Annotated in this window: 41 protein-coding genes, 1 tRNA gene and 1 CRISPR repeat array (2 of these 43 running past the window's edge); of the genes, 22 read left to right on the plus strand and 20 right to left on the minus strand. The window is 59.1% G+C overall.

Annotation, left to right across the window (positions count from 1 at the left end; all coding sequences use genetic code 11):
* Positions 1-92, plus strand: partial view of a hypothetical protein gene (locus tag QZ298_RS08045; protein WP_296007802.1) — the 3' portion only. Its footprint begins 91 nt before the window's first position; only the last 92 of its 183 coding nucleotides appear in the window; its start codon lies beyond the left edge, outside the window; its stop codon occupies positions 90-92.
* A gap of 65 nt (positions 93-157) precedes the next feature.
* On the opposite strand, the gene QZ298_RS08050 is transcribed toward QZ298_RS08045, so the two are convergent.
* Positions 158-1,591 (minus strand): DUF4301 family protein, encoded by a 1,434-nt coding sequence (locus tag QZ298_RS08050; RefSeq protein ID WP_296007805.1) that lies wholly within the window; start codon positions 1,589-1,591, stop codon positions 158-160.
* Between the two features lie 75 nt (positions 1,592-1,666).
* On the opposite strand from QZ298_RS08050, the gene murB reads away from it, so the two are divergent.
* The 13 genes from murB to QZ298_RS08115 all read left to right on the plus strand — a co-directional run bounded on the left by murB (position 1,667) and on the right by QZ298_RS08115 (position 17,961).
* Positions 1,667-2,677 carry a UDP-N-acetylmuramate dehydrogenase gene (gene murB / locus QZ298_RS08055; RefSeq protein WP_296007808.1) on the plus strand — a complete coding sequence of 337 codons (1,011 nt, stop codon included), beginning with the start codon at positions 1,667-1,669 and terminating at the stop codon, positions 2,675-2,677.
* Positions 2,678-2,719: 42 nt separating this feature from the next.
* Positions 2,720-4,063: a tRNA lysidine(34) synthetase TilS gene (gene tilS / locus QZ298_RS08060; RefSeq protein ID WP_296007811.1), complete on the plus strand. Its 1,344-nt coding sequence runs from the start codon at positions 2,720-2,722 to the stop codon at positions 4,061-4,063.
* 1 nt (position 4,064) lies between these two features.
* Positions 4,065-5,135, plus strand: coding sequence for a DNA polymerase III subunit delta (gene holA, locus QZ298_RS08065; protein WP_296007813.1), 1,071 nt, complete (start codon positions 4,065-4,067; stop codon positions 5,133-5,135).
* Positions 5,132-5,842, plus strand: a complete 711-nt coding sequence (locus QZ298_RS08070; protein WP_296007817.1) for an aminotransferase class IV — start codon at positions 5,132-5,134, stop codon at positions 5,840-5,842. The genes holA and QZ298_RS08070 overlap by 4 nt, the downstream gene beginning before the upstream one ends.
* A gap of 81 nt (positions 5,843-5,923) precedes the next feature.
* On the plus strand, positions 5,924-6,394 hold the full coding sequence (gene coaD, locus QZ298_RS08075; protein WP_296007821.1) for a pantetheine-phosphate adenylyltransferase: 471 nt from the start codon (positions 5,924-5,926) through the stop codon (positions 6,392-6,394).
* Between the two features lie 14 nt (positions 6,395-6,408).
* Positions 6,409-7,443 carry a UDP-3-O-(3-hydroxymyristoyl)glucosamine N-acyltransferase gene (gene lpxD, locus QZ298_RS08080; protein ID WP_296007823.1) on the plus strand — a complete coding sequence of 345 codons (1,035 nt, stop codon included), beginning with the start codon at positions 6,409-6,411 and terminating at the stop codon, positions 7,441-7,443.
* Between the two features lie 7 nt (positions 7,444-7,450).
* Complete coding sequence (locus QZ298_RS08085; RefSeq protein ID WP_296007826.1) at positions 7,451-8,491, plus strand: TlpA disulfide reductase family protein; 1,041 nt, start codon at positions 7,451-7,453, stop codon at positions 8,489-8,491.
* 36 nt (positions 8,492-8,527) lie between these two features.
* Entirely contained in the window at positions 8,528-9,115 is a 588-nt protein-coding gene (ruvC, locus tag QZ298_RS08090; protein ID WP_296007981.1) for a crossover junction endodeoxyribonuclease RuvC, read from the plus strand.
* 211 nt (positions 9,116-9,326) lie between these two features.
* Positions 9,327-9,400, plus strand: a tRNA-Arg gene (locus QZ298_RS08095).
* 521 nt (positions 9,401-9,921) lie between these two features.
* Positions 9,922-13,599, plus strand: coding sequence for a type II CRISPR RNA-guided endonuclease Cas9 (gene cas9 / locus QZ298_RS08100; protein WP_296007829.1), 3,678 nt, complete (start codon positions 9,922-9,924; stop codon positions 13,597-13,599).
* Entirely contained in the window at positions 13,593-14,480 is an 888-nt protein-coding gene (gene cas1, locus QZ298_RS08105; protein ID WP_296007831.1) for a type II CRISPR-associated endonuclease Cas1, read from the plus strand. The genes cas9 and cas1 overlap by 7 nt, the downstream gene beginning before the upstream one ends.
* The gene (cas2, locus tag QZ298_RS08110) at positions 14,480-14,818 is read left to right on the plus strand and encodes a CRISPR-associated endonuclease Cas2 (protein WP_296007834.1); all 339 of its coding nucleotides are present in this window, start codon (positions 14,480-14,482) and stop codon (positions 14,816-14,818) included. The genes cas1 and cas2 overlap by 1 nt, the downstream gene beginning before the upstream one ends.
* A 133-nt stretch (positions 14,819-14,951) precedes the next feature.
* Positions 14,952-17,352: a CRISPR direct-repeat array (repeat unit 36 nt; unit sequence GTTGTGGTTTGATGTAGAACTCTAATAATATACAAC).
* Positions 17,353-17,727: 375 nt separating this feature from the next.
* Positions 17,728-17,961: a DUF5053 domain-containing protein gene (locus tag QZ298_RS08115; RefSeq protein WP_296007837.1), complete on the plus strand. Its 234-nt coding sequence runs from the start codon at positions 17,728-17,730 to the stop codon at positions 17,959-17,961.
* 83 nt (positions 17,962-18,044) lie between these two features.
* Here the strand turns inward: QZ298_RS08115 and QZ298_RS08120 are convergent, their stop codons facing one another.
* A complete protein-coding gene (locus QZ298_RS08120) occupies positions 18,045-18,500 on the minus strand; it encodes a tyrosine-type recombinase/integrase (RefSeq protein WP_296007840.1) in 456 nt (151 codons plus the stop codon).
* 609 nt (positions 18,501-19,109) lie between these two features.
* Here QZ298_RS08120 and QZ298_RS08125 point away from each other — a divergent pair.
* Positions 19,110-19,355 (plus strand): hypothetical protein, encoded by a 246-nt coding sequence (locus QZ298_RS08125; RefSeq protein WP_296007843.1) that lies wholly within the window; start codon positions 19,110-19,112, stop codon positions 19,353-19,355.
* A 162-nt stretch (positions 19,356-19,517) separates the two neighbouring features.
* Positions 19,518-20,495, plus strand: a complete 978-nt coding sequence (locus QZ298_RS08130) for a linear amide C-N hydrolase (protein WP_296007845.1) — start codon at positions 19,518-19,520, stop codon at positions 20,493-20,495.
* 98 nt (positions 20,496-20,593) lie between these two features.
* Here QZ298_RS08130 and QZ298_RS08135 read toward each other — a convergent pair whose 3' ends face one another.
* Complete coding sequence (locus tag QZ298_RS08135) at positions 20,594-21,298, minus strand: FadR/GntR family transcriptional regulator (RefSeq protein WP_296007848.1); 705 nt, start codon at positions 21,296-21,298, stop codon at positions 20,594-20,596.
* Positions 21,299-21,454: 156 nt separating this feature from the next.
* Positions 21,455-22,372 (minus strand): hypothetical protein, encoded by a 918-nt coding sequence (locus QZ298_RS08140; RefSeq protein ID WP_296007851.1) that lies wholly within the window; start codon positions 22,370-22,372, stop codon positions 21,455-21,457.
* A gap of 114 nt (positions 22,373-22,486) precedes the next feature.
* Here QZ298_RS08140 and QZ298_RS08145 point away from each other — a divergent pair, with 114 nt between their 5' ends.
* On the plus strand, positions 22,487-23,467 hold the full coding sequence (locus tag QZ298_RS08145) for an alpha/beta hydrolase (protein WP_296007853.1): 981 nt from the start codon (positions 22,487-22,489) through the stop codon (positions 23,465-23,467).
* Between the two features lie 4 nt (positions 23,468-23,471).
* Complete coding sequence (locus QZ298_RS08150; protein ID WP_296007856.1) at positions 23,472-24,896, plus strand: sialate O-acetylesterase; 1,425 nt, start codon at positions 23,472-23,474, stop codon at positions 24,894-24,896.
* A gap of 223 nt (positions 24,897-25,119) precedes the next feature.
* Here QZ298_RS08150 and QZ298_RS08155 read toward each other — a convergent pair whose 3' ends face one another.
* The 10 genes from QZ298_RS08155 to QZ298_RS08200 form a co-directional block, all read right to left on the minus strand.
* Positions 25,120-25,872, minus strand: a complete 753-nt coding sequence (locus tag QZ298_RS08155) for a glucose 1-dehydrogenase (protein WP_296007859.1) — start codon at positions 25,870-25,872, stop codon at positions 25,120-25,122.
* A 38-nt stretch (positions 25,873-25,910) separates the two neighbouring features.
* The gene (locus QZ298_RS08160; RefSeq protein ID WP_296007862.1) at positions 25,911-27,365 is read right to left on the minus strand and encodes an MFS transporter; all 1,455 of its coding nucleotides are present in this window, start codon (positions 27,363-27,365) and stop codon (positions 25,911-25,913) included.
* Positions 27,366-27,373: 8 nt separating this feature from the next.
* Positions 27,374-27,718 (minus strand): cupin domain-containing protein, encoded by a 345-nt coding sequence (locus tag QZ298_RS08165; protein ID WP_296007865.1) that lies wholly within the window; start codon positions 27,716-27,718, stop codon positions 27,374-27,376.
* A 21-nt stretch (positions 27,719-27,739) separates the two neighbouring features.
* Positions 27,740-29,944: an alginate lyase family protein gene (locus tag QZ298_RS08170; RefSeq protein WP_296007868.1), complete on the minus strand. Its 2,205-nt coding sequence runs from the start codon at positions 29,942-29,944 to the stop codon at positions 27,740-27,742.
* A gap of 13 nt (positions 29,945-29,957) precedes the next feature.
* Entirely contained in the window at positions 29,958-32,216 is a 2,259-nt protein-coding gene (locus tag QZ298_RS08175; RefSeq protein ID WP_296007871.1) for a chondroitinase-B domain-containing protein, read from the minus strand.
* A 12-nt stretch (positions 32,217-32,228) separates the two neighbouring features.
* Positions 32,229-33,653: a polysaccharide lyase 6 family protein gene (locus tag QZ298_RS08180; RefSeq protein ID WP_296007875.1), complete on the minus strand. Its 1,425-nt coding sequence runs from the start codon at positions 33,651-33,653 to the stop codon at positions 32,229-32,231.
* A 225-nt stretch (positions 33,654-33,878) separates the two neighbouring features.
* Positions 33,879-35,825 (minus strand): hypothetical protein, encoded by a 1,947-nt coding sequence (locus QZ298_RS08185; protein WP_296007877.1) that lies wholly within the window; start codon positions 35,823-35,825, stop codon positions 33,879-33,881.
* A 12-nt stretch (positions 35,826-35,837) separates the two neighbouring features.
* Complete coding sequence (locus QZ298_RS08190; RefSeq protein ID WP_296007880.1) at positions 35,838-37,529, minus strand: IPT/TIG domain-containing protein; 1,692 nt, start codon at positions 37,527-37,529, stop codon at positions 35,838-35,840.
* Positions 37,530-37,542: 13 nt separating this feature from the next.
* Positions 37,543-39,060, minus strand: a complete 1,518-nt coding sequence (locus tag QZ298_RS08195; RefSeq protein WP_296007883.1) for a RagB/SusD family nutrient uptake outer membrane protein — start codon at positions 39,058-39,060, stop codon at positions 37,543-37,545.
* Between the two features lie 13 nt (positions 39,061-39,073).
* Positions 39,074-42,223, minus strand: a complete 3,150-nt coding sequence (locus QZ298_RS08200) for a TonB-dependent receptor (protein WP_296007886.1) — start codon at positions 42,221-42,223, stop codon at positions 39,074-39,076.
* A 442-nt stretch (positions 42,224-42,665) separates the two neighbouring features.
* On the opposite strand from QZ298_RS08200, the gene QZ298_RS08205 reads away from it, so the two are divergent.
* The 4 genes from QZ298_RS08205 to QZ298_RS08220 all read left to right on the plus strand — a co-directional run bounded on the left by QZ298_RS08205 (position 42,666) and on the right by QZ298_RS08220 (position 47,556).
* A complete protein-coding gene (locus QZ298_RS08205; protein ID WP_296007889.1) occupies positions 42,666-44,273 on the plus strand; it encodes a thiamine pyrophosphate-dependent enzyme in 1,608 nt (535 codons plus the stop codon).
* 78 nt (positions 44,274-44,351) lie between these two features.
* Positions 44,352-44,939 carry an indolepyruvate oxidoreductase subunit beta gene (locus tag QZ298_RS08210; RefSeq protein ID WP_296007892.1) on the plus strand — a complete coding sequence of 196 codons (588 nt, stop codon included), beginning with the start codon at positions 44,352-44,354 and terminating at the stop codon, positions 44,937-44,939.
* Positions 44,936-46,255: a pyridoxal phosphate-dependent aminotransferase gene (locus tag QZ298_RS08215; protein WP_296007895.1), complete on the plus strand. Its 1,320-nt coding sequence runs from the start codon at positions 44,936-44,938 to the stop codon at positions 46,253-46,255. Before QZ298_RS08210 ends, QZ298_RS08215 begins: the two co-directional genes overlap by 4 nt.
* A gap of 8 nt (positions 46,256-46,263) precedes the next feature.
* Positions 46,264-47,556 carry an acetyl-CoA hydrolase/transferase C-terminal domain-containing protein gene (locus QZ298_RS08220; RefSeq protein ID WP_296007898.1) on the plus strand — a complete coding sequence of 431 codons (1,293 nt, stop codon included), beginning with the start codon at positions 46,264-46,266 and terminating at the stop codon, positions 47,554-47,556.
* An 82-nt stretch (positions 47,557-47,638) separates the two neighbouring features.
* Here the strand turns inward: QZ298_RS08220 and QZ298_RS08225 are convergent, their stop codons facing one another.
* The 6 genes from QZ298_RS08225 to QZ298_RS08250 form a co-directional block, all read right to left on the minus strand.
* Positions 47,639-49,810 (minus strand): S46 family peptidase, encoded by a 2,172-nt coding sequence (locus tag QZ298_RS08225; protein WP_296007901.1) that lies wholly within the window; start codon positions 49,808-49,810, stop codon positions 47,639-47,641.
* Between the two features lie 61 nt (positions 49,811-49,871).
* Positions 49,872-51,830 carry a 4Fe-4S binding protein gene (locus QZ298_RS08230; RefSeq protein WP_296007903.1) on the minus strand — a complete coding sequence of 653 codons (1,959 nt, stop codon included), beginning with the start codon at positions 51,828-51,830 and terminating at the stop codon, positions 49,872-49,874.
* A gap of 151 nt (positions 51,831-51,981) precedes the next feature.
* Entirely contained in the window at positions 51,982-52,800 is an 819-nt protein-coding gene (locus tag QZ298_RS08235) for an FISUMP domain-containing protein (RefSeq protein ID WP_296007906.1), read from the minus strand.
* 19 nt (positions 52,801-52,819) lie between these two features.
* Positions 52,820-54,313: a DUF6850 family outer membrane beta-barrel protein gene (locus QZ298_RS08240; RefSeq protein ID WP_296007908.1), complete on the minus strand. Its 1,494-nt coding sequence runs from the start codon at positions 54,311-54,313 to the stop codon at positions 52,820-52,822.
* The gene (locus QZ298_RS08245; RefSeq protein ID WP_296007911.1) at positions 54,310-55,554 is read right to left on the minus strand and encodes a DUF4876 domain-containing protein; all 1,245 of its coding nucleotides are present in this window, start codon (positions 55,552-55,554) and stop codon (positions 54,310-54,312) included. Before QZ298_RS08245 ends, QZ298_RS08240 begins: the two co-directional genes overlap by 4 nt.
* A gap of 5 nt (positions 55,555-55,559) precedes the next feature.
* Positions 55,560-57,671, minus strand: partial view of a TonB-dependent receptor gene (locus QZ298_RS08250; RefSeq protein WP_296007914.1) — the 3' portion only. 717 nt of this gene lie beyond the right edge of the window; only the last 2,112 of its 2,829 coding nucleotides appear in the window; the start codon falls outside the window, past its right edge; it ends in the stop codon at positions 55,560-55,562.

Below are 57,671 nucleotides of genomic sequence, written 5' to 3' on the forward strand. Positions count from 1 at the left end.
GCGGCAGCAATTCGACCCGCAGCAACAGCAGCTCGCGCACGGGTTCGCGCAGCAACAACCCCGAAGGTCACAACCAGTACACCAAGAAGTAGAAGACCGCCGGAAAGCGGCGAGGCGCGGGACAACATCCCGCGCCTCGCTTTTGCATGCCCGCCTCCTACCGGTGCTGCGGCCGCAAAAGGTCGAGCACCGTCTTCACGGGCGAGAAGGTCGAAACGGGCACATCCACGAACACCGTATTCCAGCGCGCCATCGCCCCGTTCCAAAGGCCCGGCAGCTCCTGGGCGCGCAATTCACGTCCGCCCGACGATTTGGACGAAATGAACCCGGTCGCGGGGTCGACATACTCGCGCAGGTCGTATTTGCTGCCGTCCGCACGCCGCACGCCGCACACCAGGTCGACCGGATTGAAATGGGTCGCCGACTTCATGAGCGGCATGTCGTCGGGCGCGATCTGGCTCGACTCGGCGATCTGCAACGACTCGGTGCCGTCGGGATTGGCCACCCAGAACGGCCCGCCGCCCGGCTCGCCCTCGTTGCGCACCATGCCGCAGACACGGATCGGACGATCGAGGATCGACCGCAGCAAGGCGGCATCGCAACGCTCGGGCAACTTCACGCACAACTCCCTGCGGATGAATTCGGCGATCGGCTCCAGGTCGCCGGTGCCGGCGTCCAGAGCCTTCAGATACTTGGACGCCCGCTCCTGCAAGCCGAGCAGCACACCGGCCAGCACCTTCTTGAAGCGCACGGTATCGCCGCGCAAAGCATCGGTGGTCACGTTGTCGATGTTCTTGATGAAAACAAGGTCGGCATCGATGTCGTTCAGGTTCTCGATCAAGGCGCCATGCCCCGCAGGCCGGAACAGCAGCCGCCCGTCGTCCTGTCGGAAAGGCGTATTATCGGGATTCACGGCGATGGTATCGGTCGAAGGCTTCTGCACCGAGAACGAAATATCGTAACGAATGCCGAAACGTTTTTCATAAAGGGGCACCTTCTCGGCCAGCAAGGCTTCGAAACCGTTCCGATGCTCGGGCGAAACGGTAAAATGGATCTTCGCCTTCCCGCCCGCCGCAGCATAGGCGGCACCCTCGACCAGATGCTCCTCGACAGCCTTGCGCGCCCCCTCGGGATAGGCATGGAACGTCACCAGCCCTTTGGGTTTGCTGCCGTAGCCGAGGCCCTCGCCCACGATGGCGCCGACCACGGCCTTGTCGCCGGCCCCCTCGGGCAGGACGGCCCGCAGTTCGGGCCAGAAAGCGAAATCCTCGACATGCTGCAACAAGGTATCGATCCCCTTGCCGCGCTTGCCCTCGTTGACGAACTCGAACAACTCCTTGAACATGCGCGTAGCAGCGCCCGAAGCAGGCACGAACTTCACGACGGAGAGCCGTCCGGCAGCCTCGTCATAACGGGCGGCGGCCCGGTCGGCCTGTCCATCGTCCAATATCGTCACACCGTCGCCGGGCGAAGCGGCCCGCACGACCTTAAGATAAGGAAATCCGCGGCGGAAGTGCTCGATCTGCCGACCGACCGACTCGGGCGAAAGACCGTGCCGGGCGATCTGTTGAAGATCATCTTGTGAAAACATGATTTTAAAGTATTTAGGTTTTTGTCGGTATCCGGTTCTATCAAAGATACGAAATTATTCCTAACTTTGCGCATCATGTCGAAAGAATTTCACAACATCAGCCTGCACGACCGCAATAGTTTCCACGTCCGGCAGCATGCCGCCCGGCTTGTCGAATTCGAAACCGTGGAGGAGTTGCGGGCGGTCTTCGCCGCCGGCCGGCCCGACCGCTGGATGGTGCTGGCGGGCGGCAACAACATCCTTTTCACGCACGACTACGACGGCCTGCTTCTCACGCCGGTATCGCAGCGGATCGAAATCCTCGATGAAAGCGGCGACGAAGTACGCGTGCACGTCGATGCCGGCGTCGAATGGGACGATCTGGTCGAATGGGCCGTGGAACGCGGGCTGTGGGGCATCGAAAACCTCTCGCTCATCCCGGGCAAGGCAGGTGCAGCGCCGGTGCAGAACATCGGGGCTTACGGCTGCGAAGCCAAGGATTCGATCCGCCGGGTCGAAATGTACTGCACGGAGAGCGACTCGATGCTGACGCTCGATGCGGCGCACTGCGAATTCGGCTACCGCGAAAGCGTCTTCAAACACGGGCTGAAAGGCCGCGTAATCATCACGGCGATCGAAATCGCCCTCACGCGCACGCCCCGGCCCCGACTGGGCTACGGCGACGTCGAACGCGAGGTCGAGGCCCGCGGCGGCGCCACGCTGCGCAACATCCGCGAGGCGATCTGCGCGATCCGCCGCACGAAACTCCCCGACACGGCCGAGCTGGGCAATGCGGGCAGTTTCTTCAAGAATCCGGTCGTCGACCGCGCGCTGGCCGAGCGGTTGCAAGCCCAATGGCCCGACATGCCGCTCTATCCGGCGCCGGAAGCCGGCAAGGCCAAACTGGCGGCCGGCTGGCTGATCGACAAGGCCGGCATGAAAGGCTACCGCGAGGAGCATGTCGGCGTCCACGACCGCCAGGCCCTGGTGCTGGTCAACCTGGGCGGCGCGACGGGAGGCGAAGTGCTGGCCCTGGCGCGCAAGGTGCAGGCGGCCGTCGAGGAGAAATTCGGCGTGACGATCGACACGGAAGTCAATATCTTATAAAACGATTTCGATTTTCCATTCCCGACCCTTACATTCGCAAAAATGATTCTTCCCGAGGCTTTCGAACAATATATAAAAGAAAACAAGCTCCTGACACCCGACGATCGGGTGCTGCTTACCGTTTCGGGCGGCGTGGACTCGATGGTCATGCTGCGGCTCTTCGCGCAAAGCGGCTACCGCGTGGGCGTGGCGCACTGCAACTTCCAACTGCGCGGCCAAGAGAGCGACGAAGACGAAATGCTGGTGGCCGAAGAAGCGGCGCGGCTGGGCGCGCCCTGCTGCAACCGCCGCTTCGACACGCAGGCCGAGATGGAGCGCACGGGCGAATCGATGGAGATGGCCGCCCGGCGTCTGCGCTACGCATGGTTCGAGGAGCTGTGCCGCGAACAGGGCTACACGGCCGTAGCCGTGGCGCACCATGCCGACGACTCGATCGAAACGTTCTTCATCAACCTGCTGCGCGGCACGGGCCTGCGCGGCCTGACGGGCATTTCGACGCAGGTCGGGCGCATCGTGCGGCCGCTGCTCTTCGCCTCGCGCAAAGAGATACTCGAATATGCCGTGGCGAACAAAATCCCGTTCCGCGAAGACTCCTCGAACCGCTCGACCAAGTATCTGCGCAACAAGATCCGCCTGGGACTGATCCCCCGCATCCGCGAAATCAGCCCCAAGTTCACGGCCCTCATGCAACGCAACATCGGCCGGCTGACCGAAGCCCAGCAATTCATCGACCACGGCATCGAACGCATCCGCCGCGAAGCGGTCACGACCTGCGAGGGGACGGAGATCATCCACCTGGAGCGCATCGACCCGGCATTTCCGCGCGGCTTCGTGATCTACGAACTGCTCGGCTCGGCCTACGGATTCAAGGGCGACGTGATCGACGCCCTCTGCCATGCACTCGACCAACAGGCCACGGGCCGGCGCTTCTATTCGCGCGAACACGTAGCCTATGTGGATCGGGGTACCATAGCCGTAGCGCCGATTCCCGACGACGACGCATGCTGCACGACGGTCGAATACGGCGCCGCACGAAGCTACTGCGGCAACTCGGTGCTCTACTACGAATATGCGGACATCGACGCCATCAAGGAGTTCGGCGTGCCGGAACAGATCGCGCAAGTCGACGCCGACAAGCTGCACTACCCCCTCACGCTCCGCCGCTGGCAGGAGGGCGACTGGTTCGTGCCCTTCGGCATGACGGGCCGCAAGAAAGTAAGCGACTTCCTGACCGACGCCAAAGTCTCGGCGGCCGAGAAACAGCGGCAGTTCGTCCTGCTCTCGGACGAGGAGATCGTCTGGCTCGTCGGCCGCCGCATCGACGACCGTTTCCGTCTGACCGAATCCACTGAAAACGTCCTGCGCATTACCAAAGAAATCGTCTGACATGGCAAAATCGGCTGTCAAATTCCGCGACACGATCGCCCAATACGAACGTCTGAACGCCGACGCGGCGGCCCGGCACTACGCTCCGGTCTACCTGCTCATGGGCGACGAAAGCTACTTCATCGATGCACTGTGCGACCGTCTGGCCAACGAAATCCTCAACGAAGCCGAACGCTCGTTCAACCAGATCACGGTCTACGGCAAGGACTCGGAGGCCGGGCAGGTCATCAACCTCTGCCGCCAGATGCCCATGATGGGCGCGCAGCAAGTGGTCGTCGTCAAGGAGGCCCAACAGCTGCGGGGCCTCGACAAACTCGCGCTTTACACCCAAAAACCCTCGCCGACGACCATCCTGGTAATCTGCCACAAGGAAAAGTCCGTCGACAAACGCTCGGCGCTCTACAAAAGTTGCACGGCCAACGGCGCCGTGCTCGAATCGGTGCGGCCGCGCGACTACGAAATCGCCGCCTGGCTCCAGCAGTTCGCCCGCGACCAGGGTTTCGCGATCGACCCCAAGGCCCTCGCGATGCTTACCGACCACCTCGGCACCGGCGTCTCCAAAATCGCCAACGAACTCCGCAAGCTGGCCGTATCGCTGCCCCAGGGCACGCAACGCATTACCGACGCCGACATCGAAGCCCACATCGGCATCTCGAAAGACTTCAACAACTTCGAACTCTGCAAGGCCGTCGTTGCGCGCGACACGGCCCGTTCCCTGATGATCGCCGGGCACTTCGCCCGCAATCCCAAGGACAACCCGATGCTGGTTACCATCATGGCGCTTTTCAACCAGTTCAAGGACATCTTCACGGTCAACTACCTGCGCTGGCTCTCCCGCCGCAAGGGAGAGCCGTTCCCGTCGGACATGGAACTCATGCGCATCCTGCGCAAGAACAACACGTTCGCCATCAACGAAATCAAGCAGACCTCCGCCAACTGGGACAACCGCAAAGTATTCCAGATCTTGGGCCTGCTGCGCGAATACGACGCCAAAAGCAAGGGCCTGAACACGGGCGGCGCCACCGACGGCGAACTGCTGCGCGAACTGCTGCTGAAAATCTTCTTGCTGTGACCCCGCTCCGCCTCTACCAGACCGTCCACCTCTGTCAGGGCCGCCCGCGGCTGACCGACGTCCATGCGGCTGTGCTCGCCGACGCGGCCCGCACGCTTTTCGGAGTCGGCTACACCCCCGACCTCCGGCAGCTGGAGGCACGCCTGGCAGCCGCGGCCAAGGCCGAACGCTACCCGCAGGGAGTGTCGGCTTTCGTGCGGATCGAAGTCGCGGACGACGGCGAGGAACGCCTTGTGCCGGCCGGCCATTCGTTCTACAACGGCTATGCGCTCCGCAGCCTGATGCCCCAAGCCATGCTCGTCGGCTACGACCTCCCCCTTTCGTCCGCGCCCACTTCAGTCCGCGAAGCCGCGGCGCTGCTGGCCCGACGGCAGGCGCAGCTGGCAGGCGCCGACGTGGCGATCCGCCACGACAGCCGCGGCATCTGCCTCTCGGCCGACGACGCCCCGCTGTTCGCCGTGCGCGGCACGACCGTGCTCGTCTCGCCCGCCCCTCCGGACGCAGAACGCACCCTGGCCCGCCGAGCCATCGAAGCAGCAGGGCTGGAGCTGCGCGAAGAACCCGTCGAACGCGGCATGCTCGCCCGCATGGACGAACTTTTCTACGTCGACCACCGCGGCGTGACGGCCATCTCCAGCTGCAAGGGCGTGCCCTACATGTCGCTGATTGCCGAACGGGTGGCCAAGGCGATGGAAAACATGTTTTGAATTATGAAATTTTAGCTATATTTGTAAAAAAGAGGACGCATTCAGAATCGATCCGATGCTGCGTCCGGCTTTTTGTTTCCTATGGAAAGAACCGCCATTTTTCCGGGATCGTTCGATCCGTTTACCCGCGGCCATGCGGCCCTGGTCGAAGAAGCGCTCAGACTCTTCGACCGGATCGTCATCGGCATAGGCAGCAACACTTCCAAACAAGGGTTGCTGAACGTCGAAAACCGCAAACGCCTGATCGACGACCTTTACGCCGGCGATCCGCGAATCGAAACCCGCATCTACACCGGACTGACGGGCGACTTCGCCCGGGCGGCGGGCGCCTGCGCCATGATCCGCGGCGTGCGCAACACCGCCGACTTCGAATTCGAACGCACGATGCAGTCGGCCAATCGCAGGCTCTTCCCGACGCTGACGACCGTCATGCTCTGCACGCCCGGCGACGTGGCCGACATCTCCTCGTCGACCGTGCGCGAACTGCTGGCTTTCGGACACTCCGCAACCGAGTTTCTCCCAGCCGGAACGGACATAACGAAATACTTATAATAATCTCTATGGCAATGGAATTCACAGCCGAAACGATCGCCGGTTTCCTGGACGGCGAAGTCATCGGCGACAAACAGGCGACGGTGCACACCGTATCGTCCATCGAACAAGGCAAAGCCGGAGCGCTGGCCTACCTGAGCAACCCCAAATACGAACCCTACCTCTACACCACGGGGGCAAGCATCGTGCTGGTCGACAAGACGTTCGCACCCGCGCAGCCCGTGGCGGCAACGCTGATCAAGGTCGACGATGCCGCCGCCTGCGTCGTGAAGCTCCTGTCCCTGTACGAAGCGGCCAAACCCCGCCGCAAGGGCATCAGCGCCCATGCCTCCATCTCGGAGAAGGCGACGGTAGGCGAAAACTGCTACGTCGGCGACTTCGCAGTGGTCGAAGCCGGCGCCAAGATCGGCGAAGGCTGTCAGATCTATCCCCAAGTCTACGTAGGCGCCGGAGTCGAGATCGGCGACGGCACGACGCTCTACCCGGGTGTAAAAATCTACGAGGGCTGCAAGATCGGCGCCCGCTGCATCCTTCATGCCGGAGCGGTAATCGGAGCCGACGGATTCGGATTCATGCCCAACGCCGAGGGCGGCTTCGACAAGATTCCCCAACTGGGCAACGTCATCATCGAAGACGACGTGGAGATCGGCGCCAACACCTGCATCGACCGGGCGAAAACCGACTCGACGATCATCCGCCGCGGCGTGAAGCTGGACAACCTGATCCAGATCGGCCACAACGTGGAGATCGGCGCCAATACCGTGTCGTCGGCCCAGACCGGCATCGCCGGCACTTCGAAAGTGGGCAGCAACTGCTTCCTGGCGGGGCAGGTGGGCGTGGCGGATCATGTGACGATCGGCAACCGCGTGCAGGTGGGATCGAAAAGCGGCCTGGACAAGGACGTACCCGACGGCGAAATCCGCTTCGGCTACCCGGCGCTTCCGGGCATGCAGTACCATCGTTCGGCAGCAGTGTTCAAACGGCTGCCCGAGCTGGACAAGCGCGTGCGTGATCTCGAAAAAGGAATCGACGAACTCAAAAACCGATAGGAAATCCATGAAAAAAACACTTTGGATCGCAGCGGCCCTGCTGTGCGGCTGCGGCGGCAACAACTACACGATCGACGGCCGCGTCGAAGGGCTCGAAGGCACGGTCTACCTCTTTGCAGGCAACGAACTGCTCGACTCGGCGCAGGTAACCGACGGCGCATTCCGCTTCAAGGGCACGGCCGAGAATCCCGGAATACGCTTCGTCGCCGACTCGGAGGAGAACAACGGCACGTTCGGCACGATGCTGATCGTCGAACCCGGCACCATCCGCATCGAGACCGACGCCGAGAATCCCGGCCGGGCCGTCGCTACGGGCACGCCGGCCAACGACGCCAAAACCGCATTCGAAGAACGGCTCAACGCGCTGATCAAGGAATACCGCGATCCGGAGACGAGCGAGGAACGCCGCGAAGCCATCATCGAAGAAAACGATGCGATGCGCCGCCAGGCCTGCGAGAACAACCGCGACAACTATTTCGGCGCACTCATCCTCAGCGAATCGAGCTACGAATTCTCGGGCCAGGAACTGCTGGACGAAATCGCCCTCTTCTCACCTGCGATGCAGCAGACCGAACTGCTGACCCAACTCCGCGAACAAGCCGAACGCAAGATGAAAACCGACATCGGCAACCCATATACCGACATCGAACAACCCGATGCGTCGGGCACGCCGGTATCGCTGCGCTCGGTAATCGAGAACCCAGACAACAAACTGACTCTCATCGACTTCTGGGCCTCGTGGTGCGGCCCCTGCATGGGCGAAGTGCCCCATCTGAAGAAAGCCTATGCCGATTTCCGCAAACGCGGATTCGAAATCTACGGCGTATCGTTCGACAACAACCGCGACAAATGGCTGGAAGCCATCGACCGCCACGACATGAAATGGCTCCACGTGAGCGTGCTCAACGGATTCGACAACCAGGCAGCGAAGGACTATGCGGTGCAGGGCATCCCCTCTAACTTCCTGATCGACAGCCAGGGGACGATCGTCGCGACCAACCTGCGCGGCGAAGCGCTCCACGAAAAGCTGGAAGAACTGCTTAAATAGACCGGTCTCTTGCAACCGATTCCGACCTACCGCATCATGGGCATCGACCCCGGCACGAACTACATGGGTTACGGCGTGCTGGAGGTCGACGGCCGTGCGGTGCGGGCCGTAGCGATGGGCGACATCGACCTGCACAAGCTGACCGACCCCTACGAAAAACTACGCCGCATATTCGCAGAAGTCGGCGCACTGATCGACCAATACGCCCCGCGCGAAGTAGCGCTGGAATCGCCGTTCTTCGGCGAAAACGTGCAATCGATGCTCAAACTGGGCCGTGCGCAAGGCGTGGCGATGGCTGCGGCGCTGCATCGCGGACTGGCCGTCTCGGAATACGCTCCGATGCGTATCAAGCAGGCCATTACCGGCCGCGGATCGGCCGAGAAGGAGCAGGTCGCCGCCATCGTATGCCGGATGCTGTCGGTCGACCAACCGCCCCGGCGGCTCGACGCCACCGATGGCATGGCGGTAGCCCTGTGCCACTACTACGCCACCGCCTCACCGCTCCACGCCGCGCTGGGAACCGAACGCGTCAAAGGACTGGGCGGCGGCAAGAAAGCCGCGTCGAAAGGCGGATCGCAAAGCTGGGAAAAATTTCTGCGCGACCATCCCGACCGAATAAAATAAAACCGGACAAGCACCCGCTCGCATGTATGCAACAAAACCGGAGTAAAACGTTTTAGTCCTTTCCGCCTATTCGGCAGCCGGAAGCGCCCATTAAAACGTTTCAACACCCTGCGGTATTCGGTTTCTGCACCCGACGGACGAATCTTTGTAAAAATTTTCACGATTTATTTGCGCATATCGGATTTTCATCCTATATTTGCATTCGCAATTCGGCACCGTAGCTTAATTGAATAGAGCATCTGACTACGGATCAGAAGGTTACAGGTTTGAGTCCTGTCGGTGTCACAAAGAAAGAGAGACTACTTGCAAGTAATCTCTCTTTCTTGTGTTTTGCGCAGAACCTCCGGCAAACGGCGATCGACAAAAACAGTCTGCCTCAATCGCAATCGGACTTTGCCTGATTGGATACCCCAACGGAACAATCGGAAACCAAAAGCCATCCATGAACGATTCCGCACCGCATGAATCCGGGGTCCCGAGCACACTATCCAATAAAAAAGTCTCCACGGAGTACGCGGAGACAATAGGTTAAAAACCTTCGGCATGTAGCCTTATTGTGGTAAGATGTAGAATTCTTACGCAACAAATATAAGCCCTTATTTGGAATTTTGCAACTTTTTCTTTAATTTTCCAAAAGAAAATAAACGCTTATCCGCAAAAAACGTCTCGGCATCTATATTTCATCGCTTGTCGCGTTTTTTCGAGCCGCAGGGGCCGTCCCCAAACAAAGGCCCGCAAGCATGTCCGCAGGCTGCGCTGCCGAATAAAAAGAGGAATATCTGCGGATAAGCATAAAAAATTATTGTATGTCGAAGGTATTAGGATTGGATTTGGGCACCAACTCGCTGGGATGGGCCATAGCAGAACAAACCGAAAACGGATATGCACTGCTCGACAGAGGAGTCGACATTTTCCAGGAGGGCGTAGCGCGCGAGAAAAACAACGAAAAACCGGCCGTGCAAGACAGAACCGATGCGCGGGCGCTGCGTCGTCACTATTTCCGCCGCAGACTGCGTAAAATCGAGGTGCTCAAGATACTCATCGAACACGACCTGTGCCCTCCTTTGAGCGACGAGCAGCTGGCTCAATGGCGCAAACGCAAGACCTACCCGCTCGACGACGCTTTCATCCAGTGGCAACGAACGGACGACAATACTGACAAGAATCCCTACCATGATCGCTACCGCGCCCTGACCGAAGAACTCGATCTCGACAACCGTCACGACCGCTGGTCGCTCGGCCGCGCCCTGTACCACTTGGCGCAACGGCGCGGATTCATCAGCAACCGGAAAGATACCGGGAAAGAGAGCGAAAACGGACAGGTCAAACAAAGCATCAAGAACCTGACAACCGACATGGAAGCGGCGGGATGCTGCTATCTGGGCGAATATTTCTACATACTTTACCAGCAAAAAGAAAAAATCCGCAAAAAATACACCTCGCGCAACGAACACTATCTGGCGGAGTTCCGGGCCATCTGCGAAAAACAGAAACTGCCCGAATCCTTGACAGAGACACTGCATCGCGCCATCTTCTTCCAACGCCCCCTGAAGTCGCAGAAAGGAGCCGTCGGGAAGTGCACTTTCGAAAAACGGAAACCGCGCTGCCCGATCTCCCATCCGCATTTCGAGGAGTTCCGCATGTATTCTTTCGTCAACAACATTCGGATTGCCGGCCCCCAAGACCCGGATTTCCGCCCGCTGACACAAGACGAAATACAGACGATCCGCCCGCTGTTCCTACGCAAGAGCAAACCGCACTTCGACTTCGAAGAAATCGCACGCAAAATAGCCGGCAAGGGACGTTATGCCTGCAAGGGCGACCGGAACGAGGCGCCATACCGGTTCAACTACGCACGCATCGCGACCGCAAGCGGATGTCCGGTTACGGCCGCCCTGATCTCGGTATTCGGCGACGACTGGCTGACGGAGATATGCAGCCTCTACACGCTCGGAAGCCGCAAGACCGCAGAACAGATACTCAACGACGTATGGCATGCGCTGTTTTCGTTCGACGACGAAGAGCGGCTCGGCGCATGGGCACGCGAAAAGCTCCAGCTCACGGAAGAACAAGCCAAAGCTTTCGCTGCGATCCGCCTGCCGCAGGACTATGCAGCCTTGAGCCTGAACGCCATCAGCAAGATACTACCCTATCTGCGCGCCGGATACCGCTACGACGAAGCGGTATTCATCGCCAATCTGAAAGCAGCGTTGCCGCAGGAAATCTATGAAGATGAAACGCATCGCAGGGAAATCGAACAAGACATCGCCCAGCTGCTGCTCGACTACAAACGGAATCCCTACGACAAATACGATTCGAAAGAACGCCGCATTGCGGAATATTTTACCGACAACGGACTCGACAGCTCGCAGCTCGACCGGCTCTACCACCCGTCGATGATCGAGACCTATCCGGCCCAGCGGCCCGATGCCGACGGCATCTTGCAACTGGGATCGCCGCGCACGGCGTCCATACGCAATCCGATGGCGATGCGGGCCTTGTTCCGTTTGCGGATTCTGATAAACAAACTATTGCGGGACGGGAAAATAGACCCCACGACGAAGATAAACATCGAATTCTCCCGGGGGCTGAACAATGCGAACAAACGCAAGGCCATCGAACAATACCAACGCGAAAGAGAGGCCGACCACCGGAAATTCGCCGACGAAATCCGGGCGCAATACGCTGCGGAAAGCGGAATGGACGTCGAACCGACAGAAACGGACATACTGAAATACCAGTTCTGGGAAGAACAGAAACACGTATGTCCCTACACGGGCAAGCAAATCCGCATCTCGGACTTCATAGGCACGGCCACGGACTGCGACATCGAACACACCGTTCCCCGGTCGCGCGGAGGCGACGATTCGCAGATGAACAAAACGCTCTGCGAAAATCGCTTCAACCGGGAGGTAAAGCGGGCCAAACTTCCGTCCGAATTATCGGCCCATGCCGAAATCATGGCACGCATCGAAGGATTCGGTTGGCAAGAGAAAATCGATACGCTGCAAAAAATGATCGAAGCGCAAGTACGCAAAAGCAAGAATGCCGCCACGAAATCGGAAAAAGACAACGCCATCCAACGCCGCCACTACCTGCAAATGCACCTGGCGTACTGGCGCGGAAAGATCGAACGCTTTACAATGACCGAGGTGCCGGACGGATTCTCCAACAGACAAGGCGTGGACATCGGAATCATCGGCCGCTACGCACGGCTCTATCTAAAAACGGTATTCGACCGGATATACACGGTAAAAGGGGCGACGACCGCCGAATTCCGCAAGATGTGGGGATTGCAGGCGGAATATGTAAAAAAAGAACGTGTGAATCATGTACACCACTGCATCGACGCCATTACGATCGCCTGCATCGGTCGAAACGAATACGACCGCTGGGCCCGATATGTCGGCGACGAAGAACGCTACCTGCGCAACGAAGGCGCACGCCCGCAATTCGAAAAACCGTGGCCGACCTTTACCGAAGATGTCAAAGCCATAGCCGACGAACTGCTCATCGCGCACCACACGCCGGACAACCTGCCCAAGCAAAGCCGCAAAAGGCTGCGCATCCGCGGCAAGGTACAGGTCGACAACCAAGGCAAGCCCATCTACATGCAAGGCGATACGGCCCGGGGAGCACTGCATCAACAAACTTTCTACGGAGCGATCAAACGCGACGACGAAATCAAACATGTCGTCCGCAAGTCGCTTGACCAACTGCAACCCACCGACGTGGACAAAATAGTCGACGAAGCGGTAAAACAGAAAGTAAAAGACGCGATTGCGGAAGTCGGATTCAAAACAGCGATGAATCCGCAAGAACACACGATCTGGATGAACCAGGAAAAAGCCGTACCGATTCGCAAAGTACGCATCTTCACACCGAACGTGACGAAACCGGTTCATCTGAAAGCGCAACGCGACATCTCGGAAAAAGAATACAAACGGGACTACCTTGTCATGAACGACGGCAACTACTGCATGGCCGTCTACGAAGGAACCGACAAACGCGGAAAGACGAAACGTTCGTTCGAAATCGTCAGCAACCTGGAAGCTGCCCGATATTTCAAGGCGAGCGCCGACCGTACGACCCGGCCCGACCTGGTGCCGATAACCGATGCTAACGGCCATCCGCTGAAGTATCTGCTGAAAACCGGCACGATGGTACTTTTCTACGAAAATTCGCCGGCCGAACTGCATGAATGCACCCAAAAGGACCTGGCGAAACGGCTGTACAAAGTAATCGGAATGAGTAGTACTATGATACAACAGAAATATTCATACGGAATACTTACATTGCGGCATCATCAAGAAGCTCGCCAAGCGGTCGATTTGCCAATAAAAAAAGGCGCCTGGAAAATCGATGAATCCTATCGTCCGATTATTGGACTTTACCATACACAACTGAACGCCTATGTCGAGGGTTACGATTTCGACATGAGCGTCACGGGAGAAATCATATTCAAACATGAACCCTCATGCTGAAACGCGCCCTGTTTTTCTCGACGCCGTACTGCCTGAGCCTGCGCAACGGGCAGCTGATCGTCCACACGAAGGAAGCTCCCGAGATGCAAAAAAGCATCCCCATAGAAGACATCGGGGCCATCATCTTGGAAGACCAGCAGACCACGGTCACGCTGCCGTTGCTCAATGCGCTTTCCGACAACAACGTGGCAGTGATCTTCTGCGGCAACGACCGCATGCCGAATGCCATGCTGATGAATCTGGACTCCAACAAGACGCAAGGCGAAAGCTACCGCGCGCAGGCCGAAGCGAGCGAACCGCTCAAAAAAAGCATCTGGAAACAGATCGTCGAAGCGAAAATCCGCAATCAAGCGGCCCTGCTACGCAAGTTGGGCAAGGATGGAGACAAACTGAAACCCTACTACATGAACGTAAAGAGCGGAGACACGGACAACCGGGAAGGCATTGCAGCGAAAATATATTGGACGGAACTGTTCGGTCGGGAATTCATCCGTATGCGTGAAGGTGCGGAACCGAACAACCTGCTGAACTACGGATACACGATTCTTCGTGCAGCCGTTGCCCGCTCGCTGATGGGGTCGGGACTGCTGCCGGCATTCGGCATTTTCCATCGCAACCGCTACAACGCATTCCCGCTGGCGGACGACCTGATGGAACCCTATCGTCCGTATGTCGACGAACAGGCATACCACCTGCACGCAGCGGGCAAATCGCAACTGACCAAGGAAGTCAAAGGCGAATTGTTACGCTTGCTTTTCGTCGACACGCGTTTCGACAAGGTTTTGCGCCCGCTCGATGTGGGACTGACGTTTACCTCGGCATCCTTGGCCAAATGTTTTGCCGGAACCCAAAAAAAGATACTTTACCCTTTGCTTGAATAATGTCCGAATCCCGACTGAATGCCTACCGAATCATGTGGCTGTTCGTATTCTTCGATCTCCCGACCCAAACCAAAACCGAACGACGCCATGCGGCCCAATTCCGCAAGGCACTGGAGAAAGACGGTTTTTCGATGATGCAATATTCGGTTTACGTCCGACATTGCGCCTCGAAAGAAAACATGCTCGTGCATATGAACCGGGTACGAAAATCGATGCCTCCGGCCGGATATACGAGCATGCTGAGCGTGACGGACAAACAATATGGAGAAATCTTGAACTTCTGGGGCAAAATAGAACGCGCCAAACCCGAAACCCCGCAACAACTTGAATTTTTCTGAAAAATAAATACTATATTCGTTCTTTGAAATACGAAAAAACGCATCGAACCGACTTCGCCGACGAACAGGAACGGATTTTACGAAGCTCTTAAGCCATGTAAAACAACCAAAATCAACCCGTTCCATGCCCGGCGTTGTGGTTTGATGTAGAACTCTAATAATATACAACGGGGAACTCTTGCAGGGCTTCGCGGAACTGGTTGTGGTTTGATGTAGAACTCTAATAATATACAACGGCCGCAAGACGAACACCCGGCGGATAATGGTTGTGGTTTGATGTAGAACTCTAATAATATACAACGATGCCCGTTGTAGGGTAGTAGAATTCGTGTTGTGGTTTGATGTAGAACTCTAATAATATACAACCACGAACTCCTCGAAAGGCGTATACTCCGCGTTGTGGTTTGATGTAGAACTCTAATAATATACAACTGTACCATTCCCAGCAGTTCTCACGTACGGTTGTGGTTTGATGTAGAACTCTAATAATATACAACATGGCCAGACATCTGTTGCTATCAGCCTTGGTTGTGGTTTGATGTAGAACTCTAATAATATACAACAGAATCGTCGCGTATTATGTAGATGAGCAGTTGTGGTTTGATGTAGAACTCTAATAATATACAACACCGACCTTGAGGACTTCGTCGTCATCGCCGTTGTGGTTTGATGTAGAACTCTAATAATATACAACTTTTTCAGGATAGCGCCGCTGCATTTCAGCGTTGTGGTTTGATGTAGAACTCTAATAATATACAACCGGTTTCTGTGAAAAATATCGGCTGCGTAGGTTGTGGTTTGATGTAGAACTCTAATAATATACAACCGACAGGACGGATCGAACCAACGTTCGTGGGTTGTGGTTTGATGTAGAACTCTAATAATATACAACTTGAAATCGAATCGAGTTTCACGGATTAAGTTGTGGTTTGATGTAGAACTCTAATAATATACAACAGTCTCAGCGAGGATAAGGCCACCTTGCAAGTTGTGGTTTGATGTAGAACTCTAATAATATACAACACGGCATTCGCCCATCGGTTGAACTCCTCCGTTGTGGTTTGATGTAGAACTCTAATAATATACAACTTTTCAAGGTGCTCGAGTTCAAATGCGTAGTTGTGGTTTGATGTAGAACTCTAATAATATACAACGTAGAGTTCACGTTCGCCCTGCCGCGCCTTGTTGTGGTTTGATGTAGAACTCTAATAATATACAACTCCGTGATGATGCGCTGCACGCGCTTGTTGGTTGTGGTTTGATGTAGAACTCTAATAATATACAACGTCGGCCTCGGTCAAAAGCTGCTGCACCTCGTTGTGGTTTGATGTAGAACTCTAATAATATACAACGTGATTTGCTGTTCATTTTCTTAATCGTCAGTTGTGGTTTGATGTAGAACTCTAATAATATACAACCCCGGTAAAACAACTAACAACCAACTTGAAGTTGTGGTTTGATGTAGAACTCTAATAATATACAACAGAAGCAGAACCCTGCGCGAGACCGGCAAGTTGTGGTTTGATGTAGAACTCTAATAATATACAACACTGCGGCTCCTGCACATCCTTACGAGGAGGTTGTGGTTTGATGTAGAACTCTAATAATATACAACTGAATACTCGTGACCGTCTACAAAAAACGGTTGTGGTTTGATGTAGAACTCTAATAATATACAACGATTTCCGTGTCAGCCGTTCAGCGTCGCCGGTTGTGGTTTGATGTAGAACTCTAATAATATACAACGGTCAAGCTGTCCGACAACGACTACAGAACGTTGTGGTTTGATGTAGAACTCTAATAATATACAACACATCTTCTACACGCCTATCCGCAACTTCAGTTGTGGTTTGATGTAGAACTCTAATAATATACAACCCGCATCGAGCCTTACATCAACGAAGCGGGTTGTGGTTTGATGTAGAACTCTAATAATATACAACGAACGGCAGCCGCGGCGGTCGCCCGGCCGGGTTGTGGTTTGATGTAGAACTCTAATAATATACAACCAACTTTCAGTCGAACGGTAGTGCCCCGGAGTTGTGGTTTGATGTAGAACTCTAATAATATACAACACCGCGAACGGAATCAACGGAAGCTTTACGTTGTGGTTTGATGTAGAACTCTAATAATATACAACAGGAGGGCATGGCAGTCGCTGAGGAGCTGAGTTGTGGTTTGATGTAGAACTCTAATAATATACAACGGTGTGCTCGACCGCATCGTCGAAGTGAAGGTTGTGGTTTGATGTAGAACTCTAATAATATACAACGAAAATACTCTACGCGAGGAACCGCAACTGGTTGTGGTTTGATGTAGAACTCTAATAATATACAACAAATAGAGTTTCCCAAGTCGAGACATTGGGGTTGTGGTTTGATGTAGAACTCTAATAATATACAACATTCTGTTCGTGATGGGATCATTCGCTCGGTTGTGGTTTGATGTAGAACTCTAATAATATACAACACGAAGTGCTTCAAGAAGAGATCGAAGTCGTTGTGGTTTGATGTAGAACTCTAATAATATACAACTTTTTGAAAAACAAATTTTTATTCAAAAAAGCAGAAAAGTGTAAAAAAAATTTTCACACCACTTTATATAGTCGGGTGCAAGGCAAAGCGATGCAGTCGATCGAACGGTTGGCTGCATTTTTTTGAAAGAAGTGCCTGAAAATTTAGATAGTGTAATCTTTTACACTACATTTGTAATATCACAAACAAAGACATGTGGAACTCACAAAAAAAAGAGAAAGGCTTGATCGAGATGATCCGGCATTTAGGCGAGTATGGTCAAACGGAGGACGGAAAATAGAGGACTGTATTCATCAACTTCTCTCCGAACTGCTTTACAAAGATTAACTCAATGTCCCCTCCCCAAGAGGGAGGGGCGTTTTTAACAAAACGTGTATGAAACCGAACTCGCTTTTTAAACAAAAATTAGACGATATATTGGTAGATGTATCTTGGGGGCATTTAGCGATCGAGTACTTCGGCAAGTCGCCGTCGTGGCTCTATAACAAATTGCGTAGCATCGACGGAAACGGAAAGCCTACATCACTGACCGATGAGGAGCTGGTACAATTTAAGGGCGCGCTGTGCGACCTTGCAGACAGAATTAGACGGGTAGCGGATTCGCTATAAGGCTCGAAGTTTCATATCATTTTGGTAGCCTCGTCCGAGCCTTGCGGGGCGGCACCCCGGCCTATTGGTCGGGGTGTTTTCGTTCAAAGCGATAGACCGCCAATGTAGTCGATCACTTCTCGATTGGCCCGGTCGACCTTTGTCCAGTCGTAGGATATGTAGTACTTTCTCGCCACGGAGGTGTCCACGTGTCCCAAGGCTTTGCCGATCTCTTTTTCCGGAATGCCGATCTTGTCGGCCATCGTCGCCCAAGTGTAGCGTGCCCAGTAGAACGTCAGCCCCTCGATGTCGAGTTCTGCGGCTATCGCCCGCAGGGCTTTCTGGATGCGTTTGTTGAAAGTGTCGTACGTCGCTGTCTCCTCTGCGAAGCGCAGGACATGTTCCCGACCGAGGTATCGGGCAATGATTTCCGCCGCCTCCGGCTGCACGAGCAACGACACGGGGTTGGGTTTTTTGCTCGCGGTCTTCGTGCGTACGAAGTGTGTCCGGCCATCGCGCAGCCAGTCGGTTGTGGTTTGATGTAGAACTCGATTAGCCATCAAAAGTTTTCTTTCGGGGCGCCCCTTCGAGGCAGGATATTCCTGTTGCAGCTGCCGTTCGGCGACAGCCCCATGTCGATGTGAAGGCTTCGAGTCTTTCTTCCGGCAGCATTCTCGTTTGCAGAAAAAATTCGTATATTTGCATCGAAGCGCACACCTCCGGGGATGAATCGATCCGGCCAACCCTCGCGGATGATGGGGACTGGAGCAGCCCGGGCATGATACGGCGGAGCGGTGCGTCAGTCCGAAGTATTTTCGGCAACACCGGGACATCAACCCGTTGAAACAGCACGGGCGACTACCAGGAGCCAAGGTGCGAAGTATAAGGGAGTGCAAGCTCTCTTTTACTTTTTTAGCGACAACCCGCGGCGATGCTTCAGACACGGATCTTTTGTCCCGGCTAATTTTCTTTCCGCTCTTGATCGGTGGCTGCTCGGCCTCGGGCTGCATCTTTATGCCGAGCGGCTTCGCGTTTTCGATGCAACACACAGCATCACATCCGATCGACCGCAAACATTTCATCCGCCTCATCCCGATTCTGCTGTAGCTCGACAGTGTATACACAAAAATATTTGCCATTTGGGAATATTATGCCTATATTCGAAGCACATGGGCGCTCTTTTAACGATATGGTTCGCCGTCATGGGCATCTACTACCTGTGCGTGACTACGCTGCGACTTGCATTGAAGTTGCCCGCGATAGCGATATTTATCATCCTGCTGCCCGTGTGGCCTTTTATCGTGGCCTATCGCAACAGGGCAGAACATCCCATTCAGTCGAAAACCATATGTTGGATGTGGAGCATCTTATTCGTGCTCTGGGGAACAATCATCATGACAGGCGGCCATTTGTAGCTTCGGCATCCGCACACCTGCAATTCATTCGGATAACGTTCCCTCTCACTCGGGCGGCAAAACAATGTAGCACCGAATTTGCAAGGGAGGGGTAATATGACACAAAAAGGAATTTTGCTGGTACTACTGGCACTGGCAACCAAGATAGAAACAAAAGCGGAAATGTGCACAAGAGCAGTATACACAGGGCCGGAACAGACCGTGTTGACGGGTCGCACGATGGACTGGAAAGAAGACCCGCAAAGCAAGTTGTGGGTGTTTCCGCGGGGCTTGCAGCGCAACGGCGCAGCGGGCGCGAACTCGCTGGAATGGACTTCGAAATACGGAAGCGTCGCTACCTCGGCTTACGACATCTGCACCACCGACGGAATGAACGAAAAAGGCCTGGTCGCCAACCTGCTGTGGCTCGCCGAATCGGAATACCCGACCCGCACGACCGGCAAGCCGGCGCTTTCGGTCTCGGCATGGACGCAATATGTACTGGACAACTTCGCCACCGTAGACCAGGTTGTCGAGGCGTTCTCCGGCAACCAGTTCGATGTGGTCTCCGACCTGATGCCCGACGGTTCGAGGATGGCCGCACTCCACTTGTCGGTCTCCGACGCCGCAGGCGACAGCGCCATCTTCGAATACATCGACGGCCAACTCGCCATCCACCACAGCCCGGCCTATACGGTAATGACCAACTCGCCCGTTTTCGAACAGCAACTGGCACTCGACGATTATTGGAACAACATAGGCGGGCTGGTCTTCCTGCCGGGTACGAACCGCGCGGCCGACCGGTTCGTGCGGGCCTCGTTCTACATAGGCACGATACCGAAAACCGCCGATCCCCGGCTGGCCGTAGCCTCGGTATTCAGCGTCATCCGCAACGTCTCGGTGCCGCTGGGTATCAGCACGCCCGACGAACCCAACATCTCGTCGACCCGCTGGCGCACGGTCGCCGACCAGAAAAACCGGGTCTACTATTACGAATCGGTGCTTTATCCGTTCCTCATCTGGGTGGATTTCGACGGACTGGACTTCTCGGACGGCGCTCCCGTCAAGATGATCGACCCGGCATCGGGCAAACCGTATGCGGGGAACACGACCGCAGATTTCGCCCCGGCAACACCGTTCGTCTTCCAGGCGGCAAAGTAACCTTTCAAGAAAAAAGCGCACACAGAAAAAAACGCGGCGGCCAGAAAAGGATGTTTTTCGGCCGCCGCGCATATCGACACGCTCAAAGGGTCACGAGACTACTCCAAAAAGTGGTTTTCCTGGTTGTTGGTATGGGAGAATTCGCGGATCGACTTGAGATGCCGACGCAACATGGCGACGCACCCCTCCTCGTCCCGCTCGCGCACGCACCTCAGCAGCTCGCGATGCTCGAAGCACACCTCGTCCATAGGCACGGCGCAAACCCGATAGCGCTGATAATAGCGCAACACATCGGGTGTAATGACCAGCAGCAACGACACGATGACCGGATTATGGGCGCCGCGCGCCAATGCCTGATGATAAGCGAAATCCTTCGACACGCGGTCGTCGGTTCCGAACGAATCCTCGCACGCCGAGAGGGCCTCCTCGATGACGGCCAGATCCTCCTCCGTGCGGTTGCGGGCACAGAGGCGCAGCGCCTCGGTCTCAAGGAGTTCGCGCACATAGACCAACGATGCGAAATCATAGGGCTGGATCTGCAACGCATCGGTTATCATGCGTTCGAGCACCTGCATGGTCTCGCGGGCCACGACCGTGCCGCTCTGGGGGAAAGTCTGGACGATGCCGTAGAATTCGAGTTTCTGGAACGCCGCACGCACATGAGCGCGCCCCACGCCCAGTTTTTCGGCCAGCCGGCGTTCGGCCGGCAAACGTTCGCCGGGTTGCAGACGCCCCGAATAAAGCTGTTCCTTGATATATTTGAGCACCTCCTCCACTTGGGAAATGCCGGGAGCGTAGTTCATAAAGCGGTTTCTTGATTTAGGAACACAAAGGTCGCAAAAAAACCAATCAAACCAAAATAATTATGGGCAATAATCACGTCGGCGAATCCCCGGAAAGCCGAAAATCGAAAAACGACCCATGCGCCCGCCAATGCGGGAAAGTTTCCAGCCGCAGAACTATTGCACCTGCTTTTTTACCTCGAAATCGGCGAACTTCAAGATTTCATCCCGCAAATCGGGTTTCAATGCCCCTTGTTTCCCGAAACTGCGATAGATGCCCCACTTCGGACGCATGCCGGTCGTGCCGTCGCGCCACATAGCCAACGGCGTCGAGGGTACGGCGAGCAATTCGCGGCCGTCGCGCAAGCGCCGGATCGACAACCGGTAACTACCCTCTTCGGCACATTCGATACGCTCCTCGGCCTCGACCCACTCGCCCAGGAAATCGTCCAGATCGGCACGTGCCAGGTAACGGTTGCCGCCTCCGGCGCCCGTGGGCGGAACGTAGATGACCTGCAACTGCCGTTTGCCGTTGGAGAGCGTGCGGGCCGTGAATGTGATGAGCGGCATCGAGACGTCGGCCGTGCCGGCAGCGTTGTCGATGCCCTTGATCTGATGCACGTGGCAGAACTGCTGCGTGGTCTTCATCCCCTCGGGCAGGCGGAACTTCCAGCGGAAGAGCATCCGCTCGCCCTGCTGCCCCACCATCGATGCAGGCGAGCGGCCGTCGGTCTTGATCTCATTGCGCTGACGGTCGGTAATGTTGGGCTTGCCGCGGTCGTCGTCGATGTCGATATGGATGTAGAAATCGAAAACATGGCGCTGCAACTCCTCGTCCCACGATTGGCGGATGTGCTGGAACGGCGCAGCGGAGTGATCGTTGGAAGTGTCGGGGGTCTCGTAGTTGTAACCGCTGCCGACGATCAGGTCGTAAGTGCGCTCCGTGTCGCCGTCGGCACGCAGATCGCCTTCGCGCAACGCCGGTTCGGGCTGCACCGGCGGCTGCGGATTTTCGGGCACCGGGGGCACCTCGAACGAACGGCCCGAACAGGCCAGAACGAAGAAAACAGAACAGGCGAAAATAAATCGTTTCATGATTTGGTTTTGTAGTCGATTCAGGTTATCTTTGCTGACGTCCGATTTTGGTTAACCAATTTCGGACGATGAACAAAAGTAATAAAAAACCCGATAACTTCAAACCTTAGCTTTATGAAAAAACTTCTTTTCGCCGCACTCCTGGCAGCGACATTCACGGCTTCGGCCCAGCAGGCCGTCCAGCCGACCAACCGCTATTCGATGAAACTTACGCAGCAGGCCGACGGCTCCTACGAATTGATGAACCGCGCGCGCTACGCCCGCATCGTCGACCTGGAGCAGATCGACGACCTGCTGGTACCCTACACCTACGAACGCCAACGGCTCCAGAGCCGCGACTACAAGGGCGTGGAGGTGCGCGAACCGATCTATACGACCCACGAGGGCTACGAGTTGCAGATCGCCATTGACCTGGCGCAGAGCGACGAACCGACGCCCGTGGTATTCTACGTCCACGGCGGAGGCTGGTCGCGCGGCAACAACGGCACGTTCCGCGTGCTGTCTCAATACATGGCCAAGCAGAAAGGCGTGACGGGCGTACGCATCGCCTATACGCTCGCCCCGCAGCCAGGAGCCGACGTACGCGTTTCGGCCGCCGACATCCAGGCCGCCGTGCAGTATATCCGCGACCACGCCGCAGAACTGAACATCGACCCTTCGCGCATGGGCTTCGTGGGCAACTCGGCGGGTGCGCACCTGGCCGCCGTGGGGGCCATGACGACACCCGAAGCGAAGGCCTTCGTCGGCACGTCGGGCATCTACGACCTCCGCACGGCTGCCATCTGCCAGAAAACCAAGGACGCCCAACGAATCGCTTATTTCTGCGACCGCGACCCGAGAATCCTGCAAGCCGCCTCGCCGGCAGCGCTCATTCCCAAAAAGAAAGCTCCCGCAGCACTGCTTTTCTGCGGCACGGCCGACATCACTGTGGAATGCGCCCAGAGCAAGGATTTCGCCGATGCGCTCCGCCGCCGCGGTGCCAAAGTCGATCTCCGGGTCTACGAGAACTACGACCACAACCTGAGCGCCAAGGCCTCGGACAAGATGGAGGAAGTATTCTTCGCGACGGTCGATTTCCTGGCCGAAAACCTCTGATGCCATGAAACGCATCGTATTGGTTCTGCTCCTTGCAATCGCAGGACTCCCTGCCGCGGCCAAAGTAAGCGCCCCGGCCATCTTCGGCGACAACATGGTGCTGCAACAACAACAGAACGTACGGCTCTGGGGCGGCTCCGATGCCCGCGAGGTGGTCGTGAAAACTTCGTGGAGCGGAGAGGAATTCCGCACTCCGGTCAAGGAGGGACGCTGGGAGCTGAAAGTGCCGACGCCGGCCGGCTCGTACGAACCACAAACGCTCACGGTAAGCGATGCCGATTCGGAACTTAAGTGGCACAACGTGTTGATCGGCGAAGTGTGGATCTGCTCGGGTCAGTCGAACATGTACATGCCCCTGCGCGGCTACACGGGCCAGCCTGTCGACGAGGCGCTGTCCACAGCGCTGGAAGCGGGCGAATACCGCGGCCGCATCCGCATGATCACGCTGCCCAAGCGCGAAGCGGCGACGCCGCAGCGCGACTTCGAGGGGCGCTGGGAGGTGCCGGCGCCCGAAACGGCCCTGCGCATGAGCGCGACGGCCTACTTCTTCGCCCGGGCGCTGACGCAGGCCCTGGGCGTACCTGTGGGGATCGTCTCGACGAGCTGGGGCGGCTCGAAGATCGAAGCGTGGATAGACACCGCGACGCTGGCCGGACTGGGCTACAACACGGCGAAGATCAACGCCGATCCCAAGATCGAATCCCGCGCCAAATGCGGCCTGCTCTACAACGGTCTGATCGCTCCGGCGGCCGGATTCACGGCCCGCGGCTTCGCCTGGTACCAAGGCGAATCGAACCGCAAGGAGGCGCCGCGCTATGCCCGGCTCATGGAAGGGCTGGCGGCTTGTTGGCGGGCGCAGTGGGGCGACGACAAGAACCGCATGCCGTTTCTCTATGTACAGATCGCCCCGCACGGCTACGGCCGCCCGGCCGACACCGATGCGGCCCTGCTCGTCGAGGCGCAGAGCGATGCCCTCGACCGGATTCCCAACGCGGCGATGATTTCGACCACCGACCTGGGCAACGAACACTGCATCCACCCTCGCAACAAACGCCCCGTGGGCGAACGGCTGGCGGCCGCAGCGCTGACGAAAGCCTACAAACGCAAACTGGGCGACGCATTGGCCGTACGATACGCCGGCGTGGAGTTCGCCGACGGCAAGGCTCTCGTGCGGTTCGACAACGCCCGATTCGGTCTGACTCCGCAAACCGCCGAAGTGACGGGATTCGAAATAGCGGGCCAAGACGGCAAGTTCTACCCTGCCACGGCCCGCATCGTGACGTCGAAACCCTTGGTCGAAGTCTCGGCACCCGAAGTACTCGATCCGGCAGCGGTGCGCTACTCGTTCCGCAACTACGCCCCGGGCAACCTGGCCAACACGCTGGGCATGCCGGCGATCCCGTTTCGGACGGACAGAGCCACAAAATGAATAATCGATACTTGTCTGCCAAAAACACCCAGCTGGCGTTTCGGCGGCTCTGAAAGCCGCGCGGGCCGCAACCTTCCCCGGCGGAGACCCGCAACGTTAAGGACGGGGATTTGAGAATTCGGCGTACCTCCGCAGGCTGCGGTCCGAAAGACAAACCGAACAGAGAAAAGGAAATCGGCGGTCCCTTGCAGGTCCGCCGATTCCGTTTGCAGGCGCTTTTCCGCTACGAGAAGAGCGTACCGCCGTTGATATCGATGTTGGTACCCGTGAGGTAGCTCGACTCGTCGCTGGCCAGGTAGCAAACCAAGTCGGCGACCTCCGAAGCCTCGCCCTCGCGGCGCAAGGGCGCCGTGTTGTGCAGGTTCTCGCGCGCCTCAGGCTTGGTAAAGCGGTCGTGGAACGAGGTGTTGATCATGCCCGGAGCCAGCGCGTTGACACGAATGCCCTGGGGGCCGAGTTCCTTGGCCATGGCGCGCGTATGGCACATGACGGCCGCCTTGGCCGTAGCGTAGACCGAAGCACCGGGGCCGCCGCCGTCGCGTGCGGCCTGCGACGAGAAGTTGACGATCGAACCGCCGGCAGGCATCATGGGCACGACCTCGCGCGTGCAGAGGAACACCGAACGCATGTTGACGTCCATGAGGAAGTCGTACCAAGCTTCGTCTTGCTCGACGATCTTCTTGCGGCCGACGATGCCGCCGACCACGTTGACCAGGATGTCGACCTTGCCGCCGAACGCCTTGCCGGCCTCGGCGAAGAGCTTCTTCACGTCGGCGGCCTTGGTCATGTCGCCCTGCACGGCGACGGCCTCGCCGCCGTCGGCCTTGATCATGTCGAGCGTCTTCTGCGCATCGTCAGGATTGTCGAAATAATTGAGACATACCTTGGCGCCTTCCGCAGCCAATTTTACCGAAATCGCGCGACCCAGGTCGCGGGCGCCGCCCGTCACGACGGCAACTTTACCATTGAGTTTCATAATGCTTTATAATTTTGAGTACTTTTAAAAGGGTTTGTCTACTTATTTTTTACCTGCTCGATCCGTCCGCCGAAAAGGAAGACGCACAGGAGGCTGGCCGGCACGAGCGATGCCCCCAGCACGAAGAAAAGCGTCCACACGCCGCTCTGCGTCAGGTAGGGCACCAGCAAGATCGAAACGATCGTCCCGAGCACGGCCGCCGCACCGCCCAGTCCGGCCAGCGAACCGACGGCCTTGCCGGTCTGGAAGTCGCTTACCAGAGTCTGGATGTTGGTCATCACGAACTGGTAGCCGCCCAGAATGAAAGCCATCATGACCACGGCCATCGTAGCCGACGAAGCCACGGCGGCCAAGGCCATGCCGGGGATGATGATGCAGCCGCCGAGGATCATCGCAGCCTTGCGGGCGAAATCGACGCTTTTGCCGCGGTCGATCAGCATGCCCGAGAACCAGCCTCCGGCTACCGAACCGATGGCAGCGCCCACGTAGGGCACCCACGCCGACATGGCGATCTGCTTGATGTCGAGTCCGAAGACCTCGATCAGGTAGATCGGCAGCCACGTGACGAACATCCACCAGATGGGGTCGAGGAAGAAGCGGCCCAGGATGACGGCGTAGTTCTTCCGCTCGGAAAGAAGCTGCCCCCACGTCTTGGCCGTCTCGCACGAGACGCGGCACTCGGGCTGCCCCGAGAGGATGTAATGGCGCTCTTCATCGGTTACCCACGGATGCTCCTTGGGGCCTTTCTTGTTGATGAGCAACCAAGGCACGACCCACAAAATGCCCAGCGAACCGACGACGACGAACGTGACGCGCCAGCCGAAGGCGAGGAACAACACGGGAATGAGCACCGGAGCGATGACCGAACCCACCGACGCGGCGGCCCCGAAGATGCCCTGCGCGAAGGCGCGCTCCTTCTGCGGGAACCACTCGGCGTTGGACTTGGTAGTGCCGGGCCACGGCCCCGCCTCGCCCAGACCCAGCATGACGCGGAAGAAAGTCAACGACTTCAAACCCGTCGAAATCGATGCCAGAGCATCGGCGCCGCCCCACACCAAGGCCGAGAGGGTAAAACCGCGGCGCGTGCCGATCTTGTCATAGATGCGGCCCGAGACGAGCTGGCTGATGCCGTAGGCCACCATGAAAAACATGGTAACGACGGCCAACAAGCTCTTGGACTGCTGTTGCTGCTGCTCGACGGGAGCCGAGGTGTCGATCAACCCCAAATCTTTGGCGATGCCGCCGTAGCGCACGTACTCGATCGACCCATCGGACAACACCGACACTTCGTCGGCCGCAAGCCGCACGTGCTCGCCGTCGACGGTCGCGTCGTAAACCCCGGCCGCCTCGTCGTAGACGAATTCGCCTGCCGGACATACGATTTTCGTATTGGCCACCCACATATAGTTGAGCGTGCCGCGGTCGAGGTAGTTGATGATCGTTACCACGACGATCAACCCCAAGACGATCCATCGGAAACCTTTGATCTTCATGGCGCCGTCTACTTTTTAAGGAAATCTTCGCGGTGGGGCGAGAAGGTGTCGATCAGGATGCCCGGTTCGAGGCAGACGCATCCGTGGAGTTCGTCGGGCGCCACGTAGTAGCCGTCGCCGGCTTCGAGGATGCGTTTCCGGTCGCCGATGGTCAGTTCGAACTTGCCGCTGGCGACATAGGTGGCCTGGCTGTGGAAGTGTTCGTGGAGCGTGCCGACGGCCCCCTTGTCGAACTTGACCTTGACGATCATCAGCTGGCCGTCGTAGCCCATGATCTGACGGGCGATGCCCGGTGCGGGATGCTCCCACTGCATTTCGTTCTCCAACTGGAACGTTTCGCTGCGTGTTTTCATATCATTGCGGTTTTTAATCGGTTAGTCGATTCGGATATCATAGGGGCCGCTCCACACGAACGTGCCCTCGGAGGTCGCGGCCTCGTGGCGCCGGTCTGCGTCCGCAGCCCGGTTGGCCACGCAAAGCACCACGCGGTGCCCGCCTTCGTACTCGGCCAGCGCCACGGTGTAGTCGGGCGTGTCGCACAGCAGCCGCACGCCGCGGCACGAGGCGGTCAGGTTGTCCGACTGCTCGACCTGGAGGTCGTAGGTGCCGTGGGTTTCGAGCGACGAGAAGAACGTATGGTTGCGCTTCGCCCGCTCGCGGAGCATGTAGACCTTTTCGGTGCGCAGGTTGAAGTCCGGATCATCGGCCCCGGTCTGAGCGAAGATCATCTCGGTGTCGGGCGTCGTCGCCGTGGTGAGCGAATAGAACCGGTCGCCCCGGATCCACGTGAAACACGACGAGGCGCCCTCCGTATTGCGGCCCCAAGCCTGCTTCCAGAGGTGGCGGTAACCGTCGGCTTCGCCCAGCGCCGTCATCGTCGCACGCGCCTTCTCGTAGGGGAAATCGACGCTTACCATCTGCCCGCAGTACCACATCGGGTAGTCGTAACGGTGCTCTGTGCCGCTTTCGGCCCGCAGGAGGTCGAGGATCAGCGGATATTGCAGAAAAGGCGTCGTCACGTAGGCCACCGTGCGCCGCATCCGCACATCGGGATAAGCGTTCTCCTCCCTGGCCGAGACGATCTGCACGCCCTCGCGCGAGAAATCGGCGAAAAGGATGTCGGAATGGTGCTTCATCGACTCGTTGTAGCTGCCCCCGAAGTGCGAGCGCTCGTCAACGACCAGCGTGTTGTGCGCCACGGTCGTCATGGCGAACGAACGGTTCTCGCGCGTATAGTGGCCCTTGTACTTGGCTTCGATGTTGAGCCAGCGGGCAGCGCCGTAGTCGGCCAGCACCTCATGGCCGTTGTCGTAGTAGGCCAGCGTCAGCTTGTCGTAGTGGCCGTGGCTCAAGCCGTGGGCGGTGGCTTTGAGCGTCACGGCGCTGTTGAACGCCGGGTCGGTGGAGCGCATGACGGCCACCCCGCCCTCGTCGCCGCTGCGGCCGTCGCGGTAGAGCGCGCTCCGGAACCGCAGTGGCTGCGCCTCGCCGCGCGCGATGTCGCGGGCCACGGCATAGCCGGCGTCCGAGGGGAGCACCCAGCCCTGATAACGGGCCGCCACGTCGAGCAACTGCTTGTTCGACGGATCGGCGTTGTAGGCGATGTTGACGGCGTAGACCAGCTCCTGGGCGTCGTAGCCCTTTTCGAGCGAATCGTTGAAACGCATGAAACGTCCCTGGTAGGCGAGCTGCAAGAGCGTCGAAACGGCCTTTTTCAGAATGCCGCCGCGGTAGTCGAAGATACCCAGTTCGGGCCGGTTGTGATCGATGCACTGGGCGAAGACCATGAAAGGCCAGATGGCGTAGCGCTGGTAGTAGGCCCCCTCCGTAAAGTAGCCGTCGGGCGAGAAAAGGTAGTCGAGCTGCTGCATGAACCCGCCGTTGCGGCCCGTGCCATCGCTCCCGTACAACGCCTTATGCACAAGTTCCTCGTCGTCCATCGCCATGCCGATCATGCCCACGGCCGCGGTGGCCCAGGTGGCATGGTTGTGCATGCGGTTGAAGACCTTGTTATTCTCGCGGTTGTCCTCCATGCCGTTCATCAGGAAGTCGGCCATCGGCCGGAACAGATCGCGCTCGATGCGTTTCCGCTCGGCCGGGGTCAGGTAGTCGTAGACGCAGTCGTAGGCCATCGACGCGTGGACGAGCCACACGCTCTCGTTGAGCGTCTGCCAGAAGATGCGGCCCGGAGTCTTCGAGAGGGTCACGGGATGGAATCCCAACGTCGGATAGAGGTCGGCATAGGCCGCCAGCATGTCGGCCACGCGGCGGGCATACCGCTCGTCGCCCGTGAGCTGCCAGGCGATGCCGCAGTCGACCATCTCGTAGTAGTTGAGCTTGTGGCGCTCGTGGGTGCGGCCGCCTCCGCCGTCGCGAGGCTGCGGCACCTCGATCGGAGCAGCCAAAGCAACGTCGGCCCCGGCCAGCGTGCGGGCGATCGAAGCGTCGAAAGCCGGCACCTTGCCCCGGTCGGCCCGCATCGCCTCGACGCCGCGCTGCGTGAGCATCAACGACGGATGGGAGGCGGCGCACGGAAGAACCGAAAGCGCAAAGAGAAGCAGAAAGAGGGTCTTTTTCATCGCAGTGTCGATCTTATTTTTTAGTTCCTATCTGTTTTTCGGCCAACGGCGAACCGGGGCGCTGCGTGAAGTCGAAATTATCGGGATCGACATAGGCGGGTTCCAGCTCGCAGAGCGGCCCTTTTACCGCATTGCCCGTCATCGAAAGGATGCGGCCCGAATTCCACAAGTTGCAATCGGCGATCGACACCTTCTCCCACGTCGCCTCGTCGAGACGGATCGAACAGCCGCCGCGGCCGCTGTCGGAGAAGTTGCAACCCTCGACGGCGAGCACCTGCGGCCCCACGAGCCGCATGACCGATCCGCGCTCCTTGTTGCAGCACTCCTCGAAGTTGCAGCGGCGGACGAAGAGATACGGCCCGGCCGTCGACTCGTCGCTGCCGCCGCGGTAGATGTTGATCGGGAGACCCAGAATGCGGTAAAAAGAGCAATTCTCGATGAGCATGTCGTCGGCATTGTAACGCCCCTTGTCGTCGCGCTCGGCGGCGTAGTGGATGGCGTCGCCCGAGAGGTTGCGGAAAAGCGAATTGCGAATCTCGACCCGCCCGGCGAAAGTCGACTGCGTACCTTTGATGGCGAAAAACCCGCCCTCGCCGAAATCGGCGAACTCGCAGTTGTCGACGAAGAGATCGTAGGGGCGGATCATGCTCTCGGCGGTCGAAATACCCGCCTTGGCCAGCGCCTTGCCGGGTTCCAGCACGCCCGAGAACGCGATGCCCTCGATGCGCAGCTCGCCGCCGTCGGCGATGGTTACCATGTTGTCGGCCTTATCGCCGACGAAACGCACTACGGGCCGTGCACCCTCTCCGGCGGCACGGATCGTCAGCGGCACACGGACGGTCATGGCCCGGCTCACGGGGTAATCGCCCCCGGCATCGGCCAACACGACCGTATCCCCCGCTCCGGCACGCTCCACGGCGGCCGGCAGATCGTCGCCCGAACGGAGCACATGGGTGCGAGGAGCCGGCGTCTGCGTTCCGCACTGCGGACGATAGCGCGCGGCGCCCCGGCCGGCCCGCATTTCGGCCTCGGAGGGAAGCGAGGGAAGCACGGGCAACATGGGGACGACGTTCTTGAAGCCGGCAAGCGTACATTTGCGGCCCAACGCCGTCTTGTTGTCGCGGAATGCGAATCCGTCAGTGCGGTCGACGGCGATGAACGGCTCGGTCAACGCCTTGTTGACAATGGTGTTGCGCTCGAAAGTTACCCGTTCGGGCGCCAGCGTGCGTTCGAGGTCTTTGCCGGTGCCGAACTCGATGTTGGAGCAGTCGACGAACGTATTGTCGGCGATCTCGACATCCTCGACCAGGCAATAACGGTTGGGCAGCGAATTAGGCACGGCGTTCATCACGGCCAGCGCCGAGAAGAAACGCCCGCCGACGATGCCGACCAATGTATTGCGCACGACGCGATGGCCGGCGTTGACGATGCGGATGCCGCCCGTGTTGCGGACGCCGTTGCCGATGAAGATGTTCTCCTCCACCAGATTACGGTCGCCGTGGCGCAAAGCCAGCACGCCCTGCGACTCGAAGAAGATGTTGCGGCGGATGATGTTGTCGCTCGACTTGATCGAGACGACCTCCACCTCGCCGTCGCAACGCTCGAAGAGGTTCTCCTCGATGAGCGTGTTCGACGAACGGTAAGCCTGCTGCGAGGTGCCGACGCGGATGGTCTCGGCGCCGTTCGACCCATAGACCGGGCGCGGCGCGAAATGGTTGTGGTCGATGCGGTGGAAATTCTGCTGCGACCGCTCCTCGTTGAGCATGACGATGAGCGTCACGCCGAGGTTGAGCTTGCCGCTGAAGGTGCAATGATCGACACGGTTGCGACGGCCGTAGAGGATCACGTAACTATAAGCCATGTCGCGGCGCACGGGGTTGTAACCGTCGATGACGCAATCGGTCAGGCGGCAGTCGTCGGCCACCTCCTGCCCGCAGCGGAACTCGACGACGGCCCCTTTCGGCGCCGTGCCGCCGCGGAAGTCGAAGCCCGCGATTTCGAGCCACTGCCCGGCCAGGCGGAGCGACGACGAACCGCCGATCTTCACGCCGCCCGGCGTGGCGGTCTCGATGCGGAGCGGAGCACCCGCGGCACCCCGGCCGCGCCACTTGAGTTCGAGGTCGCGGTAATCGCCGTCCTCGACGACGATGCGGTCGCCCGGCCCGGCCTGGCGCAAGGCGGCGGCCACCTCGGGCAGCGACACGCGATATTCTTTCGCAACGCCGGGCAAAACGGCCGCGACAGCGAGCAGAGACCAAAGAAGTTTCAGCATTTTCATATTCGGTTATTCGGTTTTCCAACTGCACCCGGCGTTCTCGCGGATCATCTCCACGGCCAACGGCATGTCGGGAAGCATCGGCGCCGAAGCGGACACGGGGAGGTTTACGCCGCTCTGACGACCGCCGTAGAGCGTATTGTTGTTCCACTCGATGTCGGGCGCAGGCGTCGGGGCGCACCACACGGCATAAGACGACGGCGAGGAGAGCGAAACGATATTGTCCTCAATCCGGGAACCGGCTACGGGAACCGTCTGATCGCTGTTGCTTGCATAGTTGACATTGAACGCATATTTGCAATCGACGATCGTATTGCACCGCACACGGGCGTTCTTTACCTGCCAGTAACCGTTCAAGGCAGGCGACTGCTGCCCCCGCACCATGCAGATCGCCGTACGGTAGCCCGTTCCGGCCAGCCGCTCGAAGTAATTGTCTTCGACGACATGATCCTCGCCGATGAGACGCACGCCGCCCGTGCCCTCCAGGTCGTTGCCCAAGAAAGAATTGCCCCGCACGGTGCAGCCGTTGCCGTGGCGCAAGGTAAGCGAACCCTGGCTCTCGACGAAAAGGTTGCCGCGGTAGAAATTGCCGCACGACTTGTTGGAGATGATCTCGGCCTGCTCGCCGTGGCAATGGTAGAAGTAATTGGCCTCGACCGTGCAGGCGGCCGTCTGCATAGAGAAGTCGCTCGTGCCGATGCGGATGGTCTCCTGACCGTTGACGGCCTTGCCGCCGGCGTCGCGCAACGTCACGGGACGCTCGAAGCGGTTGTCGGCAATCAAATGCTCCGGCACGATGTCAGGTTCGAGCCACACGACCAACAAGCATCCGATGTTGCGCTTGTCGCGGAACGTAGATTCGCGGACGGTGTTATGCGTACCGTAGAGCGACACCCATTTGGTGTCGGTGGCGGCGTCCTCGGCCGTCGCATCGCCCGTGATGGCGCAGTCGCGCAACACGCAACCGGCGGAACCTTTGGCGAACGCAACGACCGATTTGCCCTTGACGGGTTCGGGGTTCTGCCACCAAAAACCGCTGACCTCGACATGACTGCCCGCGATCGAAAGGCGCGAAGTGCCGGTAAAACGGACGCCGCCGGGCGTTTCGGCCCGCAGGACGACGGGCCGCTCGGCCGTTCCGGCCCCGCTGACCGAGACGATCTGCCCCTCGTAAACGCCGTTGCGCCACACCACGATGTCGCCGGCGGACAACGCCCCCAAGGCCTTGAGTTCGGCGGCCGACGAGACGAACTTCACGTCCGGATCGTCCGAAGAATCGGGATCGTCCGTATCGCCGGGGTTGTCGTCCGGATTCCCGTCGGGCTTCTCGGGCTGCGAGGGAACGACGACTTCCGGAATCTTGAAATCGCTGCCCGAACACCCGAACACCAGGGTCAACAACAAAGTAGTCAATATGATTTTGCGTACTTTCATTTTTCTTTCAGTTTCAGCGTCAGCCTTTTTCGCGAACCGCAGCCTGCGGAGAGCGAGCCGTTGCGAGCCTCCGCCGGGGCGGGGCTGCGGCTCGCGCAACTCTGCGAGTTGCCGACCGTTCGGAGGAGTCTTCCTTTCGGCACCGTCGGGGCGGGTACTGCCGCTCATCCTGACAGAACCCGCCGCCCGGCACCGCTCAAAACAACCTAACTATAACCGTAAATCCTATTTATTCAAAGTTTTAGACCAATAAAAATCAAATGTAACACGGCCCTTTTTATCCGAAACGGCAGCCGCCGTCACTTCTTTCACATGCAGAAATCCGCTCCGGCAAATTCCATTGCCCTTGGGTTTGATGTTGCCAAAACTCCAAGTGGAGTACTGCACCAGCAACACCGTTCCTGCATTGAAATCGCCAGAATTCACAGCATCGCCATCCAGCACGAACGTCGGAGAAGCCGTCGCCGTAGTCACTGCGGAGAAAACCATCGTGGCAACAGAACCATCGCGCACCGAAGCAGCAACCTGCTTCACAGCCTCCGATGCTGCACTCTCGTCAAGATTGCGGAAACTCAAAATCGGCGTTCCGAACCATGTGCCTGTATTGGTAATGCTCACACCTTCGGATGTTTTGAAGTTTTTCAACTGACCGTTGCTGCCGCAAGGCCCCTGGATGTTGAAAGCCTTCGAGCCGGCAGTACAGAACAAGTAAGGCAACACCTCGTAATATTGCTCCTCGGTAACCTTGGTTTTATCCAACTCGTTCTTGTTGTTCAACATGATGTCGGGCGCAGCATATTTGTCCAAGGCACGCCATTCGTCGGTCGAAATCACCTTACCCATATCGGGCACGAAGAATGCGATCGCAATATTGCTCGCATCGCTTGCACCTATAGTTATATCTTTATAATAGTAGAACGGATAGATCGTCGCTTTGCCGATTTCGAGCTGCTCGCCGCCGTTATGGAAGGCTGCCACAGAGACCTCGCGCGCCTTGGCGAACGTCACGCCGTCGGGCACCGTGAACTTCAGTTCGGAGTCGGTCGCACCGGCAAGCATTTCGGCTTCGATGCACTCACCGTCATATTGCAGCTCGATCTTCTCCACGGTCGTCAGGTTGGCGCCCGTGACGGTCACGGTCTTGCCCAGGTAGAACTTGCCGCCCTCGACGGTCATCTGTCCGAATTCGGGCACAACGACCGACGACGAGGGCGTAGTGTCGACCCGCCATGCGTCCGCCAAAATCTCGGTCTGCGCAGGCTCCGACAATCCCCATTCGGCCACCAAAGCCTTGGTCTGCACGACCGGATCGGCCTGCTCGATGGACGCGGAGAAACGCACCGTGAGCGCTTCGGCGCTCTGCGCAACGAGGGGCAGCGCCTTGTCGCCCCACTTTACCTCCGACACGAGGTCGAGGTTGCGACCCGTCAACTCCAGTTCGTCGCCGATGACCGAATTCGTACCCTCGGGCTGCGCGGCCAAAGCATCGAAACTCGGAACATGCAGCAGGAACGGGGTTTCGCCCGTCACGTCGATGGTCTCGGTGCCCCACTCGGCCACGATGGCCACTTGGGTGTCAGGCCCTGCATGGCCGCCGGCCGGCACGCGGAACTTCACGAAAGCACCCTCGTCGTCGACCTCCGCAAAATCGGCGGCTTCGACCGTCGCACCGCCGAAGCGGATGCGGGTTACCTGCCCGAGGTTGCGGCCCGAAACGGTAATCTCGGCACCGACGGTACCCTCGGCGGGAGCGAAGCCCGTCACAAGAGCATCGGTCACAGGAACGGTCACGAAATAATCATACGTAAATATGGACTGCTTGTCCAAATCGTAAGCCCGCAGCTTGACGGCATAGGGCAGATCGTTCTGGGCATAGTCGAGCGCCGGAATCCTGAATTTTAACTCCTTGATGCTCTGCGCAGTAAACTCCACCTCGATGTCGTCCATCGTGACAGCACCGATGCAATCGAGGTTGAAGCCCTGCACCGTCACTTCCGTGCCGACATAGGCGCGGACGCTGCCGCTCTCGTTGGAAAGCGGGGAAATCGTGGCAGGATTGAGCGCCGGAATACGCTGCGTATCCTTCGCGTCGATGAATCCGGGGTCGTCGCCGCACCCGAAGCACAACAAGGCTCCGGCGACGAGGGCAAACAATTTATTATTGAGATTCATGGCTTTGCACTTTTAATATTTGTAATCCTCCTTCTGCCAGCAGACGTTATATGTCACATTGCTCAAGGAAGGAGCGGTAGATCCCGGAAGATAATTCGCCGAAACAATATGGATGAACCCGATGCGCTTCACGTTGGCCAAATCGGCGCCCTTATGATTATAATAAAGGACGAGCAACACGGCATCGACCGGCACATCGCGTTGCTCCACGGCCGTTTCGGGAAATACTCCGGGCGCCCACATCAAGCTGTTCGTACTTGCCGTCGGCTTTTGAAGATTGACGCCCGCCACGGTCTTTTGAACCGGGTCGATGGGGAAAGTCGCCTCGTCGATCGAAAGGAAATCGAGGTTGCGCACCTTATCGGCCAGCTCCTTTTCATTGGGTGCTGCCGGATCGAGGTAGCGGAACGTCAGGGCAGGAGTGCCGAAGCCGCCGCCCGAGGCCGGAGCACCGCCGAAAATGCGATCCGCCCCCTTTCCGTTCTCTTTCAGATAGAAGTTCTTCAACGTACTGTTCCGAGCCGGAGAATTGATCTGCAACGAACCTTTGCCGCTGCCCGAATAAGAGTTGGCCGAGAAAAAGAAATAGGGATTTACCGAATTATACTCCGCTTCGGAAACAGACGGCGTATTTTCGCCCGAGCAGACCTTCCCGCCGCTGCCATACGACAGCGGATCTACTTCGGTCGGCCACACGCTGTTATGATAAACAACCCCCGTTTCAGGAGAAAAGAAACTCGACAACGGCCTACAAGCGGCGTCCTGACAGCAAGTAGTAATGCCCTCCCATATCTTGAACGAAAGCACGGTAACGGGAATCGTTTCGCGCACGTCGTCCCACTCTAAATTGTCGAAGTAATAGATCGCGAGCGGTGCCGTGTTGCCCTCGCCCTCGGCGAATCCCTCGACCAGCGGCACCATGAAACGCAGTTCCGAAGCGCTCTGCGAGACGATGTTGGCCGACTCGCCGGCTACCTTGACGGCCGTGATCTGATCGAGATCGGAACCCGTGAGCGTGGTAATGCGCCCCACGATCAGGCGGTCGAACGACAATGCGTCGAGCTTCGGCACCAAGCGTACGATGCCAATGCGCGGAGCGCTGTCGAACGGCGATTCGACCTCGGCGTCGGCTTCGGAGTAGCGCAGTGTGATGCGGGCATCCGAAGTTTCGACATAGGGCACGCGCACGACCAGTTCGGCACCGTCCTGACTCAAGATTTCAGCCTCGCGGCCCTCATCGGCCCCCTCGGGCGTGAAGATGACCTTGCGCACGACGGCCATATATTGTCCCTTGAGGGTCAGCTCGCCGAACATGTCGACCTGAGCGGGCAACTCGTCGGTGCGAATGACGGGCACGGGATAGTTGATCGTCAGCACCTCCTCGGAAGCAGTCTTGCCCACGGCGTTGACCAGTTCGATCGGTCCTGTGCGGGCATCGCGCGTGGCGACGATGGAGAGCTGCGTATTGGAGACGCGCTCCAGAATCCGCACCTCGCGGCCCCCGATGCTGGCCGAGGTCACGGCATGCAGATGACGGCCCGTGACGACGATGGGCGTATCCTCGCCCGAAAGGGCCTGCGCAGGAGCGAACGACTCGATGACGGGAGCCTCGGGAACGTACTCCTCAACGTAAGTGTCGGCACATCCGGCTGCGAAAAACACGACGGCGGCCAACGTTGCGATATATTGCAGTATCTTTTTCATGATGCGGAATCTTTTAATAACCGACATTCTGAGCGATGTCGGGGTTGATGTCAATGACCGAAAGCGGCACGGGCAGCATGGTCTGCCACTCGTCGATGGCCGTCACATAGCCGTAGCTGCCGTAGAAGGCGCTCTCGCGGTCGAGCAGGTAGTCGTTGACCGTCTCCACGGCGATGCCCCAACGCTTCAGATCGAACCAGCGCTTGTTCTCGAACGCCAGCTCCAGGCGGCGCTCCTCGCGCAGGGCTGTGCGGAATTCGGTCATCGACCCGAAGTCGGCCGCGGCATAGGGAGGAATCCCGGCCCGCTCACGGGTCATGTTGAGGTACTTTACCGATTCGGCCGTGGGAGTGCCCGCCAGCTCGGCCGTGAGTTCGGCATAGAGCAACAGCACGTCGCCCAGACGGATCACGGGCCAGTCGTTCTCGCCGTCGTACTCGGTCAGCACGGACGAGAGGAATTTGGTAACGTAGCGCGCCGTCTTGGAATCCGTGACCCACTTGCCGGTGGTGGCGTTCCAATACTTCTCGGCGAACGACACGTCGATGCGCTTGTCGGACGGATGCTTCTTGAAAGCCGCCAGCAGGTCGTTGGACGGATAGTTGTAGTGCTTGGGCGAACCGATGATGACGTTGCCGCCGTTGTTGAGCGGGCCGAACAGTCCGCCGAAAGGCGAACCGAGACCCTTGTTGCCCGCCGTGTAGCGCACGGCGAAGATGATCTCGGAGTTCATCTCGTTGCGGATGGAGAAGACCTCGTCGTAGGGCACCAGCTGGGCGCCGCTCTGCGGATCGCCCGCCGCGGCGATCGCGTCGCGCAGCAGCGAGGCAGCCTCGGCGTATTCTGCATCGCCAGAAGCGTAGCGCGTCATGCAGACCTTGGCCAACAACACCTTGGCCGCGACCGACGTCGCCCGGCCCAGGTCGGCCGCAGCATAACGCTCGGGCAACAACCCGTTGTCGACGATGGCCCGCAGATCCTCCTCGATCAGATCGTAGATCTCCGACGAAGCGACGCGCTGCATAGTTCGCGACTCAGCGGCCGAGAGTTTGCGCGTCACCTTGAAAGCCGGCCCCCAAAGACGTACAATATTGAAATAATTGAGCGCCCGCAGGAACCGCGCTTCGCCCTCGTACTGCGCCGCCAGGGTCTCGTCGCCCACGACGCCGATGCTTGCAAGCACGTCGTTGGCACCGGCGATGGCATGGTAGGAAGCCGTCCAATATTTATCGACCCACACATGGGAACTCAACAAGGTATTCTGGTCGAGCTGCTCGATGAGCTTGCTCTCCGACGAATTGGAACCGTTGATGCGCATGCGGGTGTTGTCCGAACGCAGTTCGGTCATCGCCCACTCGTAATAGAGCACGTCGTGCATCGAACCATAGGCACCCATCAGCAGGCTATTGACGCCGGCAGCATCCTTGGCGTAGCCATCGACCGGAGGTTCGGAGTAAACTTCGCGGTCCATTTCGCAGGCGCAAAGACCCGTGGCCATGAAGATCGGAATGATATATTTCAGCATTTTCATGAGAAAGACGTATTTAGAAAGTAAGGTCGAGGCCGAACGTGACGGTCGACGTGAGCGGGAAACCGCCGCGCTGGTATCCGGCGATCATCGGGCTGGAGTAGTTGCCCGAAGTCATGCGCGCCTCGGGGTTGATGCCCTTGTAATCGGAACTCCAGATGTAGAAGAGGTTGTTGCCCGAGGCATAGAGACGCAGACCCGACAGATGGAGCTTGCGGACGATGCGCTTGGGGAAGGTATAGCCCAGCGTCACGTTGCGCAGGCAGACGTAAGAACCGTCCTGGAGGCCGTAGTCGGTCAACAGCATATCGGTGCCGAGCTTCTCGTAGGGCGTGCGTCCGTCGCCGGGGTGTTGGGCCGAAATCCAACGATCCTTAACGTAAGCCTTGTTGTAACGCATGGTCTCGGTATAGTAGAGGTCGCCGTTGAAAAGCGTCACGCCCTGCACGCCCTGGATCATGAACGAAAGGTCGAAGTCGCCGATCCGGAAGGTGTTGGTCATGCCGTAGGTAAACGACGGATAGGGGGTGCCCAAGACCACACGGTCGTTGTCGTCGAGCTGGTTGTCGCCGTTGGCATCCCAAATACGCAGGCCCCCCGGCGCATCGGTCGAGAAGTGGGGGTTGGCATCGATCTCCTCCTGGGAGTTCCACACGCCGATGGCCTTGAACCCATAATACTGGATGAGCGGCTCGCCCACGCGGGCCAGGTAGTTCTCGGTGCGCTCGCCCTGCGTGATGACCTGCTTCTCGCCGCCCAGCTCAAGCAACTTGTTGCGCGAAAGCGAGAAGTTGATCGAGGTGTCCCACTTGAAGCGCCGACGGTCGAAATTATAGGTGTCGATCTGGATTTCGACACCGGAGTTGCGCACGCGCCCGATGTTGTTCCAGTAATTGGTATACCCCGAGAACGACTGCATCGGCTGCTTGAAGAGCAGCGCCCGCGTTACCGAGTAGTAACCGTCGACCGAAAGGTTGATGCGGTTGTCGAGGAAGCCGGCGTCGAGACCGAAGTTGAACTCGTCGGTCTGCTCCCACGTGATGTCGCGGTTGGCCAGCACGGCCGCCGAAGCCACGCCGGGCTGCAATGAACCGGTGCCCTCGCCCAAGACGTAGTTCTGCGCCTCGTAGACCTCCAGAGCGGCATTGTAGTCGATGTTGTTGTTGCCCGTCACACCGTAGGACGCGCGCAGCTTGAGGTTGGACAACCCATGCAGCCCCTTGAGGAACTGCTCCTCGGAGATGCGCCACCCCAACGACACGGAGGGGAACCAAGCGTTGCGATGCCCTCCGGCAAAGAGCGACGAAGAATCGAGACGGATCGATGCGGAGAGCAGATAACGGTTGTCATAGGCGTAGTTCACGCGCGCGAGGAACGACTGCAACACCACATCGGGATAACGGAACGTACCTGTGCCGGCGCCGTTGCCGTTGTTGGACGAGGCAAGGTTGAAAACCGTGGCGGCGTTGAGCGTTTTGATGTCGTCGGTCGGGAAACCGGTGCCGGTCAATGCCACACGCTGCACACGCGTCGTCTCGGCCGTATAACCGGCCAAGGCCTCGAAATCGTGACGGCCCCAGGTGCGGTGGAAGTCGAACGTGTTTTCAGTCAACAGATCGACGTAAAGCGTACTGAAGAATGTGGCGTTGCTCGCCTCGCCGTCCTTGGTGGCGTTCTTCTTGGCGTAATAGTAGGAAGGGGAATACTTGATGTTGAAACCGTTGGAAGTGCGGAACGTCAACCCCTTGCAGATGTCGACCGTCAGGTAGATGTTGCCCAGGCCCGAGAACGACTCGTTCCACCGCTGGGTGTTGGCCATCACGCTGCGGGGGTTGTTGTTGGCCGACGAAAACGGATTGGCATTCTCCCAGCGGGCGTTCTCGTCGTCGGTGGGTGCCGTGGGCACCGAAATGGCGTTGAAATGACTGCCGCGGGCGAATCCCTCATAACCGGTCAGCGCCGTTGTCCAAGCGTTGTGCCGCACGGGCATGAACGACGGGGTGCGGTAGAAATCGATGAAGTTGTTCTTCGGACGCGAAGCCTGCTGGTAGGTGCCTGCGAGGTTGATGCCGAACTTCACGGCCTTGGAGAGGTCGACATCCATCTTGGAGCGGAAGTTGACCTTCTGCACCTCGTTCTGGAGCATGATGCCCTGGTCTTTGGTATAAGCGCCCGAAGCGTAGTAGCGGAAAGTTTTCTTGCCGCCCGTGAGCGAAAACTGCACGTTGGTAATGCCGGCCAGGTCGCGCAGCGCCTCGCGCTGCCAGTCGGTCGACCCGATGTTGCGCTCGATCCATGCGGCAGCGCGGTAGTTGGAGGCAGGCACGAAGTTCTGCCCCACGGCGCCGAGCGACTCCTGCCACTGCAAGAGTTGCAGATGCTCGGAGGAGGTCATCAAGTCGTGGAGCTGGTAGGCCCACTTGAGACCCTGCGCCACCTTGATCGAGTATTTGGCCTTGTCGGCCGTACCGCTCTTGGTCGTGACCATAATCACGCCGTTGGCCGCACGCGAACCGTAGATGGCGGCCGAGGCGGCATCCTTGAGGATTTCGATCGACTTGACGTCCGACGGGTTGAGATCGGAAAGACCGCCCGGCACGGGATAACCGTCGATGATGACCAGCGGAGCGCTGTCGGCCGAAATCGACCCGGTGCCGCGCACACGGATCGACGGCGCGACGCCGACCTCGGAGGTAACGTTGTTGATGTTCAAGCCTGAAATCTGGCCCTGCAAGGCCGTGGCGATGTCCGACACGGGACGGTCGACGAGCGCATCGCCGCCGATCTTGGAGATGGCACCCGTGAGATGCGACTTCATCTGCGTGCCGTAGCCGACGACCACCACCTCGTCGAGCGCCGTAGCGTCGGGCTGCATGGTCACGTCGATGACGCTCTGCTTGCCGACCTTGACTTCGACCGTGCGGTAGCCTACATAGGAAAAGACGAGAACGGCATTGTCATCGGGCACAGCGAGCGCATAGGAGCCGTCCAGCCCCGTTGCGGCACCGGTCGGGGGGGGGTCGCGCAACACCACGGTAACGCCGACGAGCGGCCCGGAATCATCGGTAACGACGCCCTTGACCGTGCGTCGCTGCGCAAATGCGGCCGTCGCAGCGGACAACAGCACGAGCGCAAGCACCGACTTTCGCAAAAAATTCTTAGCCATGAGTAGTTGAAAGGTTTTAAGGTTTCTGTTGGTTTATGGTTGGCATCGTTGCAATGCAACGATATTTATGGCTGCGTTCCGTGTTCCGACATCCGCCGGCCGCCCGATTGGTTCGCCAAAGTGGTTAACCAATTTTCGGCGTTGACAAAGTTAATGTAAAAAACGGGATATACACAAATTTCCGGAACTATTTTTTAACCCGAACCGAATATTTAACGCATTCGCCTATTATAATATGGTAAAAACCGCAGGAGGGAGTAGCAAGCAACAAATCGCCCGACACGGAATTCGAAACAAAAAAGACAACTCGCCTGCGGCAAACACCGCATTTTGCCTACGATCCAGACGTTTTTCCGCCGCATACGTCGCTTTTTATTGGCAAAAATGGTTTTTCTATTGAATTTTGTTATCTTTGTCAAAACAGGATAAACACCATTTGCTCATGGCACAACGGGAACTTTTACTCGGAGACGAAGCCCTCGCATTGGGGGCGCTCCACGCAGGACTTTCGGGTGTCTATGCCTATCCCGGCACGCCCTCGACCGAAATCGCCGAATTCATCCAGGCCCATCCCCTCGCAGCCCGACGAGGCATCCACTGCGCCTGGTCGGCGAACGAAAAAACCGCCATGGAGGAGGCATTGGGCATGTCGTTCGCCGGACGCCGCGCGCTGGTCTGCATGAAGCACGTAGGCATGAACGTCGCCGCCGACGCCTTCGTCAACGCCGCCATGACCGGCGCCCACGGAGGACTGGTCGTCGTGGCGGCCGACGACCCCTCGATGCACTCGTCGCAGAACGAGCAGGATTCGCGCTTCTATGGCAAATTCGCCCTGATCCCCACGTTCGAGCCTGCCACCCAACAGGAGACCTACGACATGGTGCAGGCCGCTTTCGAGCTGTCGGAGAAGTTCCGCATCCCCGTGCTGATGCGCCTGACGACCCGCATGGCCCATTCGCGGGCCGTGGTCGAAACCCGGGAGGCGCGCGAGGAGAATCCCATGCGGTGTCCTGAAGAAGAGAAGAAGCGGCAATGGGTACTGATGCCCGGCAATTCGCGCGTGCGCTACAAAGCGCTGCTCGACGACAACACGCGCTTCGAACAAGAAGCCGAAGAAAGCCGCTTCAACCGCTATACCGACGCTCCCGACAAATCGCTGGGCATCATAGCCTGCGGCATAGCCTACAACTATGTGATGGAGAACTTCCCGCAAGGCGCGCCCCACCCGGTGCTGAAGATTTCGCAATACCCCCTGCCCGCCGACCTGATCCGCCGAATGGCCGCCGAATGCCAAGCCCTGCTGATCGCGGAGGAGGGGCAGCCCGTGGTCGAAGAAGCGGTGCGCGGCGTACTCCCGGCTCCGGTCGAAATCCGCGGCCGGCTCTCGGGGCAGCTGCCCCGCACGGGCGAACTGACACCCGACAGCCTGCGCGCCGCCCTGGGGCTGGCCCCGCTGGAAGCCCACGCCGCAAGCCGCATCGTCGTGCCCCGTCCGCCCGCCTTGTGCCAAGGCTGCGGCCACCGCGACATGTATGCCGCGCTGACCGAGGTGGTGCGCGAAGAACACCCCGAAGCCAAGGTTTTCAGCGACATCGGCTGCTATACGCTGGGGTGGCTGGCACCTTTCCATGCCATCGACACAGTGGTCGACATGGGGGCTTCGATTACCATGGCCAAAGGCGCCGCCGACGCAGGACTGCACCCCTCTATTGCCGTGATCGGAGACTCGACCTTCACCCACTCGGGCATGACGGGACTGCTGGACGCCGTGAACGAACGAAGCCCCATCACGGTAATCATCTCCGACAATCTGACCACGGGCATGACCGGCGGCCAGGATTCGGCCGGCACGGGACGACTGGAGCAGATATGCACAGGCCTGGGTGTCGACCCGGCGCACATCCGTGTGGTGGTGCCCCTGCCCAAGAACCGCGAAGAACTCAAGCAGATGATCCGCGAAGAGATCGCCTACGAGGGCGTATCGGTCATCATCCCGCGCCGCGAGTGCATTCAGACGGCCAAACGCCACACCGCAGCGGCTAAAAAGTAAGGTTCGTGCCGAACCGCACGGCGGCAGACCGCACCCTGTCGAAGCGAACGACCGCCGCATGAACTTAAAACAACGACGATGAAAAAAGACATCATACTTTCGGGCGTCGGAGGACAAGGCATCCTCTCGATCGCCACGGTCATAGGCCGCGCGGCCCTGAACGAGGGATTGCAGATCAAGCAGGCCGAAGTGCACGGCATGAGCCAGCGCGGCGGCGACGTACAATCGAACCTGCGCCTCAGCTCGGAGCAGATACACTCCGACCTGATTCCGCAGGGCGCCGCCGACATCGTGATTTCGCTCGAACCGATGGAAGCGCTGCGCTACCTGCCCTGGCTGGCGGCGGACGGCTGGATCGTGACGAACACGGTGCCGTTCAAAAACATAGACAACTACCCGGACGAAGCGGTCCTGACCCAAGCCCTGGGCGCCCTGCCGCGCGTCGTGGTGCTCGACGCCGAGGCCATCGCCCGCGAAGCCGCATCGCCCCGTTCGGCCAACATGGCGCTGCTGGGAGCCACGGCGCCGCTGCTCGGACTCGAAATCGGGCTGCTCGAACAAGGCATCCGCGACATCTTCGCCCGCAAGGGCGATACGGTCGTCGAGCAAAACCTCGCGGCATTCCGCGCAGGATATGCCCACGCAAAAAAACAGATCGAACCATGACCCCGCTGCCCCTCCCTGCCGCGACGCTCCGCACGGTGCTGGAGCGTCTGGACATCGCCGACATCGCCCAGGCGACCATACGCCAGTCGGGCGACATCGCCCGCATGCTGGAAAAGGAAACGGGCGTCGAATTCCTGCATCTGGAAATGGGCATTCCGGGGCTGCCGCCCCAACAGGCGGGCGTCGAAGCCGAGTGCGCGGCCCTGCGACGAGGCGTGGCATCGGTCTACCCCAACATGTTCGGCATCCCCGAATTCAAGCAGGCCGCCTCGCGCTTCATCCGGGCGTTCCTCGACATCGGCATCGCCCCCAAGGGGTGCATCCCCACGGTGGGATCGATGCAGGGCAGTTTCACAGCCTTTCTGCTCTGCTCGCAACTCGACCCCCGCAAGGACACCATCCTTTTCATCGACCCAGGATTCCCCGTACAACGCAACCAAGTGCATATTCTGGGCATACGCAGCGAATCGTTCGACATCTACGAATACCGCGCCGAGAAGCTGGGGCCGAAACTCGAAAGCTACCTGGCCACGGGACGCATCGCAGCGATCGTCTACTCGAATCCCAACAACCCCGCCTGGATCTGCCTGACCGAAGACGAATTGCGCACCATCGGCGAGCTGGCCACGCGCCACGACACCGTAGTGATCGAAGACTTGGCCTACCTCTGCATGGACTTCCGCAAGCCGCTGGGCCGGCCTTTCGAAGCGCCGTTCCAAGCCAGCGTCGCACGATATACGGACAACTACATCCTGATGCTCTCCGGCTCGAAGATTTTCAGCTACGCCGGCCAGCGCATCGCGGCGATCGCCATTTCGGACAAACTCTACGCCCGCGAATACTCCGCGCTGCGCCAACGCTACGGCATCGGCCGCCTGGGCGATGCCTACGTACTGGCTATCCTCTATGCCGCATCGTCGGGCACCAGCCACTCGGCCCAATACGCCCTGGCCGCGATGTTCGACGCCGCAGCCGACGGGCAGCTGGACTTCGTGGGCGAAGCCTCCGAATATGCCCGTCGGGCCTCCCTGACCAAAGCGGCGTTCCTGCGCCACGGATTCCGCATCGTCTACGACAAAGACCAGGAGGAAGAGGTCAGCGACGGATTCTTCTACACGATCGGCTACCCGGGCCTGAGCGGATCGGAACTGCTGCGCGAGTTGCTGCTGTGCGGCATCTGCGCCATAGCCCTGTCGCTTACCGGCAGCCGGCAGGAGGGCATCCGGGTCTGCATCTCGCAGATGAACCGCCCCCAGCAGTTCGACATGCTGGAAGAACGCCTCGCCCTTTTCGCACGAACCCACCCGCTCGAATAACCCCGCCTATGAAATCCATTTCTGCCGCCGAAGCCGTTCGGCTCATCCGCTCCCGCCAGAGCGTCTACATCCAAGGCAGCACCTCGATTCCCGAAACGCTCGTCGCCGCGCTGGCCGACCGCGGGCCGGAGCTGGAGGACGTAAAACTCTATTCGGGTTTCGCTGTGGGCCGAGCCGACGCCCCCTACTGCCGTCCCGAATACAAAGATGCCTTCCGGGTCAACAGCCTTTTCGTGGCCAACAACATCCGCCGTTGGCTGGCCGAGGGCTACGGACAGACCATACCCGCCTTTCTGGGCGAAATCCCGGGGCTGTTCCGCGACGGCACGCTGCCCGTCGACGTGGCGCTGCTCAACTTGTCGCTACCCAACGCCGAGGGCTACTGCTCCTACGGCGTGTCGGCCGATCTGGCGGTCTCGGCCGTAGAATGCGCCAAGATCGTGATCGGACAGATCAATCCCCGCATGCCTTTCTCCTACGGCGACGCCTTGATCCATGTTTCGCGGCTGGCCGCGGTCGTCGAAGTCGACGAACCGCTGGTCGAAGTGCCGACGGCCGCCCCGACCGAGACCGAAACCCGCATCGGCCGGAGCATCGCCGAACTGATCCCCGACGGCGCCACGCTCCAAATCGGCGTGGGCGGCATCCCCAACGCGGTGCTCGCGGCACTCAAGGATCACAAACACCTGGGGCTGCACACCGAAGCGATGACCGACGGGGTGCTGCCGCTGCTGGAGAGCGGCGTGATCGACAACTCGCAGAAGAAGGTGCTGCCCGGAACGACCGTCGCGTCGCTGGCTCTGGGTTCGCGCAAGCTCTACGACTATATGGACTACCGCAAGGATCTGCTGATGAAAGATGTGGCCTGGACGAACGACCCGTTCCGCATCCGCGAGAATCCCCGCGTGATGGCAATCAACTCGGCCGTAGAGGTCGACCTCACGGGACAGGTATGCGCCGATTCGGTAGGCGAACGCATCATTTCGGGTGTCGGCGGCCAGCACGACTTCATGTACGGCGGCGCACTCTCCGAGGGCGGCAAGACCTTCATCGCCATCCCCTCGACCACCCCGAAGGGCGAGTCGAAAATCCGCGCACGGCTGACGGCCGGAGCAGGCGTCGTGACGACGCGCCACATGGTGCAACATATCGTTACCGAATTCGGTGTGGCGCACCTGCGCGGCAAGAACCTGGCCCAACGTGCCCGGGCCTTGATCGGCATCGCCCACCCCAGCGTGCGCGAAGACCTCGAACGGGCCGCCTGCGAACGCTTCGGCTACTCGTTCATCCACTGCAAATAGAAAAGCATCGCCCCGGCCGCGCATGAGCAGCCGGGGCGATGCTTTTGTATCGGGAGCGCTCCGGCGCCCCGATCGTCGGGTTCTACTTCTCGAACCGCATTTCATCGAGCAACCAGCCGGCACCGGCGTATTTCTCGATGACCCACATCACATAACGAATATCCACGCACACCGTGCGCGACAACTCGGGATGGAACCACACGTCGCCGGCCATCGACTCGCGGTTGCCGTCGAACGCCAGTCCGATCAGCCGCCCGCGCCCGTCGAGCACCGGGCTGCCCGAATTGCCGCCCGTGATGTCGTTGTCGGTCAGGAAATCGACATACAACACGCCCTTTTCGCCCCAACGGCCCCAATCCTTGGCCTCGATGAGCGAACGCATACGCTCGTCGACCCGATACTCGTATTGCGCCGGATCGTACTTCTCCTGATAACCTGCAACGGTAGACCGCGAATCGTAGCGCACGCCGTCGGCAGAAGCCAAAGGCTTGACCGTTCCGTAGGAGAGCCGCATCGTCGAATTGGCATTGGGATACTGCGGCACGCCGCATGCCTCACGGAAATCGTAGAGCGCCTCGGCATAGCGTCGTTCGGTCGCACCGACCTGCACATGAGCCTTCTTCTCGGCCCGGGACACAGCCCCCGTGAAACGCTGCACGGCGACCGATCCGGCCAACGTGACCAACGGATCGCGGCGAAGATCGTCCGCAGCGCAATCATCGGCGAAACGGGCTTCGTAACGCCCGGCCGACGAACAGAACGAAGCATCGAAAGCCTCGCGCGCCATCCGGTCGGCATCGCCGCCGGCCCGGTCGAACATCGCGGTCAGCCCCTCGCCCCACATGGCGCGCGGCACCGAAGCGGTAAAATTGACCATCATCCGGGCCAGCAAATCACGGTCGGTATCGACGTCGTAGTTGCGCCGCAGCCGCGAAGCCCCCTCGACGATACCCCGTGCATCGCGGTCGGCGAGTCGCAGCGTATCGCGCCCCTGACGGTCGAGTTTATCCAGAAAAGAAACCACCCGATTGGCCGCAAGCAACGCCTGGCTGGGGCCTAACCACGACTCGCGGAAATGGTTGAGGTGGCGTTCGGCATCGCGCCGCACGCCGTAACCCCGCTCCAAGTCGGCCAACACCGAACCGTATCCGGCCCGGCGAGCCGAATCGGCTTCGATCCACCGCTGCATCCGGCGCTCCTCGTCGCGCCGCACATCGGCCACGCCGAAGCGCCGCAAACACTTGTTCTCCCACTTGGCATAGTCGGCGTAGTTGCTCAATCCGAAATAAGCATCGGAATAAGCCATGCGCACCCGCGGAGCACGCTCCATGTGGCGGCGCAAGATGTCCATCCGCTCGTGGCGGTTCTTTACCACGATCGGATTGCGCACGTGCTGCTTCTCATCGATGGCAAACGACGAAGCATAGCGGTTCGTGCGTCCGGGATAGCCGATGACCATGGCAAAGTCGCCGTCGTGCACGCCCCGCGTCGCCACGCTCAACACGCGGCGAGGCCGCAGCGGCACGTTGTCGGGGCTGTAAGCCGCCGGACGGCCGTCGGGCGAAGCGTAGACGCGGTAAAGCGCGAAATCGCCCTTGTGCTGGGGCCAGCCCCAATTATCGAAGTCGCCGCCGAACGCACCGATCGCGACCGGAGGGGCGCCGACCAGCCGCACATCGCGGTAGACGTCGTAGTAACACATCAAAAACAAACGCCCGCCCCACATCGAGACGCACGAAACCTCGCAATCGGTGTCGGCACCGTAACGCTTTTCGAGGTCGGCATACAACCGCCGCATGGCCATGACGCCCCACGTGCCGGCGGCCTTGCGCTCGGCGATCATCGCCTGCGCCTGGTCCGTCACATCGACCGCCCGGCGCAAAAAGGAGACGGTTTTCCCCGGAACGGGGATTTCATCCTCGGCCTCGCGCGCCCAAAACCCCTCTTCGAGATAGTTATGCTCGGGAGTCGAGAGGGCGCAGATGTCGCTGAAAGCGACATGATGATTGGTAATCATCAAGCCCCGGTCGGAAATCATGCTTCCCGATCCCATGCCGCCGTCGACCGCCACCACGGCGTCCGACAAGGCGACGGATAACTCGTCGTAGATCTCCTGCGGGGAGAGCTTCAATCCTTCGGCCCGCATCCGGGGATAAATCTCCCGGAGCCGCTGGACGAGCCACATCCCCTCGTCGGCCGACGCACTGCCGACGGCCAACAACAACACGGCGCCAAGCGCCCATATCCGTTTCATGGATCAACGTTTTTATTCGGGAGCCGGCATCCGCAAAAAGGGGCGGCCAGCTCCCGATCTTTTACTTTTGTTCGACCGTACGGCCCGGTGCCGAGAACTTCAACCGCGGGTCGGCCTCCTGGAACGTGCCGTCAGCCATGCGCAGCGTCCACTTCGGAGCCTGGAAAATGTCGCTCCAGATGCGGGCGTCGCTCCACATCGACCGCACGTAATGCAACCGCATGACAGGCGTGACGCCGCGCAGCACGAAGTCGACCGAGACGATGCCGTCCGTACACGAAAGGAAACTCTTGAAATAAGGGAATGCCTGGCGCACGAGCAACTTCTCGATCGCCGGGAACTCCATTTCGTAAACCGCCTTGGGGAAACGCTCGTCGTCGCCCCATTTTTCGAGGTTGGCCACGAAACGCCCCGACATCTTCTCGATATCGCGGAACATCACGGCGACGAACTCCTCGCGCGAAACGAGGCTCCGGCCGGCGGCGCAACTTTTCAGCTCGGTGTGCATCGGGATGACCTTCTCGCCCTCCTTGGTCTTCATGGTCAACTCCTTGGCGTTGATCGCGCGGGCGAAAGCCTCCTCGTCGATGCGGGCTGCGGGATCGGCATAGACCGTCACATCGACCGGACAAGCGAACTCGGCCGTAAAGCCGTAGACGCCCTCGATGCGCTGAAGCACCATGCCGAAATAAACCATGTCCATGCGGTCGTGCAGGCCCTCGACACCCAACTTGACGACCTCGAGCATCGGCACGCTTTCGTCGGGCGTGGCATACTTGCGCAACGTAGGAGTAAAGATCGCAGCCTGAATCTTCAACGTATCGGTAACCGCCGGGTCGTAGGTTACCTCAATCCCGTGACGCCGCACGAACGTCCGCACGCCATAGACACCCGGCACGCTCTGCATCTTGGCTGCGAAAGCTTTCGACGAACCGAAGCACTTGATGGTCTGCAAGCCCTCCATCTGGTAGGTCTGCAACTGTTCGGCCTTCTCATAATCGCCCCACTTCTCGTCGATGGTGGGCAATTCGAGCGTCGTCCCGAGCCAGAGCGCCATGCCGAACAACGCCACGGCCAACAGCCCGGGCACCCAACGGCAAGCCGTATGGCCGTTGATCTGCAACGCACCCGTGGCGCACGACGAAATGCACTGCCCGCATAACGTACAATCGACATGCTTGACCTTAGCATCGTCGTGGATGGGAATATGATAGGGACACTTCTTCTCGCAAAGGCGGCAACTATTGCAAAGCGCCGCATCGCGCTGCACGTACACCAACGGGAAGCCGCAACTCTTCAAACGGATCGCCTCCATGAAGAAAGCCGCAATGCACACGGCCGCGAGCACCCAGACCCAGCCGCCCCGGACGCCATAGAAATCCAACACCCAGACGGCGACCGCAGCCAGAACGACCAACGGCAAGAATTTAAAGACATTGCTGATGGCACCCAGCGGACAGATATACTTGCACCAAAACATCTTTACCACGAAACTGCCCAAAATTACCAGCGCAAGGCTCGTGATCGACATCCACAGCACGATCTCGCCCTGGAATCCGGTAGCGGCAGCGTAGTAAGGATCGATCTTCTTGCAGAACAACTCGCTGGACGAGAGCGTGAAGTAAAGAATCGTGAAAAGCAGCACATATTTGATGATGCGCAACCATCTGTCGGCCGTGCTGCCGACCGGCACGTCGATCTGCAAATGGAGGTTGCGGCCCATGCGGCCCAAAGCCTCGCCGACCGTTCCCAAGGGGCACAGATAGCCGCAGAAGAGCTTCGAGAAGAGGATCACGCCCACGGCCAGCACCAGACCCATCATGATCTGGAGCATCGACATCGAACAAGCCAACGAATGGTTGACCAGGTAGGTTCCGAACGCCTGCAATCCTCCGAACGGACAATATTTCTCCACGTCGACCGGCGTGTCGGAATATGCGGCCCAACCCACCGTACCGACGATGGCGGCTAATACGCCCCATTGGAGGAGGTGTTTCAAATAATTAGGTTTACGTTTCATCTGTTGTCAGGTTTGTGTGTTTCGCTCCGCATCTTCACGGCGGAACGCCGTGCCGCCGGACGGCTCAAGATGCGGTCAAACGTATTGCGATCCGGAAACGCACACGGGGAGCTTTCGGCAGCTCCCCTGTGCAAACCGGTATCGGACGCAGTTAATCGAGGTTCTTGATGCAACGAACGGGTGCCGCACCGTAAGCATTCTGGTAAGCGACCTGCAACCGGTTGTAAGTTGCATTATAGGTAATCATGCTTGCGTAGAACTGGATGTTCTTAATGCCCGAAGCGGCATCGCCGGCCGTATTGTAAGTGAGCTGATAAGCGGTCGACGCGGCGAAATAGGACATGCCGAACTTGCCGGCTCCGTCCTCGGCCTTCGACTCGATGGCCATGTAGGCCGGCTTCGCAACAGCCGAAGCGGCGTTGATATAACCGCAAGTCAAGAGGTTGAACCCATCTGCATTCAATGCGGGCATCGGAGCGCCCATCGCCTCGGAATCGTAGTAAGGCGACGAAGCATCGGAAAGGCCGCCGCTGCCCTGGCCGGCCAACTTGAGCCACTCGGCCATGGTCGGCACATGCCAGCCGTCGGGGCAGATGCCCTGCACGCCCTCGTACTTGTCGAAGTTCTCGGCCGAAAACTCGCCCTCCAAGCCCAACAGCACAGGATAGCTGTACAGCAGGCCATCGGTCTCGACACGCTCGGGATCGGCCTGTTTGTTCAAGTCGCAGGGATTCCAGACACCGCTGCCGTCGGTCGGATCACTGGAAATGGTCTTGCCCACGGGCACGTAACGCAGGTTCTCGGCCATCCAGGTGCGGCCGTCCTGGAGTTTGACGGTCTGGTATTTCACACCGCCCCAAGTCACGGTACCGTCATCGGGGGGGGGAACGTTGCCTTCGTTGTCGTTGTCCGAACAAGCTGCGAACGCCAAAGCTGCGAACGCCAGAACTGCAAACAAATGTTTTTTCATAGCTGTAAAGTATTAGAAGTTAAAAATCGTATCCGACGCAAAGCATGGCCCGCACACGATCCGGACGCTCCACGACGCGCAGCCCGAAACCGCGCTCGTAACGTGCCGAAAGGTCGATGTAGAACCGCCGGATATGGCGCCGCACACCGACACCGGCACCCAACCGGTCGGCCGCGAGAAACTCGTTCTCATAATCGTAGTAATCGGTCAGCCGCACCGGATAATCGCCCGGCTCGGCCGACGTCTCCAGGCGGCTTTGCCGCTCGCGGAAATCGCCCGTACGGAAATCGGCCGCGAGATTCAACTCCCAACGCCCGAACGTTTGCGTCCAATCGGCCCACAACGACGCATGACACAGCCGCTGGCCCCGCACATAGGGGAACATGAGCGTCGACTCGCGGTTGAGACAGGTGCCCGACACCCCGGCACGCAGATCGGTACGCGCCGTCGTCCACTCGTAGGCGGCCTGCATATCGAGTCTGCGCCGCCCGAAAATCGGCACGGAACCATGCAACTGAGGATTGGCCACACCGTTGACGGTCTGGTACGTGATGATGTTTTCGCGGTTGTCGAGCGACTCCCACTCGACCCTCAACCGCACATCGTGGCACGCGTCCGTACGGGAGAGCCGCCAACCGACGTCCGCGCGCAGATCGTGGGTGCGGAACTCGTGCCATGCGACACGCTCGCCCGTGCGGCCGACGCGGTTGCGGTAGGCCGCCTCGGCGAACCAAGGCCCGAATTGCAAAGCCAGCGCAGCGCCTTGGGTAGTCTGCTTGACCGGGAAACCGGTAACGCCAGCCGTGGTAAGGTGCAGATCGTTGCTCTGCCACAACTGGAGGGAACCGAAGCGCAATCCCCGGTCGAAGAAAGCCATATAGGAATCGGCCGAAGCGCCGATCTCCTCGGCTTCGATCTTCTCGCGGTCGACCCCCACGATGTAGGCCGCACCGACGGCGAACCGTCCGGCATGGTACATGACCCCGGGCGCGAACTCGAAGTCGAGCCGCATGTTCTTATGGCGCAAATCCTTGCGCTTGGCATAGTTGGAGGCTTCGAAACCGACCTTCAGCCCCCCCGTCCACCGCTCGCCGAGCACGGCGGAAAGCGCCCCGTCGAACGCGTAGGTCTCGCGCACCTTGCGCCCCGGCGTGAACTCCAGAATGTCGACCGGATACAAACCCGGCACGGAAAAGATCGACCCGCACATGTTGCGCCCGTCGAAATAATCGTAGGAGAAGCCCCCGGAAAACGAAACTTTCTCGAAATGACGGATCGATGCGGTGCGCGCCCCGGCATTCCAACTGTCGTCGGACGACGAACGGTCGATCAAGCCGCCGTTCTCCTTGACAAAATAGACCTCGGCGAACGAACGGCTCAACGTATCCTGTCGCAAGCCGGCCGCGACAACACCTCCGTTCCACGGATTGCGCCGCGCCACCCGCTCGAAACGCCCCTGCGCCGCGACGGCGCCGAGCGACAAAACAGCAAACAAAGTAAATATCCGCCTCATAACTCCCGCAGCGATTGTGTCGCCCGCTCGTAAAAATCGTTCGACGAATTGTTGGTATCCTGGTAAACCTCGAATCCAGCCTGCCGCGTGGCCTCCTCGTCCAAACGGCGATGCACGGTGTGGCCCTGCGGCATGCCGGAGAAAGCCACGGCACCGGCGTCGACGTCCGCGCGCAAACGCTTGTGGTTCGACGATCCGGTATTATCGGAAACCTCCGCGCCGTCGACGACCCACTCCCACGGCACCTTGGAATAGACGATATTGCCGCTCAGAATCGTCGACGCCATGTCGTCGGCCAGGTAAGCCTCCAGATCGAACCCGTCGGGCGCCCGGAAAAGGATCACGGCCGGCGAATTGTTCGAAATCACATAGGTATTGGCGCCGCCCTCACCGCTGCGGCCCGTTTTCTTGACCACCCGCATGCGGAAGCGCTCCTCGATCCGATCGCCGGGCACCGGCGTAGGCCAACGCGTACTGCCGGGATAGAGCAACTGGTCGTAGAGCACAAAATAGCCCTCTCGGTTCAGATCGACCGAGAACGAATATTCCTGCGTATGATCGACGCCCCAGAAAGCGATGACGGCATCGCCGCCCGGCTCGATGGGGAACTCCTCGCCCGAGCCAGGGAACTGCCAAATGGCGTCGGGAACGGCCGCATAGTCGCGGAAAACGATGTTGCCCGAGGCGTCGATGCTTGTCCAAGGGTTGGACTGCACCTTGGAATTGTAAGGCGCCACGGTCGCGAAACACAACCCGTCGAGAAACCGGCGCCGGCTGCTGTTGTTATGCAGGATGACATACTTGTCGTTGGTATAGGAATCCGTGGCGGGAGGATTCATCGGACAACCGCCCGAGTAGATCTCCTTGATGAGGATGCTGCCCGCCTCGGAATATTCGAGAGGCACCTCGACAGCCGCGTCGCCGGCCATCAGATCGACCTGCTCGACCGTCCCGTTGAAGATCGTCACGGCATCGGGCTTGTCGAAAGCGGCGAGGCGGTAATGCCCTGCCGCCACCTCGAACCGCACAGCGCCCGCAGCGTCGGTACGGGCCTCATAACTATTGCTCGTATTGCGGTCGGCGAGCGTCACGGCAACGCCTGCGCGCATCCGGTCGGCATACCCTTCGGGATAGACCAACTGCACGCTGAGCGTACGCACGACATCCCGATAGGGATTCTGCTCGAACGAAGTGCAGGCCGCCGAAACGAACAACAACGCATACAGAAAACCTCTTTTCATCCTGCTCAAAATTTAAGACGCACGGTCAACCCGTAGTAAAAATCGGGCGTCAGGCACCGGGCCACGCCCGTAGCATACGACTTGACGAAAGGCCGCGAATTGGTAAAGTTGTTGGCATAGAACGAAATCGACACATGGTCGCCGATCTCCTTGGTAATGCTCAGGTTGGCCGAAAAATAAGGATCGTAACCGTCGGCGTTGTAGGTAAACGCATTGGCCGAACGCAAGAGCAGCGCCGCGAACGCCGGATCGGCCTTCTGGGCATCGGTAAAGGGATGGCGCCGGCCCTCCAGATCGACATAGGCCAAGGGCCAGATCGCCGTATAGCTGTTGCCGTCGTAGATGCTGCCGCCCGTAGGATTGCGATCCTCGTCGACATTGAAAGCATATGCCTGCCCCTGATACTCGGAAAGGTTCTGCGACCGCTTCAACAACGACATTTCGAACCGCAAAGTAATAATCATGCGGATAGAAGGCAGATGAGTCGTCGCCGTGAGGTTGGCATCGAGCGCGCGGATCTTGCAACCGTTGTAAGTAACCGACGCACGACCGCCGTTATCGGCATAGATGCCCGCATAGGGATAGAATGTCCCGCCCGAAGTAGTGGCAGGATAATAACAGGCCTCGCCCTCGTTGATATACTTCGTCCAGGCATAAGTACCGTCCAAGCGCAGCTGCGTGCGGATGGGATTGATCTGCGGGAAGTCCACCACGAACTCCAGACCCATGCGGTCGACCGCCGAACCGTTGTCCTGCATGGTGTTCTCCACGAACGTACGCTTATCCTCGCCGGGAGCCTGCACCCACTCCTGCGACGGATCGTCGGCATTACCGATCCAGATGCTGCCCGTCTCGCGGTCGACGCGGAACGACGGATTGGCCGGCATCTTGTAGGCTCCGCCGTCGGCCCCTTGCGCGGGAAGCGACGAAATCCGATAGGTAAACGGATCGTACTGGGAACTCAACTCATAGGGGAATTTGGTGCGGTTGAAATAACCGGCCAGCGACACGGCCAACTCGCCCCAACGCACGTCGATGCCCACCTCGGCATTGCGGTTGCGCTGCCATCGCAGATTCTCGTTGTAGAACACGCGGTAAGGCTGAATATGATAGACGTAGATGCTTTGTCCGGCACCGTAAGCGGCACCGAAAACCCGTGTGTCGCGGTAACGCGGCAGAGGATAGAGAATGTTGAACGACGGCAGCTTCTCGGTCACGCCCCAACCGCCGCGCAGGGCGAACTCCTCGCAGATGCGGTATTTGAAGTTCAGGCGAGGCGAAAGGCTGGCCGTCTTCTTGTAAGGCGAATCCTTGATCCAGGTCTTCTCGGCCCGCAGACCGGCCATGAGCTGCAACGACGTACTGCCCAGAGGCACCGTGAGCACCTCCTCGACATACCCTGCGAGGTTGTGCATGTAAGGGATATCGGTATACGGACGCGGACGGTAACCATCAGGCGCCAATGCCGGATCGTCGTAATATGTACCCTGCCCCACGTTGCCGTCGGCACGCCATGCGGCGCCGACCTTGGCACTGCTGTGCACCCGGCCCCAATGACGCACCCAGGTGGCTTTCAGCCCGGCGGAATAGTCGAGCTGCTTGGAATCGACATTGCACAAAGAATAGTAGGAAGCAGGAAGCATATCCGCGACGAAATATCCTGCGTCCTCGCCATGCACCGCCGGGTGGGCGACGGCCATGGACTCGTATTTGCGAGCACGCACAAGATTGTCGGCATAGGAGACCGACGCGTCGAAATCGATGTTGGTAATCCATTTGCGGTTGAGCTGCCATTTGAGCGACGCATTGGCCCGCAGGGCGTTGTCGCGCGCCTTCTCCCACTCTCCGACCATCGCATCGGGGTCTTCGTCGGTATTCATGCCGCCGATGTTGGCCGTCGCACCGACATTGAAACGCAACACCTGGGCGAACGTATTCTGGTAGTTGAGCGAAACTCCCGCACGCGAATAGGAAGTATAGGGCGACACGGGATTCTTCGTCGCCCGCGTATACTCGAGGTTGGCGTTCAACACGCCGTTCGCATCGCCCAGATCGAATCCTTTGGCGGCCGAAATCTGCTTGGTGCGCGGATTAGTCGAGAGCACGACCGTATAGGG

Source organism: uncultured Alistipes sp. (genome assembly GCF_910580175.1).
Taxonomy (GTDB): domain Bacteria; phylum Bacteroidota; class Bacteroidia; order Bacteroidales; family Rikenellaceae; genus Alistipes.

What these genes read in the sequence shown, in the direction of transcription:
- QZ298_RS08155 (WP_296007859.1), bottom strand. Translation starts at nt 25,872, where the DNA reads ATGAAACTCAATGGTAAAGTTGCCGTCGTGACGGGCGGCGCCCGCGAC.
- QZ298_RS08185 (WP_296007877.1), bottom strand. Translation starts at nt 35,825, where the DNA reads ATGAATCTCAATAATAAATTGTTTGCCCTCGTCGCCGGAGCCTTGTTG.
- QZ298_RS08220 (WP_296007898.1), top strand. Translation starts at nt 46,264, where the DNA reads ATGAAATCCATTTCTGCCGCCGAAGCCGTTCGGCTCATCCGCTCCCGC.
- QZ298_RS08050 (WP_296007805.1), bottom strand. Translation starts at nt 1,591, where the DNA reads ATGTTTTCACAAGATGATCTTCAACAGATCGCCCGGCACGGTCTTTCG.
- lpxD (WP_296007823.1), top strand. Translation starts at nt 6,409, where the DNA reads ATGGAATTCACAGCCGAAACGATCGCCGGTTTCCTGGACGGCGAAGTC.
- QZ298_RS08175 (WP_296007871.1), bottom strand. Translation starts at nt 32,216, where the DNA reads ATGCTGAAACTTCTTTGGTCTCTGCTCGCTGTCGCGGCCGTTTTGCCC.
- murB (WP_296007808.1), top strand. Translation starts at nt 1,667, where the DNA reads ATGTCGAAAGAATTTCACAACATCAGCCTGCACGACCGCAATAGTTTC.
- cas9 (WP_296007829.1), top strand. Translation starts at nt 9,922, where the DNA reads ATGTCGAAGGTATTAGGATTGGATTTGGGCACCAACTCGCTGGGATGG.
- QZ298_RS08210 (WP_296007892.1), top strand. Translation starts at nt 44,352, where the DNA reads ATGAAAAAAGACATCATACTTTCGGGCGTCGGAGGACAAGGCATCCTC.
- QZ298_RS08115 (WP_296007837.1), top strand. Translation starts at nt 17,728, where the DNA reads ATGAAACCGAACTCGCTTTTTAAACAAAAATTAGACGATATATTGGTA.
- cas1 (WP_296007831.1), top strand. Translation starts at nt 13,593, where the DNA reads ATGCTGAAACGCGCCCTGTTTTTCTCGACGCCGTACTGCCTGAGCCTG.
- QZ298_RS08165 (WP_296007865.1), bottom strand. Translation starts at nt 27,718, where the DNA reads ATGAAAACACGCAGCGAAACGTTCCAGTTGGAGAACGAAATGCAGTGG.
- QZ298_RS08245 (WP_296007911.1), bottom strand. Translation starts at nt 55,554, where the DNA reads ATGAAAAGAGGTTTTCTGTATGCGTTGTTGTTCGTTTCGGCGGCCTGC.
- QZ298_RS08170 (WP_296007868.1), bottom strand. Translation starts at nt 29,944, where the DNA reads ATGAAAAAGACCCTCTTTCTGCTTCTCTTTGCGCTTTCGGTTCTTCCG.
- QZ298_RS08225 (WP_296007901.1), bottom strand. Translation starts at nt 49,810, where the DNA reads ATGAAACGGATATGGGCGCTTGGCGCCGTGTTGTTGTTGGCCGTCGGC.
- QZ298_RS08235 (WP_296007906.1), bottom strand. Translation starts at nt 52,800, where the DNA reads ATGAAAAAACATTTGTTTGCAGTTCTGGCGTTCGCAGCTTTGGCGTTC.
- QZ298_RS08205 (WP_296007889.1), top strand. Translation starts at nt 42,666, where the DNA reads ATGGCACAACGGGAACTTTTACTCGGAGACGAAGCCCTCGCATTGGGG.
- QZ298_RS08150 (WP_296007856.1), top strand. Translation starts at nt 23,472, where the DNA reads ATGAAACGCATCGTATTGGTTCTGCTCCTTGCAATCGCAGGACTCCCT.
- QZ298_RS08130 (WP_296007845.1), top strand. Translation starts at nt 19,518, where the DNA reads ATGTGCACAAGAGCAGTATACACAGGGCCGGAACAGACCGTGTTGACG.
- QZ298_RS08145 (WP_296007853.1), top strand. Translation starts at nt 22,487, where the DNA reads ATGAAAAAACTTCTTTTCGCCGCACTCCTGGCAGCGACATTCACGGCT.
- QZ298_RS08195 (WP_296007883.1), bottom strand. Translation starts at nt 39,060, where the DNA reads ATGAAAATGCTGAAATATATCATTCCGATCTTCATGGCCACGGGTCTT.
- ruvC (WP_296007981.1), top strand. Translation starts at nt 8,528, where the DNA reads ATGGGCATCGACCCCGGCACGAACTACATGGGTTACGGCGTGCTGGAG.
- QZ298_RS08215 (WP_296007895.1), top strand. Translation starts at nt 44,936, where the DNA reads ATGACCCCGCTGCCCCTCCCTGCCGCGACGCTCCGCACGGTGCTGGAG.
- QZ298_RS08160 (WP_296007862.1), bottom strand. Translation starts at nt 27,365, where the DNA reads ATGAAGATCAAAGGTTTCCGATGGATCGTCTTGGGGTTGATCGTCGTG.
- QZ298_RS08140 (WP_296007851.1), bottom strand. Translation starts at nt 22,372, where the DNA reads ATGAAACGATTTATTTTCGCCTGTTCTGTTTTCTTCGTTCTGGCCTGT.
- QZ298_RS08200 (WP_296007886.1), bottom strand. Translation starts at nt 42,223, where the DNA reads ATGGCTAAGAATTTTTTGCGAAAGTCGGTGCTTGCGCTCGTGCTGTTG.
- QZ298_RS08135 (WP_296007848.1), bottom strand. Translation starts at nt 21,298, where the DNA reads ATGAACTACGCTCCCGGCATTTCCCAAGTGGAGGAGGTGCTCAAATAT.
- QZ298_RS08190 (WP_296007880.1), bottom strand. Translation starts at nt 37,529, where the DNA reads ATGAAAAAGATACTGCAATATATCGCAACGTTGGCCGCCGTCGTGTTT.
- cas2 (WP_296007834.1), top strand. Translation starts at nt 14,480, where the DNA reads ATGTCCGAATCCCGACTGAATGCCTACCGAATCATGTGGCTGTTCGTA.
- tilS (WP_296007811.1), top strand. Translation starts at nt 2,720, where the DNA reads ATGATTCTTCCCGAGGCTTTCGAACAATATATAAAAGAAAACAAGCTC.
- QZ298_RS08240 (WP_296007908.1), bottom strand. Translation starts at nt 54,313, where the DNA reads ATGAGGCGGATATTTACTTTGTTTGCTGTTTTGTCGCTCGGCGCCGTC.
- coaD (WP_296007821.1), top strand. Translation starts at nt 5,924, where the DNA reads ATGGAAAGAACCGCCATTTTTCCGGGATCGTTCGATCCGTTTACCCGC.
- QZ298_RS08230 (WP_296007903.1), bottom strand. Translation starts at nt 51,830, where the DNA reads ATGAAACGTAAACCTAATTATTTGAAACACCTCCTCCAATGGGGCGTA.
- QZ298_RS08085 (WP_296007826.1), top strand. Translation starts at nt 7,451, where the DNA reads ATGAAAAAAACACTTTGGATCGCAGCGGCCCTGCTGTGCGGCTGCGGC.
- QZ298_RS08125 (WP_296007843.1), top strand. Translation starts at nt 19,110, where the DNA reads ATGGGCGCTCTTTTAACGATATGGTTCGCCGTCATGGGCATCTACTAC.
- holA (WP_296007813.1), top strand. Translation starts at nt 4,065, where the DNA reads ATGGCAAAATCGGCTGTCAAATTCCGCGACACGATCGCCCAATACGAA.
- QZ298_RS08180 (WP_296007875.1), bottom strand. Translation starts at nt 33,653, where the DNA reads ATGAAAGTACGCAAAATCATATTGACTACTTTGTTGTTGACCCTGGTG.
- QZ298_RS08120 (WP_296007840.1), bottom strand. Translation starts at nt 18,500, where the DNA reads ATGGCTAATCGAGTTCTACATCAAACCACAACCGACTGGCTGCGCGAT.